The sequence below is a fragment of the Chryseobacterium sp. CCNWLW53 genome (assembly GCF_037083525.1).
Classification (GTDB): Bacteria; Bacteroidota; Bacteroidia; order Flavobacteriales; family Weeksellaceae; genus Chryseobacterium; species Chryseobacterium lathyri.
Genome location: NZ_JBAOJR010000002.1, coordinates 461,370 through 519,040, shown reverse-complemented (window position 1 = coordinate 519,040; position 57,671 = coordinate 461,370). Strand labels below are relative to the sequence as shown.

Below are 57,671 nucleotides of genomic sequence, written 5' to 3'. Positions count from 1 at the left end.
TGAATATATAGTTGATATTTGAGACTTAGTGATGTCCCTTTTTGTGTTCTTTTTTATATTCCTTTCTATACTCTTTGTATTGTTTGGACTTGTATTTCTTGTAATTATTTTTGTTACGGTTATAAACTGCTACAGGGTTCTGACCTTTATAGTATTTAGTTTTAAACTTAGTATACTTTTCACGTCCAAGTATTCTTTCTATTTCATAATATCTGTCTTCTCTCCATCGGTCGGGATTACTTACGTATACCCTGTTCCAGGAATCATAATCACGGTATCTGTCATTTAAAGCATTCAGCTGGTTGGTCTGTGCCACAGAAAGCAAAAGATCTGCAGCTACTGTTTGCCAGTTGACATCTGTTATACTTCTTCTGTAATCGTTATAATAATCTGATTGTGCATATGTGAGGCCAAATGTGCCTGCAAGCATTAATGCGATTAATATTTTTTTCATCTTTTAATTTGTTAAGTTAAACTGTTCTAGTATAGCCAATTAAAATGCCAAGCTTTCTACAGCTATTCACAATTTTTGTTAAATAAAACATAACTATTTGATAATCTGCACCAAAAAATCACATTCATCTACCTGTTTTTACAAAAAATATTTATTTTTGAAATGTTTTTGAATAATGGATTATTAATTATCTGTTATAAAATAATACGATTTAAATCTATTTCACCGCCATTTTCCACTTTTAAACTTCAAAATAGCTTAAAATTCGTTAAGTTTCGGAAAACTCATGTTTCGTATTATTTTAATTTGTAATTTTAAGAGTGGGAAGTATACATCCGGAAGGATTTTATGTCGCCAGATTGTTAAATGCTTTATGGATTGAATGAAGCAGGTCATTAATATAACTCATCAAATCTTAATTATTATGGAAAATATAAAGTTTGAAATCTCGCCATATCAGGACGAACTACAGCTATTAATTGACGGGGAAAAAGCAGGATATATGTCTATAAAAATTGACGGCAGGTTGCTGATTGTATATTACACTAAAATTATTGAGGAACGTGAAGGCCACGGATATGCAAAAATGCTTCTTGACGAACTAGTCCGCTATTCCGAAGAAAAAGACCTTCTGGTAGATCCCGAATGTGATTTCGTACGCCAGCAATTTGAAAACCATCCTGCAAGATATAAGGATATCTGGCACGCCTGATTATTCTTTCCACCATTCTCCGAACTGATGCTGAGAACGGTTCATATCTACTACTTCTCCAATCATCGGAGTGAGTATGCTGAGTCCTTTTTCTTTTCCCAAAGTTGTTATTTTCTGAAGCGGTTCATCCCAGGGATGGAGAGCCAGGGCAAATTTTGAGGAGTGAACAGGAGTAATATGTTCAGCTCTAAGATCAACAGCAGCCTGAATAACGTCTTCCGGCAGAGTGTGGATGTACCGCCAGGCTTCGCCATATTGCCCATTCTCAAGAACAGCATAATCAAAGGGGCCAAACTGTTCGCCAATTGTTTTAAAATGGGAATCGTAGCCGCTGTCACCACCCAGGAATATTTTTTTTGTGGGAGTTTCCAGAACATAGGAAGTCCACAGCGTATTATTCTGTTTTATTTTTCTTCCCGAAAAATGCCTTGCCGGGGTAAAGGTAATTTTCAGACTGTTTTTTAAAAGGACCTCTGTTCCCCATTCCTCTTCAATTAAATTTTCTTCACGATAGCCCCATCTTTCTAAATGTGCTCCCACTCCTAATGGAAGAATAGCCATTGCTGTCCGGTCTCTGATTGATTTCACTGTTGGATAATCCAGATGGTCAAAATGATCGTGTGTAATCACCAGGTAATCCAGATCGGGAATATCTTCCGGTTTGAATATATCCGAGCCTTTAAAAGCTTTGTTAAAATACTTAAACGGGGAGCCATATAAGCTCAGGACAGGATCTACGAGAAAAGAAACACCATCCGTCTGCAGATAATAGGATGAATGCCCCAGCCAGATGAAAATATCCTGATCTTTCCGAATCTTTTTTAAATCTGTATGAATGGACGGAATATTTTTCAAAGGTTTCAGCAATGGGTGTTTTTTACCTAAAATAAAATCGCAGGTAACTTTTATTGTACTGTAGCCTTCGGCAATAGGCGGGGTATGGCTGATGTTCTGGAATTTCCTGTTTTTATATAATTCAGACTTTCTGATACGTTCCAGTCTTCTGCCTTTTGGGTCTGCACCAAAAGCAGGCATATTCATTACCATCAGGTAAAGTGCCACCAAAAGTCCAGCCAATAAAATCAAATATATCATCTTCAGTAAAATAGGCAGCAAAGGTATTGACTTTTAATCTGGCATAGAAAATTCAGTATTTTTTTTAACTTAATTTATAAAGCTTTCTGAATATTTTATTATTTATTTAAATCAGAATAATTTGAAACTTTTTAACTTAGCCGATTGAAAAAAAATTCAAAGTACGTTGAAAAATTATTCGATCATACTGCTGGCTGCAGCACTCTCTTCATGTACATCTATCAGAAGGCATAATGAGCAGAGTACAGCATGCATAAGCCCTGAAGAGCTTAAGGAAGACATAGACTATGCCTACTTAAAGCTCCAAAAGATGCATCCCCAGCTTTACTGGTATATTTCCAAAAAGGATCTTGACCATAAATTTGACAGTCTTAAACAAACGATCAACCAGCCTCTAACTTCGCTTCAGTTTTATTTTAAACTCCAGCCTGTAATTACAGATATTCGTGAAGGCCATCTGGCATTGAGAATTCCCAGAAAAAAGTTTTCTAAAAAGGAAATTAAATCTCTTGAACATAAAAAGGGAATGTTCAGCCGTTTCGAATATTATATAAAAGACAATCGTCTGTTTATTGTTCAAAATAAAGATTCTATAGCCCATATAAAGCCGGGAACTGAAATTTTATCAATCAACCATATTCCTGTATCCGAATATATAAAGAAATACCGTTCCCTGATTAGCAGTGACGGATATAATGACACTTTTCAGCCTTATTTTTTAAAGGATGTTTTTTTCAATTTTTATACAGCAGAAAACGGTTTTGCAGACAAAGCCTATTTAGAAACCCTTTACAACAGCAAAAAACAAGTATATATCCTCTACCGGGAATCTAAATCCAAAATTGATCTGGAAAAAGATAAGGAACAGGAGAAGCGAAGTCCGGAAAAGAAAGTCAATGATTATGTAGCTTTCACTGATTCTTATAACCGGAATTTTAAATTTCTGGATAAAGACAGCACAACAGCTTACATAAAGATAAAAAGTTTTTCAAGTGATTATTCAGATAAGTTTTACAGGGAAACATTTGCAAAAATAAAAAATGCAGGATCTAAATATTTAATCATAGATGTCCGCAATAATTACGGTGGATCCCTTCACGAGATCAATAACCTGTATTCATACCTCGCACCGGCACCGTATGTCCTGATCAAGCCATCACAGCTTACCTCAAGGATTACCCCGCTTAAAACCAACTATTTCAGGAAAAGTTCTCCTTTCCAGTATGCTTTTAAGAGCCTAGCATATCCCACATATGTCTTTGCACAGACTTTCAGCACTTATAAAAAGGATGGAAAAGTGTATTACAAAATGAAAGCAGCTAAGCCTACAAAACCTAATAAGGATGCTTTTCAGGGAAAAGTATTTGTCCTGATTAACGGTGGAAGCTTTTCTGCGTCGTCGATTATTACAGCAAAGCTGAAATATGATAAACGGGCGGTCCTGGTTGGCGAAGAAACAGGTGGTGCCAATGACGGAACTGTAGCCGGATTTTATTCTTATCAGAAGCTTCCTAATTCGAAAATCAACCTTCCTATCGGGCTCCTGCTGGTACAGCCCAACATCGATTTTTTAAATACAAAAAGAGGAGTTGTTCCAGATGTTACTGTCACGGAAAGTATGCAGGATATTATGAACAAAAAAGATCCGCAGCTGGACTGGGTGAAAAATAAGATTGCAGAAGAAAGAAAAAGTAAATAATTTATAAGGTTTCGGCGGGCTTTCAGCCCGCCGAAACTATTTTTGATTTTTTTAATTCTTTTAAACCTTACATAATAACAGTAAAACCAGAATTTTCCACTGATAAAGAGCTCGAACAGAGTTAGTTTGAAATGCAAAAAAATGTTACAGATTTTTAATATAATTATATTTCTGACTCAAAGTTTTACTCAATCAACTTTACTACTCATATAAAATCCTCAAAAACAAAGAATTTCTTGAGGATTATTATTTTATTTAAATAGAATTAAAAACTGTCTAAAAAATGTAATCAGTGCTTAAAAAGTTAGAATCATGTTCTCTTACAATTGTATTTAATAATTTTTTATTGGAATCTGTCAGTTTTGCAGCTACCAGAGACCTGATTGAAAATGAGCGGAGCGCATCAAAAACAGAAAGCGTTCCCTCTGCACTGTCTTTTCTTCCTGTGAATGGGAAAACATCCGGCCCACGCTGTGCCTGGCAATTGATGTTGACACGGCTTACGAGATTCACAAAAGGATCAATTAATCTGGAAACTTCCTGCGGATCTTCACTGAAAATGCTCACCTGCATTCCATGAGAGGCATTTACCTGATAATCTATAGGCTCCTCAATATCTTCAAATGGCACCACAGGAATCACCGGCCCGAACTGTTCTTCATGATACAGCTTCATATCGTTATTGACAGGATAAACCACGGCGGGAAAAACAAAAGATTCCTCAGTAAAGCCTCCGTTTTCATTTAAAACTTTCGCACCTTTTGCCAACGCATCTTCTATACATTCTTTAAGGTAAGGCGGCTTATTAACTTCCGGCAGCGGAGTCACTTTTACGTCTTTTTCCCACGGAAGGCCTGGCTTCAGTGCAGAAACAGCGGCACTTAATTTCCGGGTAAATTCTTCGGCTATTTCTTTTTGCACAAATATAAGCTTCAGTGCCGTGCACCGTTGCCCGTTGAATGACAATGCTCCCAGGATACATTCGCTTACTGCGACATTCAGATCGGCATTTTTAGTAACAATAGCTGCATTTTTAGCATCAAGGCTGAGAATGGCGCGGAGGCGATTTACTTTAGGGTGCAGTTTCTTTAGTCCGTTAGCTACTTTACTGGACCCGATAAAGGCCAGAACGTTTACTTTTCCGCTTTCCATGATCGGGGTAATGATTTCCGAACCTTTTCCGTAAAGGGTATTGACCGTTCCTTTCGGAAAAGCTTCTTTAAAGGCATTCAATAATGGATAATGAGCAAGAACCCCATGCTTAGGAAGCTTAAAGAGAATGGTATTTCCCATAATGAGAGCCGGAATCAGCGTAGTGAAAATCTCATTTAAAGGATAATTGAAAGGTCCCATGCTCAGAACCACCCCTAGCGGAGCTCTTCTTATCTGTGCTATGGTTCCTTCCGCCTCCTGGAAACGGGAAGATTCTCTATCCAGGTCTTTCAGCGCATCAATGGTTTGATTGATGTAGTCTACAGTACGGTCAAATTCTTTGGTTGAATCCGCTAAGGTTTTCCCGATCTCCCACATGAGTAATTTAATCACCAGATCCCGCTGTTCGATCATCAGGTATACAAATTTCTGCATACATTTAATTCTTTCTTCCACAGACATGGTAGGCCATTCTCCCAGACCATTATCATAGGCTTTAACGGAAGCTTCAAGGACATCCATCGCTTCCTTTGGGCCAATATTAGGAACACTCCCCAGAAGCTTTCTTTCCAATCCATTTTCCGTAGAAATACAGACGGGCGAATAGATATTCTGAACTTCACCCTTCCACTCTACCAGTTCTCCGTTCAGAAGGTAAACCTTCTGGTGGATCTCGGGAACTTTATATTCTTCAGGAATTTCATTTTCACTTTTAAAGATATCCTGCAATGACAGCTTGTTTACTGAATCCATAAATTTTATTTTTTTGATAATTTGAATGTAAAATTGCCTTTTACAGAATAAAGGTAGATGTTACAATTGGTAAAAAAAATAGGCTGCCGATAGATTTGCTCTATTTGACGGGTATTTGAATTAAAATTAATGAACGAGTACTAAAAAAAGAATAATTTTGTTTAAAAATAAAATTCATGGTATCAAGATTAATTTTCAGCGCAGTATTCCTTTTCTCAGTATTCAGTTTCGCCCAGAATACTGTTCTGATGGGAGGAAAGCCTGTGCACACGTATTCCAAATTACCTGCAGTGAATAAAGCTGCACCCAAGTTTACGCTTACGGATATAACGATGAAAGATCAGACTCTGGATTCGTATAAAGGAAAATATGTTATTCTTAATATTTTCCCAAGTGTTGATACAGGGGTTTGCTCGGCTTCTGTACATCATTTCAATGAAGATGCAGGGAATATTCCGAATACGGTGGTTCTTTGTATTTCCAAAGATCTTCCTTTTGCCCAGAAAAGATTCTGCGGTGCGGAAGGGATCAAGAATGTGGTAATGCTTTCGGATTTCCGTTCTGATTTTGGAAAAACCTATGGAGTGGAAATCACAGATTCTGTAATGAAAGGCCTTTTAAGCAGAGCTGTAGTGGTTATTGATCCTTCGGGAAAAATCATTTATGAAGAGCAGGTGGATGATATTTCACATGAACCTAATTATGAAGCCGCTATTGCAGCGGTGAAAAAATAGGACTTTCTTTTTAGATTCATATAATAGCTCCGGCAATCTTCGATTGCCGGAGCTATTATTTATCACTCACCCTGTAAGAATTTTCTGGAAATATTTTAAAAATGAATACTTCTCAATTTTTACCTTCAATAACAATGACTCCATTTTTGCCTTCTTTTCCATAAAGCTTTACGGCACCTTCTCCTGAGAGAATATTAATCCTTTTAATTTTATCTGGGTTTAGCTTCTGCATTTCAGCCTGAGTAATCCTCTTCTTATTAAACAGGATAATAGGCTTTGCTGCCGGTTTTGAAAGCGGCGCTCCCAAACGGATGGTTTTATTCCTGTATATGGAATCATCTGTCTGCTGATTTATATTAAGCCCTCTCAGCTTATCAACGCTTTTCATGTTTTCATTTTTAACCTCCTGGGCATTTGCTGTTGCCAAAATTCCACTGACTCCCAATAGGCCTAATGCAATTTTACTGGTAATTGAAAAATTCAGGTTCCGCCCCAGCTGATCATCTCTGAATCTTCCACAAATGTTATCACCAGAAGTAAGGCCGCCGATAAGCTCTTCATCTGAGGAATTGGTAAAATCGTGGACTGTTTTGGAACAAACGGAGCAAAATCTTCCTTTTTCATCAGGAGTCATAGTGTCCCAGTTTTCATGACAGGGTTTGGGTATGGTAATTTTCATAGGGATCTTTTATAGTAAAGATGCTTTGTTTTGGAAAAAGGTTGGAAACTCTTTGATTATGGTCTCCACCGTTTATAATTATCTTCCTTTTTTATATATATTTGGTCAGTAATTTTATAAAACAAACCATGAAAATTTTCAGATTTCTTTTACTATTGGCAGCAACAATTGCTTTAACAGCTTGCGGAACATCCCACAATTACACGAATAACAGTTTGAACAAAAATTTCTATGCAGAAAAACCTATCTATTTCAAACTGAATCCTAAAAGCCAGACCCTGATCAACTTTACGGGAATGCATGGAACTGTACTGGGCGGTGTGGTTCAGCCCAATGTAAAAGAAACCTTCCAGTTATCTTTGAATGAGCTTGCCAATGAGACCAATGTAAAACTAAAATTCATTGAAAATTCCGAAGAAATCACAGATAAAGACGCTCTGGTATTCGATGCTGATATTTCGGAAATAAACTGGCATTTCGGTTTTTCTGTAGCGACCCTGAAAACAGTGGTGAACTACAAAAACATCAGCAACAACAAAGAAATACAAACCACGGGAATCCGTAAAAGCGGTGGCGGAGACGAAAAGAACAATCTAAAAAAATCTTTAAAAGATGCCACGTATAATTTTCTGAAAGAATACGAAAAATTATAGCAAATAAAAAGCTTTAAACTCTCTGTTTTTTTTGAGTAATATTTTGCATATTTGTAGAAAATACGGCTATGCAAAAAGAAAAACTACGTGACGTAAGAAAAAGAAAAGGTTTTACACAGCAGCAGATCGCAGATATCCTGGCAACAGACGTTTCCAACTACAGCAGAAAAGAAAGCGGAGATGTAGCTATAAGAAAAGAAGAATGGGAAAAAATTGCCCGTTTTCTTGAAGTTCCTGTGGAGGAAATCTATCAGGAAGAGGAAGTTAAACAAATCAATCATTTTGATAATATTACATCAAGTAGTAGTTTTGGAAATAATATAAGTGGTAATTATTACTGTAATGTCCCGGAATTCCTTCTGGAAAGCCAGAGAGAACTTATAGAGATTCTGAAAAAGGAGAACCAAAGGTTGGAGGAAGAACTGAAGAAGTATAAAAAATAAATAATCAAATTTTGATTATCAGATATAAAAAACTCAGCGATGTGCTGAGTTTTTTTGGTTAATAGCAAAAGTTGAGATCTAACGTAAACGTTGAGTTTATTTGATTTTTTGACGCAAAGGTTTAATTCCTATTATTTATACTTAGGAGGTAAAGAAGGAATCAATCTTTGATTGATTGGATGAAGGGTGTGGTTTATCTTAGCCTACTAAGAACCTCTTGCTAGTAAATAATACTATTTACAATAGTTTTTTATAGTTTGAAAGTTTTGGAAGCTTTTTATGATGGGACATCGTATGGGTAATAAATTTTATATTAATTATATTTGTTAAATACACAAACTTTTTAAATTCTAAAATCTATAATTTTAAAAAAACATAACAATGAACCATGATATAGAGTTTGATTATGAAAAATACATTCAATTATCACTCAACGAAATAGAAAGCTTTAAATCTGAGAAGCTATTTAAGATTATTAATAAAGATAAAAATATTGAAGTATTTTGTACAGTTGATAAAAGTGAAAAAGACGACTTTTTTAAATGCAAAATATTTTTAGATACTCCTGTGTTGGGATTAGATGAATTAAAAAACAATTTATTTGACCACAATAATTCCTTAATTTTATTTATGCTTGGGGAAATATTCACAATAGATTATGACTCAATAATTACTGCAAAATTTTCTTTCAATGTTCCACAAATTTTTACTTTACATTTGAACAAATTTCATTCTGATTCAATCCAAAATTTTGACAATAAGTTTCACCGATTAATAATACCAGTAGAAAAAGATCTTGATTTGGACATTCTTTCTACAAAATTTTCAAAAATTGAGTCAATATTTTCTTTAAGTTTATTTGAAACAAAATTGGATCAATATAATTATCATATTTTTAAATACTTCAATGATGATAAAAAAGAAACTTTTTTTATCATTGAGGGTCAAGAAAAACAATCTTTTTCTAATTTTAGAAAATCTTGCGAATCTATAATTCTAGCATTTGCATTTGTAGCTGGTCCCCTTATTCAACATCAAAACTTTTATCAAACTTCTAATGAAGTTGATTTCAAAAATATTGAGAATATTTTTTTTCAAAGAAAATATTCTAATCTTTTATTCAAAAGACCTCTTATAAATCCTTCAGATTTTAAAAAATATTTAAATCAGGCTGGAGAAGATCACAATAAATATCAAGAATTTTCTAAACCTTTTTCTTTTGATACATTTTCTAATTTATGTAATACAATTAAGAATAATAGTGTATATGCCAGAAGTTGCCAATTAGTAATCGAATCTAATAATACAAAGCAATATTTATTAAAAGCAGGAATTTTATCAATTGCACTAGAAACGATAACAACATTAGTATATGAAGAAAATAAAGAAAAAATAAAACCAATTCCTAATAAACAAATTGCTAAAAATATAAGGCTAGATTTATTAAAAGAAATTTCTAAATATAAAGAAGAAATTTCTGAAGAAGCAATGAAAATCATTACTTCAAAAATAAATGAAATAAATAAGCCAACAAATTCGAAAAAATTGGCCTTTCCATTTGAATATTATGGAATTACATTAAATGAAATTGAAAAAGAGATTTTAAATCATAGAAATAAGTTTCTTCATGGGACTTCTCCGTTTGAAGAAGTCCAATTAGAAGAAAAGCAAACTGAACTATTATTTATTATAAGCCATCTACTTTTTATGGTAAACAGTTTACTCTTAAAATATATCGGGTATTCTGGACATATAGCACATAACCCATCAATTTTAGAATATAGAAAAAAAATTCCTTTATCAGATAAACTATACAAAATTATATAATACAGTCTGCTTTAAAGCAGGGTTTTTATTTCTATAAATTTTTGCATATAATTTCCTCGCTATCGCGAGCTTTCAAACTCGCGCTCAATACAGTAAATTGCATATAAGATGCTTGTACAAACGCAAAGTATATAATTTAGTTAAAAATATTTATAAATGAAAAAATTAGACGTTGAACATTATCTAGGGATCTATACTATCAGAAAACATATGCAGGAAGATGGCACAACAAGCCCCAGTGAAGATGTTAAAAAGTTTACACGTGAATTTGTTGAAAAATTAGAAAGTATGCCATTAGATGAAGAAATTATTTTAAAGGATAGTTCTTTTTTTGATAGCTCAGGAAATGTAATAATTAAATTCCCTAATATTGATAATTCACATCAAGATTATAAGTAAAAACCTGCCGTGAGGCAGGTTTTTCATATCTAAAAAGTTTTTAAAACAAGCTCTCATCCACAAAATTCGGGAGTGTTACTTTCAGATTCGGTTCTGCTTCCATAGCTCTTTTAATAGCGAAAACTGCCCCTTCATTTCTAGCCCAGCTTCTTCTGGAAATTCCGTTGTTTACGTCCCAGAACAGCATAGATTTCAGTCTTCTGTCGGCATCTGCACTTCCGTCCAGCAGCATCCCGAAACCACCGTTAATGACTTCGCCCCAACCTACTCCGCCACCGTTATGGATAGACACCCAAGTCGCGCCACGGAAACTGTCACCAATCACGTTGTGAATGGCCATATCTGCGGTAAATCTTGAACCGTCATAGATATTGGAAGTCTCCCTGTAAGGCGAATCTGTACCGGAAACATCATGATGATCTCTTCCCAGAACCACAGGTCCGATTTCCCCGTTCTTAATCGCATTGTTGAAAGCTTCGGCGATCTTCATTCTTCCCTCTGCATCTGCATACAGGATTCTCGCCTGGGAACCAACTACCAGCTTGTTTTCCTGAGCACCTTTGATCCACTGGATATTGTCTTTCATCTGCTGCTGGATTTCTTCGGGAGAATTTTTTACTATTTCTTCCAAAACAGCACATGCAATATCATCTGTTTTCTGCAGGTCTTCCGGCTTTCCGCTGGTACATACCCAACGGAACGGCCCGAAACCGTAATCGAAACACATAGGCCCCATAATATCCTGAACGTAGCTCGGATATTTGAATTCTCTTCCAAGACTAGGATTTTCTGCCATTACATCCGCTCCTGCTCTTGAAGCTTCGAGTAAAAAGGCATTTCCATAATCAAAGAAATACGTTCCTTTCTGGGTATGCTTATTGATAGCTGTGGCATGTCTTCTTAAAGTTTCCTGAACTTTTTCTTTAAACAGTTCAGGTTCTTCAGCCATCATCCTGTTTGATTCCTCGAAACTTTGTCCAGCCGGATAATATCCGCCTGCCCAAGGATTATGAAGCGATGTCTGGTCTGATCCTATGTCGATTTTCAAATTTTTCTCATCAAATTTCTCCCAAACCTCAACTATGTTTCCAAGGTAGGCCAGTGAAACTGTTTCCTTATCTTCCTGAGCTTTCTGTACCCTTTCTACCAAAGCATCCAGATTTTCATGGATTTCGTTTACCCATTTCTGATCGTGGCGGATCCTGGTGATTTTCGGATTCACTTCGGCGCATACTGTGATACAACCGGCAATATTTCCTGCTTTAGGCTGTGCTCCACTCATTCCTCCCAATCCTGAGGTTACAAAAAGTCCTCCTTTCGGTTCTTTTTTAATCTTTCTGAAGGCATTCAGAACGGTGATGGTTGTTCCGTGAACAATTCCCTGCGGACCAATATACATATAGCTTCCTGCCGTCATCTGCCCATACTGTGTAACGCCCAGAGCATTGAATTTCTCCCAGTCATCCGGCTTGGAATAGTTTGGGATCATCATTCCGTTGGTGACTACCACTCTCGGCGCATCTTTATGCGAAGGGAAAAGTCCCATCGGATGCCCTGAGTACATGGTTAAAGTCTGCTCATCCGTCATTTCCGACAAATATTTCATCGTTAAAAGATACTGTGCCCAGTTGGAAAATACAGCTCCGTTTCCTCCGTAGGTAATGAGTTCGTGAGGATGCTGTGCCACCGCATAATCAAGGTTATTCTGGATCATCAGCATAATGGCTTTTGCCTGCTCAGATTTTCCGGGATATTCCTCAATTGCCCTTGCCTTCATTTCATAATCAGGACGGAAACGGTACATATAAATCCTGCCGTATTTTTCCAGTTCTTCTTTGAATTCAGGCAGTAATTCTGCATGAAACTTAGGCTCGAAATAACGCAGGGCATTTTTCAGCGCAAGCTTTTTTTCTTCTTCCCCTAAAATCTCTTTACGCTTCGGTGCATGGTTGATATTGGTCTCGTATGGTTTAGGCTGTGGCAGCTGATCAGGAATCCCCTGTTGTATCTGTTCTTGAAATGTCATATTGCTATTTAAAGTTCAATGTTTAGAATCAATGTTTGAAGTTTTAAAGATATTCAAATTAGAAAATATAGGCAAATAAAAGGCGAAAAGGGCGAAATGATAAAATGGCTAATAAGGCAAAATGCTTACAGATGATTTGTAAGACATAAAATATAAGCTGCGACCTTTGTTTATAATTTGGAGAAAGGTTTCCCCTCCAAAGGGAGGGGAATATATTCCCGGGAAAACAAGTGGTTCCCAAAAATAACAAAACCTCACTGGAAATCAGTAAGGTCAGTTTATTGTACAGGGCACAAATTAAGTTAACACATCATCATTTTCTTCCTCATGGTCATCTTCGTTATCGCTTCGGCTCCAGTAATTATTTTCTTCATCCTCAGATCCTATTTCTTCCATATCGTCATCATCTTCGATTCCCGGAATGTCAAGTCCTTTGTCTATTTTATCATCATCTTCTTCATTCAGGATTGGATTTCCGTCACCGTCGAGCGGGATATGCGGTTCCTGATTAAATATATCTTCATTCGGATTGTAATCCATTTCCTCTAACTTTCTGTTCTGTTCATTGGTATTGTTCTCTGGTATCATAATATTTTATATTTAGGATTTATGTATACAAATCAAAAATAAGTCCAAGCTGTCAGGAATTCTTAGAATATACTTCAGGATTGGCACAATAAGGAATTTTTTCACCCTTGGAGAAGGCGACCATATTTTCAGCGGCCATCTTTGCCATTCCGGTTCTTGCTTCTATGGTTGCTGAACCTATGTGTGGCAGTACACAGACATTGGAAAGTTCCAAAAGCGGACTTTCCTTGGACATGGGTTCAGGATTGGTTACATCCAGACCTGCTCCCCAGATTTGTTTTGAAATCAATGCTTCATATAGATCTTTTTCATTTTGGAAACCACCTCTGGCTGTATTGATGAAAATGGCATTGGATTTCATTTTTTCAAATACAGGGCTGTTAAAGAGATCCTTCTGCTCAGGGGTAAAATTGGCGTGGACACTCAGTACATCCGACTGTTCAAGAAGTTCTTCGAAAGAAACATAAGTGGCATTCAGTTTTTTTTCTGCTTCTTCATTCCGGTTCCGGTTGTGGTAAATGATCTTCATATCAAAAGCTTTATGCGACTTTTCGGCCATTTCAAAACCTATTCTTCCCAACCCCATAATTCCTAAAGTTTTCCCGTATAATTCCTGCCCCAAAGCATGCAACGGGTCAAAATCTCCCCAGTTGCCATCTTTCACTTTCTGAAAATTATAGCTCGCTCGTCTTGCCACAGACTGCATCAGCAGAAAAGCGATATCAGACGTGGCTTTACTGAGGACATCCGGTGTATTTCCTACAGGAATATTCCTGCGGTTTGCTTCTTTAATATCCACATGATCAAAACCTACGGAGTATAAAGCAATCGTTTTTATGTTGGGACACTGATCAAAAAAATCTTTGTCGTATTTAAATTCCCCACCCACACTTAAAATGGCATCGTGGTTCTGGCAGTAGATCAACCATTCTTCATGGGAAAGGTTTTCATGTTCCGGAATAAAAACGTCGAGTCCGGCTTCTTTCAAGATATTGATCCCCACTTCCGGAATTCTTTTGTTTACAAATACTTTCATTCTTTATTTTGTATTTATTGTGCTTAGAGCTTTCAAATAAAAAACCTCACTCCTGTTAAAAAGTGAGGTTCTTTAACTTTAATATTAAAAATTATTGGTTTTCATCTGATTGGTTCTGGCTTTTGTCCCAGGCCTGAGAAGCCATTTCCTGAATCTCTTCCCAAACATCCTTTGCCGATTTCTGTGCATGAGCTATAAATCCCTGCTTGGTTGCTTCCTGGTTCTTAATTTTCATATCATTCATATAATCCTTTACCTGCTGGGAATAGCTCTCTGCGTGATATCCGGGATTATTATGTAGGTTTTTCTGAATATTACTGAAATCGTGTGAAGATTTAAATCTATTCGTATCCATAATAATAAAAATTTAAGTGATTAAGTTACAAATTGAATCCAATTACTGTTCCGAAGCAGTCTTAAAGTTTATTAAAAAACCGAAGTTTCTTTTAACCACAAAAGTCTTTTAAACACTTTAGTTATTTTAAAGTTAAATACTTTGCGCATATGAAGCATACTTAAGTTTTATGAAGTGTTTAATTGAAATTAAAACTTTTTTGCCTTTTGTGGTTATAAAAAATCATGTCAATGATTCGTATCTCCAAGCATCGGAACAAATTTATAAGCTCCGAATTCTTCTTTTTCGAATTGTGTAGGAGCAGTTTTTGTAAATCTGTAAAGGATCTGTTCATCCGTAGGGCCTAACGGAATAACCATTTTTCCGCCTACATTCAGTTGTTTTAATAATTCTGTGGGCAAAACCGAAGCTCCACAGGTAACAATAATCTTATCAAAAGGTGCAAAAGTAGGAAGCCCGGCAAAACCATCCCCAAAACTCTGAAATTTTGGATTCAGATGGAGTTCACGGAATTTTTTCTTTGAGAAATCAAAAAGATCTTTCTGCCTTTCCACGGTATAGACCAAGGCTTTCATAGCGATCAGAACAGCAGTCTGATACCCACATCCGGTTCCGATTTCCAGAACTTTTTCGCCCGGTTTTACCTGCAGCAGTTCGGATTGTTCCGCTACCGTTGAGGGATGGGAAATGGTCTGATGTGACAAAATCGGAAAAGCGCGGTCTTCATAAGCAAAATCCTCAAAAATACTTTCGATAAAAAGATGTCTCGGAACGTTACTCATAGCCGAAAGTACATTTTCATCCGAGATTCCTATCTTATGTCTTAAATATTCGACCAGAATCTTTCTTTTTCCTTTATGTACAAACGAATCATGCATCATTAGTAAGATAATAGTTATTAGGTTACAGGTAGTAGTTCCTGCAAAAGTAAAAAAACTATCCATACTTATCAACCTAAAAGCGACAGGGTATTTCTTAATACCTAAAATTCTTATCTTTACAAAAATTAAAAAAATCTATGTTAAAAGCAGGTTTGGTAGGTGCCGGACATCTGGGGAAGATCCATTTACGACTTCTTAACCAGTCAGATAAGTACGAGCTGGTAGGTTTCCATGATAAAGATACTGAAAACGGAAAAAAAATAGAAGCTGAATTCGGGTATAAATATTTTGAAAATTTTGATGAACTTCTTGAACAGATCGATATGCTGGATATTGTGACTCCCACAGTCTATCATTATGATTATGCCTTAAAAGCAATTGAAAAAGGTCTTCATTTTTTCATTGAAAAACCGGTAACCCAAACGCTTGAGCAGGCGGAAGAAATTCTTCATAAGTGCCAGGAAAATGGTATTAAGGCACAGGTTGGACATGTTGAAAGATACAATCCTGCTTTTATTGCCACTAAAGAATACATTAAAAATCCAATGTTTATTGAGATCCACAGGCTGGCAGAATTCAATCCCAGAGGGACGGATGTTTCTGTAGTACTGGACCTTATGATCCATGATCTGGATATTTTACTGAGCATGGCCAAATCGAAGGTTAAAAATATTCATGCAAGCGGTGTTTGTGTTGTAAGCAAGACCCCGGATATTGCAAACGCCAGAATAGAATTTGAAAATGGCTGCGTAGCGAACCTTACGACTTCCAGAATCTCTATGAAAGCGATGAGAAAAAGCCGTTTTTTCCAGAAAGACGCATATATTTCTGTAGACTTCCTGGAAAAGAAAGCAGAGGTGATCCGAATGAAAGATGCTCCTGAAAACCCTACTCCTTTTGACATGATCATTGAAAATGCTGATGGAGAAAAGAATCAGATCTTATTTGAATATCCGGACATCCAGCCTAATAATGCAATTCTTGATGAATTAAATTCTTTTGCAGATGCCATCACTGACGGTAAAAATGTGGAAGTTTCCCTGGAAGACGGAACGGAAGCTTTAAAGGTTGCCCTTGAAATTGTAAAACTGATTTCAAAATAAGTTTTATCTCATAATATTTACAACAGGCTGTCATTAAAATGACAGCCTGTTGTATTTAAAAAGTCATCAACAAACCTTCCTATTTCCTTTTTTCTGAAATAATTTTTTCATGACACAATTTTAATTTTTATTCTGGATTTTTTAAATATATTTGTCTTTCTTAAAACTATTATTCTAAAATTCTCTCCTATAATTTAAAATAAATAAATCTAATATGAAAAGACTCATCCTATTATCCGCCTTATTATTGTCTCAATTTGGGACATCACAATTATTAAAAACTGACGGACAGAAAATAATTAATGACAAAGGAGAAAACATCCAGTTGCGAGGCTTGGGCCTTGGTGGGTGGATGCTTCAGGAAGGATATATGCTGAAAACAGCCGATTTTGCAGGGCCTCAGTACAAGATCAAAGAGAAGATTTCCGAATTAATTGGTGAAGACGGAATGAAAGATTTCTATAAAGCTTACCTTAAAAACGGCATCACCAGACAGGATATCGATTTTCTTGCTCAAGCGGGATTCAATTCCGTAAGGCTTCCGATGCATTATGATCTATACACTCTTCCCATTGAAAAAGAACCGGTAAAAGGACAGAATACATGGCTGGAAGAAGGCTTTAAAATAACAGATGATCTTCTGAAATGGTGTGCTGCCAATAAAATGTATCTGATCCTTGACCTTCATGCAGCACCTGGTGGGCAGGGAAATGACGTTAATATTTCAGATAATGATAAAACAAAACCCTCCCTCTGGGAAAGCATTGAAAACCAAAATAAAACGATTGCTTTATGGAAAAAGCTTGCTGAACGGTATAAGGATGAACCGTGGATCGGAGGTTATGATCTGATCAATGAACCAAATATTAATTTCACCGGAAAAAATCCGAACGGTACCGACGAAATGTCGAATGCTCCACTCTGGAAGCTGCAGAAAGACATTACCACTGCTATTCGTGAAACCGATAAAAAGCATATCATATTTATTGAAGGAAACGGGTGGGGAAATAATTACAACGGACTGATCCCGATTTGGGACAGCAATATGGTATTCAGCTTTCATAAGTATTGGAATTATAACAATGATGAAACTATACAGTCTATCCTAGATCTCAGGAAGAAACATAATATTCCGATCTGGCTTGGGGAAACCGGAGAAAATTCCAATGTATGGTTTACAGAGCTGATCCAGCTTCTGGACAGACACAACATCGGATATGCATTCTGGCCGATGAAAAAGATCGATAATATTGCAGGAATTACGAATGTCAAAATCACTCCTGAATATGAAAAACTCCTGAATTACTGGAAAAACGGTGGCGAAAAACCTTCTAAAGACTATGCAACAAAAGCATTGATGCAGATTGCCGAGAATTATAAATTCAATAATGTCGAAATCAAAAATGATGTTATAGATGCCATGTTCAGACAGGTTAATGACGATTCTGCAAAACCATTTAAAAACCATCAGGCTCCGGGAAGAATATTTGCTTCGGATTATGATTTGGGAAGAATGGGTTCAGCCTATCTGGATAAAGATTTTGTCAACCTTTGGGTAAGTGATCCTAAGAAAAGGTCAGAATGGAATTCCGGACAGCAGATGAGAAATGACGGCGTGGATATTTATCTGTGCCATGACAAAGTGACCAATACTTATTATGTGGGAAAAACGGAAGCGGGAGAATGGCTTCAGTATACTATTGATGCAAAATCTGAAAAAAACTACACCTTCAGCATAAGGTATGCAGGTAAGAATAATGCTGGTATCAGACTGGAAGATGCTTCTGGAAAACTGCTGGCCAAAGTTTCACTGCCTTCCACCGGAGGAGATGAAAACTGGAAAACAGTTTCAGTTAAGAACGTCTCTCTGAAGAAAGGAACAAATAAAATCAGGCTACATTTTGAAAGCGACGGTTCCAACCTGAATTATTTTGAAATAGAGTAATAATTTATCTTAAATTGCAAATCCCTTTTAGTATCTGAAAGGGATTTTCTTTTAATCATTATACTATGAAAAAAATAGGACTTTTCTTTCTTCTGATCTCGTCGCTGGCTGTAGCTCAAAAATCTGTTTTAGAGCAGAAGATAAACTCTATTATTAAAGATAAAAAAGCAACCGTTGGAGTTTCGGTTCTTGGCTTTGAAAATAATTTCAAATACAGCAAAAACGGGGATATGCCATTTCCAACTTTAAGTGTTTTCAAATTTCATATTGCCTGCGCAGTGTTAGATCTTGTGGATAAAGGAAAACTGTCTTTGGATCAGAAAATATTCATCAGTAAATCTGATCTGATGGAAAATACATGGTCTCCGTTTCGGGAAAAGCATCCCGATGGAAATATTGATGTTTCCTTAAATGAAATAATCGATTATACCGTTGCATTAAGTGACAATAATCTTTGTGATGTTCTGCTGAAACTCATTGGCGGAACAAAAACGGTTCAAGGATTTATGGATTCCAAAGGGGTAAAAGGCTTCCAGATTAAGTATAATGAAAATGAAATGCACAAAAACGACTGGAAAGCACTTTATGAGAATTACAGTACAACGAATTCTGCTGTACAGCTTCTTAAAAAGTTCTATGATGGAAAATTGCTTTCCAAAAAGTCCACAGATTATCTGATGCAGATTATGATCGGTACAAAAACAGGCACCAATAAAATTGTTGAACAGCTTCCTAAAAATACTCCTGTAGCCCATAAAACGGGAGCTTCCGGGAAAAATAACGAAGGACTTACCATTGCAGAAAACGATATGGGAATCATCACCCTTCCGAACGGAAAACATTATGCAATTGCCATATTTGTAAGCAATTCCATGGAAAGTAATGCTGTGAATTGCAGATTGGTTTCTGATATTTCTAAGGCAGTATGGGACGATTTTAATAAGTAAAATATTAAGCTTATTTTTAAAGCTGAAAAAACCGGTAATTTTTTGTTCTTTAATCCGGAAAAACTATGAATATGAAAAAAATAATATTAACAACATTTCTTTTCTGTTCTGCATTCTTTTTTTCGCAAAAGAGTATGAGCTATGTACGCATAAGCTATGGCAGCATCTGCTGTGGAACACCCTCCACAAAACCTGTGATGGATTATCTGAAAAAGTTTGAAAAAAACAATCAACTGAAAACTTTTGAAATCTTGAAACAAGGAGGCTTAGGAAGAGAAGGTGAGTTTACTTTATACATCGGAACAGACAAACTGGGTAAAAAACAGAAAACTGCTTTCAGAAAAGGCCTTCAATCTGTTATTACTTCACAAAACAGAACCAGAAAACAGAACAGTGACGGTACAGTGGATTTCGATCCGGCAGTGACTGTCTATAAATCTGATTTAGCAGATATTAAAAATTTAACTATCTATAAAAAATAAAAGAAAAAAATGATCAAAAACATTGTAGTTATTGGAGCTGGAACCATGGGAAATGGAATTGCGCATACTTTTGCACAAAGCGGATTCAAAGTAAATCTGGTGGATGTATCTCAGGATGCTCTGGACAGAGGACTGAAAACAATTACAACTAACCTTGACAGAATAATCGCAAAGGGAAACCTTACGGAAGAGCAGAAAGCTGAAACATTAGGAAACATCAGCACTTTTACTGAACTTAAAGAAGCGGCAGGCAGCGCAGACCTTATCGTAGAAGCAGCCACTGAAAATCAGGATCTGAAACTGAAAATTTTCGGACAGATGGATGAATTTGCACCTGCGAACTGCATCCTGGCTACCAATACTTCTTCTATTTCCATCACAAAAATCGCTGCGGCTACCAAAAGAGCGGATAAAGTAATCGGAATGCATTTCATGAACCCGGTTCCTATCATGAAGCTGGTAGAAATCATCAAAGGATATTCTACTTCCAAGGAAACTTTTGATGCTATTTATGAAATGAGCAAAACACTGGGTAAAGTCCCTGTGGAAGTGAATGACTACCCTGGTTTCGTAGCCAACAGAATTCTGATGCCCATGATCAATGAATCTATTGAAACGCTTTACAACGGTGTGGCAGGTGTAGAAGAAATTGATACGGTAATGAAGCTTGGAATGGCACATCCGATGGGGCCTCTTCAGCTGGCAGATTTTATCGGTCTTGATATCTGTCTTGCTATTCTTAATGTAATGTACGACGGTTTCAAAAACCCTAAATATGCACCGAATCCGCTTCTTGTAAACATGGTAATGGCCGGAAAACTGGGTGTAAAGTCAGGAGAAGGTTTCTATGATTATTCGGAAAGCAAAAAAGCTGAAAAAGTTTCAAAAATGTTTTTGAAATAACTGAATGAAATTAAAGGAAAGAAATATCCAAATAGCAATGGTCATCATCACTGTAATGATGACCATTCTTCGTTTTATATTAAATGAAAAAGGAAGAGTAAATCCCGATTCTATCCGCTTCATGAGATTTGCGCATGTTCTTCCTACTATTGACAATACTACAACTCCGGTAGGCTATCCTGCTGGCATCAGGTTGTTTACATTTCTAGGTTTCGATGAGTTCTGGGGAAGTAAGGCTCTTGGGATTGCTGCTTATCTTTTTATTATTTATTTCTGCTGGAAAAAAAAGTTCTATAAACGTGAAGCCATTGCAGTATGCGGATTGTTCAGCTTTGTTTCATTGTTTGCTTATACGATGAGCGAAGCCCTTATTATTCCTTTTGTATTTTTATTTTTATATACTGCCTCGCAGATCATAACAGGAAAACTTGAAAAAGGAAAAGCTATTTTTTATCTTTCCCTTTCATTAATTGCTCTTTATAATATCAGATACAGTGCTTTATTCTTCATTGGAGGAACCGGCCTTTACGGCTTAATATTTTTGAGAAAAAAGTATTCACTGGTATTTATTATTTCCAGTATTATTGGAATCCTGTTTGTGGGAGCTTATAAACTTTTATTTATTGATTATTTTAATGAAAATTATATCAAGCAGGTTCTGATCATGGGAATCCACCCCACTTCCAAGCTATTGAAAGAACTGATACAGGGATTGACAACTTCATTCAATCCTTTCATCCATATTGCAGATCCCCGGGGAAGCTTCATCAATTATGGTATTTATGGTATTGGGGCTTTGAATATCTTTTTGATGATTTATCTTCTTGTAAAAAATAAGCTGTCCGAAACGGAATATTTCTTTAGCATTATCAGTATTTCCGGCATTGTATGCTCTTATTTTGTTCAGTATTTTTATTCGGTCATCCCTCTCGATTACAGGATCATAGGACCTTTTATAATTCCTGTATGGCTTATTTACTTTAACAGACTTTTCCGGATCTTCAATACTAAAACCTATGTAATCACCGGACTAAGCTTACTGTCCGGACTGGCTTTCACATGGCTGTCTAAAGGAAATTATCTTGAAAACAGAAAAGCGGCCTCAGATTTTTTAAAGAGTGAGAAGCTGGATAAAGTTCCTATACAGTTTTTTATTTTAAATGAAGAAAGTCTGGAAAGAATACAGGTTGCTGAACTTTTAAGTACAGTAAATCCTGATATTACCCTTACTTTCAAACCTGAGGATACACTTCGGAGAACGACTCTTACAAGGTATAAAGTTTTGCAAAAAATTAAAATCAACAGGAACAAATATCAATAATTTTATTATCTTTGATTAAAGTTAAAATATAAAAAAATGAAATTACCAAAGTTTTTATTAGCAGACAATTCGGAATTTCCTGAAGATTTATTCGTAGTTCACACAGAATATCCAAGATTTATCTTAAACGTTGAGGAAGAGGAAGTTGAGTGGCTAGATGATTTGGAAGGTGACGATGAAGAAACTATGGCAGACGAAGCTACAAAAGTTGTAGAGGCTGCATTTAAATGGTGTGATGAAGAGTTGGCTAAGTACGACGAAGAAGAGGAAGAATAATAACTACCTAAACATAAAAAAAGGAACTCAAATTGAGTTCCTTTTTATTTTATTCCGCTTTATTGAATTTCAACAGCAGTAAATTGTCTTTGTAAAGCTCTAAGGTAGTCCCGGAAATCACATATTTATTAGCTTTCCCTACCATATCCATAAAATTCTGCTCAACGCTCATATTGTTGCACATCATTTTTGTAGATCCCATTTGTCCGGCAGAAAAATCACCTGTAGAAGGATCTATTTTAGCTGTCCCGAAATAGTTGTTGCACCCCCCATTTCCATTGATCTTTTCGCCTTCGATATTAAGGGTCGGAACCTTACCTTTTACGTTATCAGCCAATGTCCATTTCGTATTGGCCAGTGAAGGCTGTGCTTTTCCTACTTTAGATGCAGAAGCACTGGACATTGTACCGCACGATGCCAGAATAGCAGCCGCACCTATACTTAAAAAAAGATTTTTCATTTTTTTCTTTTTGATTTAGTCAAATTTAAGGAAATTATATTATTTAAACGGTTTGTGAAGGATTTTATTACTTTCGAATGTTCTATTTTAGAATTATTTTTTTTCTCACAGATCTGGTTGATTGAGCAGATTTCTATACTTTAAAAACATATACTATAAGATTATGTAGAATTTAATTTGCAATGATTACAAAACAAAAAAACGGGCTAAAGCCCGTTTTTTTGTTGATATATTTTTATCTGAATTAAGATCTTAATTCTGCGTTGTATTCTTTTTGGAATGCTTTGATCAGAGAATCCATTACTTCAGAAATTTCCTTCTCTTCCAATGTCTTTTCCTCATTAAGAAGTTCAAAACTCATAGCATAAGATTTTTTTCCTTCCGGAAGATTCTTTCCTTCATACACATCGAATAAATTAATCCCTTTAATGAAAGGAGATTTGTTCTTTTTCGCTGTCTGATAAAGATCCTCATAGCTTATATTCTTATCGATCAATAAGGCAAGGTCTCTTCTGATTTTATTGAACTTAGGAATATCCTTAAACTTAAGAACATTTTTAGAACGTAATTCCTGAGCCAACTCAAGTTCTATTTCTGCATAGAAACATTCCTGATCAATATCAAAATCTTTCAATAAAACGGGAGATACTTTTCCAATTCTTACTAAAGTTTTTCCTCCGGCTTCATAAGCTAATGAATCGGAAAATCTTTCGTCTGTTAAAGCAATTTCTTTATAATCAACACCCAGTTTTTCTAATAATACTTTTACGTAGGCTTTAAGATTGTAGAAACTTACTGCAGATTTAGGCTGAAGCCAGTTTTCAGCAACATCTCTTCCTGTAACAAGAAGGGCCAGCTGTTTTCTTTCTTCATATTTATCTTTTTTATGGTAAATTTTTCCGAATTCAAAGAATTTGATATCCTGATTCTTTCTGTTGATATTGTACACTGCGTTCTGAAGAAGCCCTTCCAATAAAGATTTTCTCATGAACGCAAGGTCTCCACTCAATGGGTTCAGCAATTTTACGGCATCGGTTTCATCTTTTACAGAAGTCAGTGAGTTATTCATAGCTTCGTTAAAACCAAGTCCCTGCAGTGTTCTTGCCCAGTTATTTTCCAGCTCGTCCTGATCGTTAGCACTCAGCTTTACTGGTGTAAACGAGATTTTTTGCGGAGCATCAATCTTATTGTATCCGTAAATTCTCAGAATCTCTTCAATCACATCAATTTCTCTCGTCACATCAGCTCTGTAAGCCGGTACAGAGATTTCAAGTCCGTTCTGGATCTCATTTAAAACCTGGATCTCGAGAGATTTTAAGATTTCCTTTACTTTCTCTCTGTGGATCTTTGTTCCTAAAATCTGTTCGATCTTTGAGAATCTGATGATCACATAATTATCTTCAATCTTCTTTGGATATTCCTCTAACAGATCCCCAACCAATTTTCCTCCGGCAATCTCCTGGATCATTTTGATCGCGTGAGTTATTGCTGTTCTGGTAATATTGGGATCTACTCCCCTTTCAAATCTGAAAGAAGCATCTGTATTTAAGCCATGAAATTTAGCCCCTTTTCTTACGGCTACCGGGTTGAAATAAGCACTTTCCAGGAAGATGGTTTTCGTTTCATCAGAAACTCCTGAATTCGCACCCCCGAAAACCCCTGCAATACACATTGGATTATCTTTCCCGTCTTTGATTATCACTTCAGAACCATTCAAAGTTCTTTCAACACCATCCAGAGTGGTGAATTTTGTTCCTTCTTTTACAGTTCCTACTTTCACTTTGCTGTCAGCAATCTTATCTGCATCAAATGCATGAAGAGGCTGTCCGTAACCGTGAAGGATATAGTTCGTAATATCTACAATATTGTTGATCGGGTTTAACCCGATTGCTTTCAGCCTGTTTTTTAGCCAGGCAGGAGATTCTGCTATTTTCACATCTTCAATAACAGCCCCTATATATCTTGGACACAGTTCGGCGTTTTCCACTTCCAAAGTGAAGTTATGTGAACCTTCGCCATTTAAAACCTCAGAATTCACTTTCTCAAATGTTGATTTCTGTTGGTTGGTTGAAAGAAAAGCATGAAGATCTCTTGCCACACCATAATGTGACATCGCATCTGTTCTGTTAGGCGTTAAACCAATTTCGATCACCTCATCAGTGGCCAATTCAAAATAGTCAGCAAAGTTCTTTCCTACTTCATATTGGGTTTCATCCAAAACCATAATTCCACCGTGATCATCGCTAAGGCCAAGTTCATCTTCTGCACAGATCATCCCCTGAGATACCTCACTTCTGATCTTAGCTTCCTTGATCTCAAAAAATTTTCCGGTTTTATCATAGATCTTAGTTCCGACAACAGCTACAGGAACCGTCTGCCCTGCTTCAACATTAGGAGCGCCACAAACGATATTTAATATTTTCCCATTCCCTACATCAACTGTTGTTTTCTTTAGTTTATCTGCATTCGGGTGCTTTTCGCAGGTCAATACTTTTCCTACTACAATACCTTCCAGACTGCCTCTTACACTCTCAAATTTTTCTATCCCCTCCACTTCAAGACCTATATCTGTAAGGAATTCTCCAATCCTTTCCGTTTTCAGTTCCGTTTTGATAAAGTCTTTCAGCCAGTTGTTTGATATTTTCATTTGCTATATTTTGAAAAAAAATTATTGAATTTTCGCACAATATGTACTGTACGATTTTCCCGTACAAATGTCGTGTTTTTTTAAGAAATAGAGAAATTTAGGAATCATTTTAAAACAAATAGTTTTTATTAATTTCTTCTTGTTGAATGAGCAAGTTTTCCTATAAAAAAAGATAAATTTGTTGATATTATCTTTAGAATTTGCAGTTATTCACTAAAATTAATCTTTTAAAAACCAGAACTCATTTAAAATAAAAAAAAGAGACTGAAAAAATTCAATCTCTTATATTTTTATTGGTTTCAAATATTACAACCCGATTACCGGCATTGATAACATCAGAATATTTTCACTTTCTTCAAGACCGTCAAGAGGTTCTATGATTCCTGGTCTGTTTGGCTGAGACATTTTCATAGTGATATCGTCAGAACCTAAAATGGTAAGCATTTCCGTTAAAAACTTGGAACTGAAACCAATATTGATGTCTTCCCCGTTATAATCGCAAGGAATCTGCATATCCGCTTTGTTTGCATATTCTGTATCTTCTGCATGAAGATGAAGAATATTGGCAGACAGCTTAAATCTTACCTGGTTGGTAGATTTATTGGACATGATTGATGCTCTTTTGATCGCTCCCAGAAGAAGATTTCTGTTGATCGTCAGTACATTTGGATTCTCTTTCGGAATTACCGCTGTATAATTAGGGTATTTACCATCTATCAATCTACAGATCCAGATATGTTTTCCAAAAGTAAATTTAGCCATATTCTCATTGAAGTCGATGGTAACGTCTTCGTTGGAGCTGGCCAGAATATTTTTGAAAATGTTCAAAGGTTTTTTAGGCATGATGAATTCCATTGGCTCGGCATTCATCAGATCTGTTCTTTTATAAACTACCAGTCTGTGGGAATCTGTAGAAACAAAATTGGTTTCATTTTCTCCAAACTGGAACAATACTCCGGTCATTACGGGACGAAGAGAGTCATTGCTTGTTGCAAAAAGAGTGTTTGTCAATGCTTCAGATAAAACTCCTGCCGGCATGGCTACACTTTGAGCCGCATCAAATTCGGGAAGTTCCGGATAATCGTCGGCGTTATCCAGTGCTACAGCGAAATTGTCTTTCTCATCTAAAATCTCAAGCTGGCTTCCGGTTCCTTCTGCATTATCCTTTACAACGAACGTTAAAGGCTGTTCTCCATACGTCTTGATAAAATCTTGAAAAATTTTAGCAGGAACGGCAAATTTACCCGAATCATCAGACTTTACGTCCAGAGAGGTAACAAGAGTAGTCTCGCCATCAGATGCTGTAATGGTAACGTTATTTCCGTCTAATTCAAAAAGATAGTTTTCTAAAATCGGTCTCGATTGAGAGCTTGATATTACGCCACTTACAGTTTGCAATGCTTTCTGCAGTTCACCACTTGAAATAATAAATTTCATAGATTTAAAAATAAGTTTCTACAAATATAATAAATAGAAACTATAATGAAAAAAATAATCTTAAGGAGTTTTGAACAAATATCATTAAGCGGTTTTAAGACATGATTTTAATGTCCGTATTTACTTCTAATTATTTATTCTGATCAAAATCTGATCTTTATTTTCTCATTGGTGAGTGAATATAAGTATGAAAATGGATCCTGAATATTTCACTTGTATCAAATTACAAATCCTATCTTTGTTAAAAATAAGCTATGCAAAAACCGCCTGTTCACAGAAGTTTTTTAAATGCTTTCCGGGGTATTTTCCTGATGATAAAAACGGAAAGAAATTTCCGGATTGAACTTGCTGCTTTCTTGATAAATCTGATTCTGATATGCTATTTTAAGCTTTCATCAATTGATATCATGCTTATTCTTGTAGTGTCAATAGGTGTTTTAAGTGCTGAAATATTCAATACAGCCATAGAAAAGATATGTGATATGGTTCAGCCTGATTTTGATAAAAGAATCGGTTTTATTAAGGATATTTCTGCCGGAGCCACTCTTCTGATGGCAATTGGGTCCGTTGTTGTGGGAGTTATTGTTTATTGGAAGTATATATTTCAATAAAAAGCATCCCAAAGAGGAATGCTTTGTAGTTTTTAAGAGCAGTGAAAGTCCCAGGATTCGGAGGTCATACAGCCGTTAAATTTTGGACAATACCAGCCATAAGGATAATTACAATATCCGTTTTCATCAACAGGGACAGTAATCAAAGGTGGGTTTACCCCTTTTCCATTTACATTTTTCAGTTCCTGTCTTTTAAGTTTTTTTAGATTTTTCATACTTTTTTATTTGTAATCCTAAAACTACAAATAAAATTAATATTTCACTACGTTAAGATAAATTAATCTTATAAATATTTTTCTATAATTGGTATGGCAGTTTCAGCCATTACGCCGTAGCCTTTTTCATTGGGATGAACACCGTCTCCGGAAAGTAAAATTTCCTTATCTCTTAAAAATACAGTATAAAAATCAATATAATGCAAGGTATTTTCAACCGCGATATCTTTAAGAATCTGATTATAAACCAGAATTTCCTCACCTGTTCTTAATTTTCCAGTTGCAGCCTGTACTCCATCTATTTTCCGGGAAACCGGAAGAATGCTTACCAGATAAATATCATTCGTATACTGTTTTGCATGATGAATAGCTTCAATCATATTATTTCTAAACTGGACAGTACTTACCATAGGTACTCCGTCCTTTATGGCCAGATCATTGGCTCCGTACCCAATAAAAACTATATTTCCTTCTGCTGAATTTCTGGCTGCCAGCTCATAAGGCATCCGTTTTAACAAGCCCTCTGTTGTTTCGCCTCCTATTCCCAGATTAAAAAGAATCAATTCGTTGCTTCCTTCATGAAACTGCTGCAGGGCATATCTTTTAAGAATATCAACCCAACCTCCGAATACTCCGTCATATTCTCCATACGTAATGCTGTCTCCGAAGAACAGCCCATAAATCATTTTCTTCATATTAAAGATGTTAGATATTAGAAATTAGATGTTAGTACTGTTGGAATATAAGCAATACTGTTGAACACAATTCATTATTTATCATTCGTCTAATATCACTCCAAAATTAGTGTAATATTTTTGTGTGATTCTATAATTTCGACTAAAATTTCAAATAGGGTCTGGCCTTTTCCTGACAGCAAATCCTCCAGTTTTTGCTGCATTAATTGTATGTTAAATGGTTTTCCCTGTCTGATCTTGTTCTGGTAAAAATTCCGGGTGGATTCGAGGCCTAGATCTTCTTTTGATTTTTGGGATTCTTTCCATATGATCTCAATTTCTTCTCCGCCTTCAAATACACCAAAACCACCATACAGAATGTCGTCAAAGCCGTCCAGTGTTCCTGCTTTCCAGTCCGTATCTTTCATCAACACTGAAGAAACCTCATCGTAGAACCCAGGAAGATCTGAAAAGTGTCTGCCATCGATTGTGATTATTTTATTTTTATCTGACTCCAACCCTGTTTAATTTTTATAATTAATCCTTGTAAATATAAAAAAATGACCGCCATTCAGTGGCGGTCATTTCTATTTTATTTGAAGTATTCTACTCCGTTTTTGAATATATTGTGGTAATTCGCGGTCGGTATGTTTTTCATGAGGCCTTCTGCAAAACGCTCAGGATGTCCCATTCTTCCGTAAATCTTTCCGCAAGGGCTGGTAACTCCTTCAATTCCGAATAACGAGTTATTTGGGTTGAAAGGCATTCCGTGGGCAATATTTCCATCAAGATCAATGTATTGGGTAGCGATTTGTCCGTTTTCGTAAAGCTTTTTGATTTCTTCTTCGGAAGCCATGAAACGTCCTTCACCGTGAGAGATCGGAATGGTGAATACCTGATCTTTCATTCCTTTTAACCAAGGGCTTTCGTCATTAATCACCTTTACATTCACCATCTGGGAAATATGTCTTCTAATGGCATTGTGGGCCAGCGTCGGAGAATTTTCGTCCAGGTCTTTGATTCTTCCATAAGGTAGCAGACCGGATTTAACCAATGCCTGGAAACCGTTACAGATACCGATGATCATTCCGTCTCTGTCCAATAGTTCGTGAACAGCGTTTTTCATCTTCTCGTTTTTCAGAACGTTTACAATGAACTTTGCAGAACCATCCGGCTCATCACCTGCTGAGAAGCCGCCTGAGAATGCAAGGATCTGAGATGTTCTGATCTCCTCCACCCATGCATCAATGCTTTCATCCAGCAATTGGTGGCTGATATTTTTCAAAGGCAGGCTGCTGATCACAGCACCTTCTTTCTGGAATGCATTCAGGGTATCGTACTCGCAGTTTGTTCCCGGAAACACAGGAGCAAATACTTTCGGCTTGGCAATTCCGTGTTTTTTAATGACAATATTTCTTGGATGGATTGAGTTTGAGTTCTCATCAATTTCAACCGTCAGTTTTTCTTTTTCCTTGGTTGGGAAAAGGTTTTCGAATGTTCCGGTATACGCTGCCAGAAGATCCAGAATCGGAGATTCCATACCATTTATCATTAAAATACCTGAGTCTTTTACTTCACCGATCTGCTGAAGAGAACCATTACTCAACTCTTCTTTTGATTCTATGATTAGGCTACCGATATTCTTAGCCAGTAGAGCATTTTCATCAATACTGATTTCTGCTCCAAGCCTGTTTCCAAAGCTCATTTTGGCTAAAGCTACCGCAGCACCTCCTTCTTTAACAGTTTTTACCGAAACAATTTTTCCGGCTTTGATGTTTTCAAAAATAAATTCGAAAATTCCTTTTAAGCTTTCATAATGAGGAAGTCCGTTTTCCTGGGGAATATGGTTGAAGAAATATATTTTGTTTCCAGCCTGTTTGAATTCCGGTGAAATTACATTTTTCTTTTCACCGTTTGCACAGGCAAATGAAATCAAAGTCGGCGGAACATTCAGATCCTGATACGTACCGCTCATAGAATCTTTTCCTCCGATTGCCGCAAGACCTAAATTGATCTGGGCATCATAAGCTCCTAAAAGAGAAGCTAAAGGTTTGCCCCATTTCTCTGGATTCTGGCCCAGTTTTTCGAAATATTCCTGGAAGCTTAACCTGATATTTTTGTAATCACCACCCATGGCAGCAATTTTAGCAACACTTTCTACTACGGCATAAGAGGCTCCCAGCAATGAATTTTGTTTTGAAATTCCGGTATCGAATCCCCAGCTTGCGAAGGAAACAGTTTCAATATCTTTTGCTCCTAAGATTGGTAGTGTCTGAGCACTCCCTTCCATCAGCGTCTGCTGGTATTTTCCACCTAAAGGCATCGCAACAGTAGTTGCACCGATGGATGAATCAAACATTTCCAGCAATCCTTTCTGGGAAGCTACATTTTTATCGCTTAATATTTTAAGGAAGTTCTCTTTTGTAAAAGATGCTTCTTCTTCTTTTACTTCTTCAAGATGAGTAATTTTTACATCCTGTGACTTTGAACATCCGTTGGTATCTAAGAATTCTCTTGAAAGATCAACAATTTTATCGCCTTTCCAGAACATCTGCATTCTACCTGAATCCGTCACTTTTGCTACTTCTACAGCTACAATGTTTTCATCTTCACAGAATTTGATAAATTGCTCTTTATCTTTCGGATCAACTACAACCGCCATTCTTTCCTGAGATTCGGAAATAGCAAGCTCAGTTCCGTTTAATCCTTCATATTTTAAAGGTAAAACATCAAGATTCACTTCTAAAGAATCTGCAATTTCACCGATGGCTACAGAAACACCTCCTGCTCCGAAATCATTAGATTTTTTGATGAGTTTTGTTACAGCAGGATCTCTGAACAGTCTCTGGATTTTACGTTCTTCAACGGCATTTCCTTTCTGAACTTCAGAGCTCATCGTATGAATAGAGGTTTCGTCCTGCTCTTTTGAGCTTCCGCTTGCCCCGCCAACACCGTCACGACCTGTTGCACCTCCTAAAATAATGATGGAATCACCATTTGCAGGCTTCTCACGTCTCACCCAATCAATAGGAACTGCTCCGGTAACGAAGCCTACTTCCATTCTTTTGGCTTTATAACCTTCATCATAGATTTCCGAAACCATTGTAGTGGCCAGACCAATCTGGTTTCCGTAAGAGGAATATCCATTGGCAGCCTGTTTTGTAATGGTTTTCTGAGGAAGTTTTCCCGGTAAGGTTTTATCAACCGGTTCTAAAACATCGGCAGCACCAGTCAATCTCATCGCCTGGAATACATATGATCTTCCGGACAAAGGATCTCTGATAGCACCTCCCAAACATGTTGAAGCACCTCCAAAAGGTTCAATTTCCGTAGGGTGATTGTGGGTTTCGTTTTTGAATAATAAATACCACGGCTCTTTTTTACCGTCGTACTCAGCTTCGATCTGGATGGTACATGCATTGATCTCGTCTGAAACAACAAGATTCTCCAGGTTACCTGTTTTATGGAAATATCTTCCGCATACTGTTGCCAGATCCATTAAAGAGATCGGCTTCAGCTCACGGCCTAAAAATTTTCTTTTTTCGATATAGTCATTGAAAATGGTTTCCAATGTATGTTTGAAATCTCCTTCAAACTGGATGTCTGACAATTCTGTTTCAAAGGTGGTATGACGGCAGTGGTCACTCCAATAAGTGTCTAAAACTTTCAGTTCCGTTTCGGTAGGATTTCTTTTTTCTGTTTTAAAGTATTCCTGAATAAATTTCAGGTCATCCAATCCTAATGCAAAACCGTGATTATTGTAAAAATTTTCAAGCTCAGCATCATCGAAACTGATGAAATTTTCGTGGATCAAAACTTTTGTCGGAATTTCATCTGCAGGAATATTTAAGGTAGAAAGATCTTTTTCCTGAGACTCCACTTTATTGATCAGAAGATCCTTGATTTTTACAAGCTCTGCTTCAGAAACTCCTTCAAACCGGATCAGTTTCCCGCTTCTTACTTTAGACTTTTCATTCTCCGTCAATAAAGCAATACACTGTTGTGCAGAATCTGCACGCTGGTCATATTGGCCCGGCAAAAACTCCATGGCAAAATAAATTCCTTCGGCAGGATTTTCTTCATGTAAAATATCAGTAACCGGATCTACGAAAGTGCTGTTGACCACCTTTTCGAATTCACCATCATTCAAATTGAAAATATCGTACACATTGTACACTTTCACACTTTTGATTGACGGCACAACCGCTTTTACTTCATCAAAAATTTTTGGACTTTCTACATCGAAAATACCTCTTTTTTCTACGAAAATTCTTTTGTTATTAGACATTAGATGTCAGATTTTAAATATTAGATTTATTACTTTCTTTTTAGTTTTTCAGAACCCATAACGGTCCTTTATATTTTAAAGCTTCAACGTCAGATTATTATCATCTGTCCCGTCTGTATTAGAAGCATTTTTTGATGCATTGATCCAGTCGTCTCCGTTCAGCACCAGTTTAAAGGTATAGGTCTTTCCTTTTTCAAAACAGGATTTCGGAACTTCCAACTCGAAGCGGTTGTCTTCTTTCTTCGTTAACTGATAGTTCTTATGGTCTGTCTTCCAATCGTTGAAAGATCCAGCTACAGAAGCACTATTGATCAGTTTTGAATTTAAATTCTTTGGATGCGTATAGATAAATACAACGTTATCTCCTTTCAGATAGTATCCTTCTGTTTCCTTTTCTCCCGGTACTATTGTCAAATCATTCATTAATCTGGCCACTGAATTATAAAGCACCGGGAATGTATCCGGGCCGCTGACGTTTACAATAACACAGATCCCAGTATTCATTTCTGGATAGATGGCAAACCACACCTGATCTCCGAATGCTCCACCGTGCTTGTATCCTCTTTTCCCATGTTCACTAAGACCGAAGCCGTCCCAAAAATATCCATACCAGTCACCTTTGCTGTTGCTGATGTTTCTTTGAGATTCCTGAACAATTGAGTTTTTCGAATCCAGTTCATACTTTAAGAACTTCACCAGATCTCCCATAGTGGATTTGGTTCTCACTCCACTGGCACCCCATAAATGGCTTATGAATTTTGGCATCAGGCGTCCGCTTGAATGATATCCATTGGCTAAGACTTCATTTTTACCCAATTCCAGTTTGGTGTGATCCATTCCTGCTTTTGAAAAGATGTTTTCTTTAAGCAGCGTTTCATAGCTTTTCCCGTAGATATTTTCCAGCATCAAACCTGTTAATTCAAGGCTTAAATTGCTGTAATTGTATTTGATTCCGGGTACTGTATCCAGTTTTACTTTTTGAAGATCCTGCTTAAAATTATCTTTTGTATAATTTTCTCCTAATGCATTGTATTGAAAAGGAGTTTCATCTGACATTTTTTTCCGGATTTCAGAGTCATCAGGCAAACTGCGAGGCAACGCTGTCCTGTAGGAAATCAGATCTTTAATTTTAATCGGAGTTCCGTTGTATTCTAAATTGGGATATGATCCTTTCAGGTATTTACGGATGTCGTCTTCAAGATTAATTTTATTTTCCAAAACGGCCTGAGCCAACAATTGTCCGGTAAAAAGCTTTGTTACAGATGCTATCTCAAAATAAGTATTGTCATCTGCTTTATTTCCCTTTCCTTTATCTATTTCCCCAAAATGTTTTGTGTACACTTTCCCGTCTTTCACGATTCCGATCGATACGGAATAAGCCCCTGATTTTTCTTTTAATTTTTGCGCATTGGTCTCCATGATGGAATACACCTGTTTCTGGCTTTGTGAGAAGCTCTTTGCAGACACAAGAATCAATAAAAAAATCGACAGGTTTTTCATGGGCAATTGTTATTTTACAAATTTATTAGGATTATCGGGATGTTCTTTCTGAAACTGTTCGGCCTTTTCTGTCTCATCTTTCAGCCATTTCTGAAAAGGAATTTTTTCATTTTCAAATTCAAGTGCAAAAATATTTTTACCGTCTTCTGAAACTATAAACTTAAAATCCGATATTCCTGCTTCCGTTTTTCTATAATCATACGTATTTACCTGATAGAATGGAAAATTTTCTTTTGGTCTCTCTACAATTTCAAAAAATAATTTCTTTTCATTATCAGAGAGTTTTGTATAATGATTGACATAATAGATTTCTGAAAGCTTTTTGTTTTGTACATTGAAAAACTGAAGAATGGTCTTCTCTTTTTCATTATAATTAAATGGGTTTGGAAAATATTTCCCTCCAACTTCTACTGCATTTTCTGATTTTGAAACGGGCTTTACAATTTTCCCTTTGAAATCCATTACTCCCCATGTTCCGCCAACGATTGCTTTGTGCTCATCTTCTGTTTCTTCCCAGTCACAGCCGTCGCAAAAAGCAGCGTAGCCATACTTGAAAGGCGATGCAAAATCATGACTTGGTTCTATAACAACTTTTCCATTTCTGTCTGCAAAACCTACTTTTCCATTTTTAACGAATCTTCTTAAACCTTCGGAAAAATAATCTGCTCCATTGTCGTAAAAGAAAGGCCTGTAAAGGAAATTCCCTTTTTTATCATAGACATATCCCCATGCATTTTTCTCTTTTGCTTCTCCTGTTTTAAACCCATCAAAATAAATGGTCTCCCCTTCAACTAATTCTCCATTTTCAATGTTTGAAAAAATTTTAAACTGGGCCGGAACAATAATTTCATCTTTCTGATTTTTAACTCCAACCAAAGAATCTTTTGAAATAAAATATTTTAAGACCTCTTTCTTCTGGGAAAAAGAAAGGATGGGTATCAGGGAAATGAGTAGAAGAGTTTTTTTCATGTTGAATATAAAATAAAAAATGCAGCCCAAAAGGACTGCATATGTTTATACTTTAAGATCAGCCTCCAATCCTATCAGGTCTTTATTTTTATCCAGAATCGGCTGAACTTCATTACTGATGAACTCCTCTGTCTGGATCGGTGCGAAACCTATAAAGTTTTTAGGATCTAAAACTTCTTTTAATTTTGATTTATCTAATTTTAAAGAATCATCATTTAAGATTCTTTCAATAAGGTCATTTTCTTTTCCTTCTTCTTTCACTTTTTTAGAAGCTTCCATAGAATGAACTCTGATCACTTCGTGAATTTCCTGACGGTCACCACCAGCCTTCACTTCTTCCATGATAATGTATTCCGTTGCCATGAAAGGAAGCTCTTCCATAATATGCTTGTTGATTCTGTTCGGATATACAACAATTCCGTTCATGATATTATTCCAGATCAATAGAATAGCATCAACAGCAAGAAATGCCTGAGGAATCGTCAGCCTCTTGTTGGCAGAATCATCCAGTGTTCTTTCAAACCATTGGGTAGAAGCTACCATCGCGGAACTTGTCGTCAAAGACATTACATATTTTGCCAATGCTCCGATTCTTTCACTTCTCATTGGATTACGTTTGTAAGCCATTGCTGATGAACCGATCTGGTTTTTCTCGAACGGCTCTTCAATTTCTTTAAGGTTTTGAAGAAGACGTAAATCGTTGGTGAATTTATGAGCAGACTGAGCAATATTCCCTAATAAAGCAACTACTTTAGCATCGATTTTTCTGTCGTAAGTCTGACCAGAAACACCGAATACTTTTTCAAAACCGAATCTTTTTGAAAGCTCTTTATCTAAATGTTTTACTTTGGAATAGTCACCATTGAAAAGTTCTAAAAAACTTGCAGCAGTTCCTGTAGTTCCTTTTACTCCTCTGAAACGAAGTGTTTCCAGGAAGAAATCCAGTTCTTCAATATCAAGAACCAAGCTCTGCAACCAAAGTGTAGCCCTTTTTCCAACAGTCGTCAGCTGAGCTGGTTGGAAATGAGTAAATCCTAAGGTAGGAAGATCTTTATACTGAATAGAGAAATCAGCTAAGTTTTTCATGACGTTAACCAGCTTTTTCTTTAAGATTAAAAGCCCGTCACGGATCTGAATAAGGTCTGTATTGTCACCTACAAAAGCTGAAGTAGCCCCCAAGTGGATAATTCCTTTTGCTGAAGGCGCCACATCACCATAGGTATGAACGTGAGCCATTACATCATGGCGGAATTTTTTTTCATACTCAGCTGCTTTATCATAATCGATATTTTCAGCATTAGCTTTCAGCTCAGCAATCTGCCCGTCTGTAATATCAAGACCTAAGTCTTTTTCAATTTCAGCCAAAGCGATCCAAAGCTTTCTCCAGGTACGGAATTTGTTATTATGTGAGAAATTAAACAACATTTCTTCACTGGAATAGCGCTCTTCCAATGGATTTTTGTAGGAATTCATTCTTTCTTTTACTTTTTAGATGTACAAAAATAAGGATTTTCAGTGAGAGATGAAAATTGTGGATGCTGTTTTAAATTTTAGTTAAAGTTGGTCATTTTATCCTGCATTTTTAAGCAAATTAAAGCCTATTTCTAAAGATCATTTTTTAAAGTAACATGCCTAAATTTAAATCACTTATAATAGCAAAAACCGTTCTTCCGAACGGCTTTTCTTTTGTTTACAGAAGCAAAGAGTGATTATTATAGAGCAAGTCCACACTCTGTCCCTACAGATATGCATTTTTTCACAAATGAACACCAGAAATAGCCTGGCAAGCACATAGGAATACCTCCCTGAACTGTTTTCAATTCTTGTTTTGTAAGTTTTTTTAGATTTTTCATATAGTATTTTTTACACTTTCCTACTCTATAAGCTTTTCGGATTCCGCTATGATTTGGTCACAGCAATATACATTTTTTAGCTGGAAGTGTAATTTAATATTTATTATTTATTTTTTTTCAAATTATCAAAGAGTATTTTTAATTGACAGACAAGTCAAAATCCACCCTGGTTTCATAAAAAAAGCCACTCTTTTCCGAGTGGCTTTTGTGTATTAAAATTGGATCACTGATAAATCACAACATTATCTTTTTTAAGCTGATATCCTTTTTTCTTAAAAGGAACCAAAACATAAGCTTCTTTAATATAGCTTCCACTTTTCCACATTTTGCTTTTTCCTTCTCTGGTAAGGATGATGCTTTTTGCATTTCCGTCCGGGATGAAAATTTCAGCCCTTTTCATATCTTTACTGAAAATAACAGCTGTCATAGAAGTGTAACTTTTATCTGAGCTCACTTCCTTTAATTTGATTTTCTGTTCAAAAACCCTCACACAATCATTTTTGATCTGTGAATACGTATAGCCTGCTGAACCTATACAGCCATGAACATCTCTATCACCTCCTAAAACTGGAGATTTTTGTTGGGTAAATGCTAAAGAACTGACGAATATTGCGCCCAATAAAATAGTTTTTCTCATAGTAAAATATTAATGGTTTTAGTTTTTACAATAACAATAGTAACAAGGTATTAGCTAACCTAAGATATAAAAAAAACACTTATTTTGAAGGGTTTACAAAATATATTATTTAGTTATGTATTTCCTAGATATTATATCACCAGAGCTGGTTCCGATCATATTATACAATTCTCCAGGCCCTAGTAGAAAATATATGTTCGTAGAATTACACTCTTTATTCAATTAAAAAAAGAGACTGCCTTAACGGACAGTCTCAATTGTATTTTATAAATCTGGATTTACTGATAAATCACAACATTGTCTTTTTTAAGCTGATACCCATTCTTTTTGAAAGGAACCAATGCATATCCATCTTTTTTCCAGATTTTACCTTTTCCTGCTCTTGTAAGAATCAGGCTCTCTCCATCCGTATCCGGAACAAAAACTTCGGCTTTCTTCAAATCTTTACTAAAAATCACGGCAGCCATTGAAGTAGAGCTTCCTTTAGGGGCAACTTCTGTTAATTTAATCTTCTGCTCAAATACTCTTACACAATCTTTTTTGATCTGGGAATAGGTATATCCTGCAGAACCGATGCACCCATGTGCATCTCGATCACCACCTTTGATCTGTGCGAATATAAAAGAACCCAAAAACATTGCGCCAAGTAAAATCGTTTTTTTCATAATTATTATCTTAAAGTTATAACTGTGCTATTAAAAATCATGCCAAAAAAAAGGGAAAAAGCCATTCAAAAGAATGGCTTTGGTTATATTATTTAGTCCAGTTGATCTTTGAATGTTTCACATCATCAGAATTGGTTCCGATCATGATATCAAATTCTCCCGGTTCCCAGTCAAATTTCAATTCTCCATTGTAGAATTTCAAGCTTTCTGGTATAATATCGAAAGTTACTTTTTTAGATTCTCCTTTTTTTAGGAAAATTTTCTGGAATCCTTTCAGTTCCTTTACCGGTCTGGTAATGCTGCCTACCAGGTCTCTGATATACAACTGCACCACTTCAGCCCCGTCATAATTTCCGGAATTAGTAACCGTTACTGAAGCCTGAATCGTTTGATTTCCTTTTGGATTCGGATTTGAAACTGACATATCGGAATAGCTGAATTTAGAATAACTCAGACCGTAACCGAATGGATATAGTGGTGTATTACACTCATCCATATAATTGGAACGGAATCTTTCATACACACATTTATCGACTTTATCCTGACTTAACGGGCGGCCAGTATTTTTTGCATTATAATAAATAGGAACCTGCCCTAAGCTTCTCGGGAAGGTCATCGGAAGTTTCCCTGAAGGATTTACTTTCCCGAATAAAACGTCTGAAATAGCATTTCCTGCTTCTGATCCGGCAAACCATGCGTTCAGGATAGCATCAGGTGTATCTTTTACATTGGTTAAAGCTAACGGTCGTCCTGTGTAAAGTACCATCGCGATCGGTTTTCCGGTCTTTTTCAGTTCATTTAATAAATCAACCTGTGACTGGGGAATGGTAATTTCTGTTCTTGATGAAGACTCCCCGCTCATTTCGGCAGATTCTCCAATTGCCAGAACGATAACGTCTGCTTTGTTGGCTACGTCAACTGCTTCTTTCAATAATTCTTCTTTAGAACGATTATCCCTGTCTGTTTTTTTACCGTGAGCTGCATAGATATCTTCTAATTTAGCATCGTAATCAATATTAGCACCTTTTGCGGAAAGAAATTTCACTTCTTTTCCATAATTAGCCTGAAGACCCTGCATTAATGAAACTGAGGCAGCATGTTTTGTGGCAACACTCCATGTTCCCGCCATATTCAGTGAGTTATTAACCAATGGTCCGATTACGGCTACTGTACCGGATTTTTTCAGTGGCAATACATTATTCTCATTTTTTAATAAAACCATAGACTGGGCTGCTGCACTTCTTGCTATGTTACGGTTTTCCATATTGTAAACCTCTTTTGCAGCCAGTTTTGCATCACCGTAACGGTAAGGATCATCGAATAATCCAAGATCGTATTTTGCTTCAAGAATTCTTCTTGCAGCCATATCGATCTCAGCTTGCGTAACTTTTCCTTCGTCAAGGGATTTTTTCAGGGTTGTTAAAAATCCTTCTCCTACCATATCCATATCTACTCCGGCCTTCAGGGCTAAAGCAGATACCTGCTGAAGGTCTCCCATTCCGTGTTCTGTCATTTCATTGATCCCGGTATAATCGGTCACTACGAAACCTTTGAAGTTCCACATTTTTCTCAGAACATCAGTCTGCAGCCATCTATTTCCGGTTGCCGGAACTCCGTCCACTTCATTGAAAGAGGCCATTACAGAAGCTACTCCTGCATCTACCGCTGCTTTATATGGAGGAAAATATTCGTTGAACATTCTCACATGACTCATGTCCACCGTATTGTAATCACGTCCAGCTTCTCCCGCTCCGTATAGTGCGAAATGCTTTACACAGGCTAAAATGGTATTACCGGCGGAAAGATCTTTTCCCTGATAGCCATAGACCATATTTTTAGAAACTTCGCTGCCTAAATAAGGATCTTCTCCGGAACCTTCGGAAACCCTTCCCCATCTCGGTTCACGGGAAATATCCACCATCGGCGAGAAAGTCCAGTTGATCCCGTCTGAAGACGCTTCTTTCGCAGCAACTCTTGCAGACTGCTGTACCAGGTTCATATCCCATGAAGCAGCAAGGCCCAGTGGAATCGGGAAAGTGGTTTCGTAACCATGGATGACATCCATTCCAAAGATCAAAGGAATTTTCAGACGGCTTTTTTCTATAGCGACCTTCTGAACAGCTTTGATTTTATCAGCTCCTTTTATATTAAATAATCCTCCTACTAATCCCTGCTCTACTTTTTTTCCGATATCTGAACTTTGAGCCTGTCCGGTTGTAAAATCTCCGGAGGTAGGCAGGTTGAGCTGGCCAATCTTTTCATCTAAAGTCATCTTAGACAAAAGATTCTCTACGAAAGCTTTTCTTTTCGCCTGATATTGGGCTGTCTGGTAAGACTGCACCGGCTTGGTTACCATTTCCTGTGCGGAAAACACAGGTGAAAGTGCTAAAGCTGCGAGTACAATTAACTTTTTCATAAATCTATCTTCTTAAATTATAGTTCTAATTTTATTTTATTGTTTAACCGTGGGGTCTTTTTTTGTTGGATAATGCAAAGGCGCTATTTTTTTAAGCTTTATGTTTTTTAGGTGCAAGGATTTTATCTGCGATAAAATTGATCATATTATTATCTCCCCCTTTTCTTTAAACATTTTTGATTTTTGGTTCTGCATTATTCACTAAAAGTTCTATTCTCCTTTTTTCTTAGACAACATCCATTCGTACAGTTTAGGGTCTGAATAGGTGGAATCCCATGAATTGTGATTGTCATTAGGGAAAATAATCAATTCTGCTGACGGGTTTACCGGATGTAATCTCTGGTAGAAGTTAAATGCATTTTCAGGCAGAACGATATCATCCATTCCTCCATGAAAAATCTTCATATTCAGATCTTTATATTGGTTGATATTTGCATACATGATCATATCTGTAGGTGCACAAACCGGCACTACTGCTGCAAACATTTCAGGATGTTCCATGGCGAGTTTCAAAGTTCCCCAGCCTCCCAGGGAAAGTCCTGTAAGGTAAATTCTTGAAGCATCAATTTTATATTTTTTCTGAATTTCTTGGATCAGGTTATAAATTGTCACTGTATCCCACCATGAATCTGCAGGACACTGCGGCGCTAAAATGGCTACAGGTTCTTTGATCAGGCTTTTATATGTAAACGGACTGTGTACCTTGACTGCTTCAAGATTGTTACCTCTTTCTCCTGATCCGTGAAGGAACACGATCAGCGGAACATTTCCTTTTACCTTTTGAGGGTAATCGAGAATATAAGATATCTTTTCTGTTCTTTTAATTTCTTTATTGAGTTCTGCTTTTATTTCCTGAGCATTCACGTGTAATGAAAGCGGAAGGAGTAAAAGTGGAAGGTGTTTTAGTTTTAATTTCATATTGCTAATCAGGGTTTGGTTAAAGCCGTTTGGTGTGTTACTTTGTATTTGAACGGACTAAAGTCTGTTTCTATTCATGAAAATCCTGCTGAAGGTAAGATTTATAATTATTTAATGCCATATTTTTCAGACTGAAAACTTAATTTCTTGAGTCCCTGCTGAATTTCAGGGGCATTCATAAATAATTTCCAAAGGAATCCGGTCCTGTAGTTTTCAATCATAGGTGCTATTGTGCCCTGATCTATGGCTAAATATCTTGGTGTAAACCAATTGTTGTAATTCACTGAAGTAGCATCATATGGTCCTGCCGAGCCAATAAACTCAGGTTTCTCAGTATATAGGAATCTCAAAAAGTTCATCGATTCTTTTGGAGTATACGGGAAGCTGCTCAGTGCTGCTGTAGGTGTGATCACTCCGTTGTCATTGCCAGGCATGTGGGCAGTGTATCCTGTACTTCCGTCTTCATTTCTTGTATATCCGGCTGTCAGACCCCAGTAATTTGGCCCGTAGCCTTTCCACTGTTTTGGATTTTCAACACAGTATTTATAGTCGATAAGGACTTGATTTTTGTTTAAGTCAAAATAGTTTTTCACCAGCTTGTCAGAAAGTCCGGTAGGATCCAGACCGATGTAGGAATATTGTGACCAGAAAAGCGGCCCGCCGTATTCTTCGGCATAATTGTGTTTTACATATAGAGGAAGTCCATATTTTGTTTTATCTGTAAGGTATTTTCCATTTCTCGTCCAGCCTTTGTAATAGGTTTCAGCATCGATTGGATGGGTAGGTGATGAAGCAGCTAAAATGTAGGTGATAAGACATTCGTTATACCCTTCCAGCGGAAAGTTCATTTCCCACTGATATTCTGGTGACCAATGCCAGTAAAGGACTTTTTCGCCTCCTTTTGTGTACCAGTTCCACTGAATTCCTTTCCAAAGCTCATCGCATTTTGCAGCAAGGGCTTTTTCTTCGGCATTTCCGTTTTTAAAATATTCACGGACCATCAGAATTCCGGAAGTAAGAAATGCGGTTTCAACCAGATCTCCACCGTTATCTTTTTTTCCGAAAGGAACAGTTTTTCCTGTTTCTCCATTGATCCAGTGGGACCAGGCACCTTTATGACGGTCTGCTTTAGCAAGAAAATCCATCATATGAGTCAGCCTTTTTACCGCGTCCTGTCTTGGAATGAATCCTCTTTCCACTCCTACCAGAAGCGTTGCCAATCCAAATCCTGAGCCGCCTGTTGTCACTACATGCTTATCATTATCCGGATAGATATTGTCTTCATGGTAACGCTCTCTTCCCAGCATGGATTTGGGTTCCGCATAGTCCCAAAAATATTTTAATGCATCTTTCTGAACTCTGTCCATAAGCTGTTCATCAGTAATGTTGCTTTTCACGGCTTCATTTTGAGTAATTTCCTGTTTCGGAGATTTGGAGTTTTTGCAAGAGTATGCAAAGAATAAAGAGGTCACAGCAATTGATAATACGGTCCTTTTCATGAAATCTTTTTTACCTGTTTTTACTAAAAGAAGAGGAGAACTTTCATTCTCCTCTAAGTTTTTATGACTGATTTTAATAGCCTGGGTTTTGGGTTAAAACTCCATTACTTTGTCCTATTTCTATAAAAGGAATCGGGAAAAGTTCATTCTTTCCAGCTTTGAATCCATAAGGAGCCAGCACTGTAGCAGCCTGTCCTGTTCTTACTAGATCCACAAAACGGTCACCCTCCATAGCAAGTTCAACTCTTCTTTCATGCCAGATCGCTGTTCTTAAAGCAGATTGAGAAGATGCTGTAGTATTTGGCAACTGGGCTCTTGTTCTTACTTTATTAAGATTTGTAATTGCTGTTGCAGTATTTCCCAGTTCATTTGCAGCTTCTGCATTGATTAACAAGACTTCAGCAAAGCGTAAAACCCTGATATTTTGAACAGACCCATCGTCACAAGCTGTATTTTGCTGACTTTTAGGAACATAAGCTTTTTGATTATACGTATTAACGGACGTTGGATTGGCATTAATAAGGTCACCTTCCGGTGTAATTTCTCCGTTTCTCAGAATTGTTAATTCTTTACGAATATCACCAGGCTCAAAAGCATTCTCCAGTGCTTGGGAAGGAGTAAAAAAGCCCCAGCCAAACTGATCTTTTGCCCCCTGTACCTGTGAATACTGGCTTCCTTTGTATTGCCCTGTACAAGCACAGTCAATTTCGAAAACCGATTCAGTACCAAACTCTCCTGCCACTCTAAATAAATGGTTGAAATTGGTATCTAATGAATAGCCCATTGCAATCACCTGGTTAGAAGTATCATAAGCCTTCTGCCAGTCTTTTTTATATAAAAATACTTTTGACAACATACCTAATGCAGCACCCTTAGTTGCTCTACCTAGATCTGAAGCACCATATGACTGGGGTAAAACCTGCGAAGCCGCTGTTAAATCAGAAATAATAAAGTTATAGACTTCATCTGTTGTATTTCTGGGAATATTATAATTTTCCTGAAGACCATCAAAAATCGGAACGCCTCCATATATTCTTACTAAGTTGAAGTAAAAATAGGCACGTAAAAATTTCGCTTCGGCTAAAAGCCTGTCTTTTAGAGCAGTATTCATTTCAATAGCAGGAACTTTTGAAATTACCTGGTTACAACGCGCAATTGCCTGCCATTGGCCAGCCCAGTATCCTCTAACGCCTTCATCACTGGAAGTAAAAGTAAACTGATCATATGCGTTAATGAAAGAAGCATCTCCAGGGTTTGAGCCTTTTAATACATCATCAGCCGGCACTCCAAAAAGATATTGGTATGGAAATGCTGAATTATCCCAGCTTCTTAAAAAATTATAAATTGCATTGGTAGCCTGTATAGCATCACTTTCTGTTTTAAAGAATTCTGAAGCATCAGTTCTTCCTTCAACAGGTATATCTAGATAATCACTCTTACAGCTTAAAACTGCAGAAAGCATGAATATGGAAAATATGATTTTTTTCATGATAAAATTAAATTAAAAAGTTACGTTAACCCCAACCGTATATATTGCAGATATAGGATAAATATTATTGTCTATACCCATTTGTACTCTATCCGTATTCAAAATTTCCGGTGAGAAACCATGATATTTAAAGCTTGTCCAAGGGTTTTGAGCACTTGCATAAAAACGTAACTTCTGGATTGCTGTCCCTAAAACATCTTTTGGAATATTATACCCTATCTGAATATTTCTGATTCTGAAAAAGCTTCCGTTTTCTACATAAAAACTACTTGGAACAATAACTCCCTGGTCATTGGTGGTCATAGCATATGTATTTGAAGTTCCTTCTCCATGCCATCTGTTATTGTAGAAATCTAGATCCCAGCTTTCATTACCAAATCTCTGTTCTCTGTTATAGTTATAAATTTTGTTTCCGGATACTCCCTGGAAATCCATTGCCAGATCAAAATCATAGATATTCACATTAAATCCAAATCCATAAGTAAATTTCGGAATCGGACTTCCTAAAAATGTTTTATCATTAGCATCTATCACACCGTTTCCATCTCTGTCTTCAAACATAAAACCTCCCACAGTTTTTTTCACAGACGAATAAGTAGGTGCTGCAGCTACCTGCGCATCGTTTTGGAATACTCCGATTACATTATATCCATAGTATGAGCCTACAGCCTGCCCTTTTTCAAGTCTTATGATAGGATTTCCAAATAAGCTTACTCCAGGCTGATTGTATGAATCTGCATATACACTTGTAATTTTGTTATCCAAAGTAGTAATATTTCCAAAAACGCTGAACTTAATATGATCATTTACTCTTGCATCATAACTAACAGATCCTTCAAATCCTTTATTGTTGAAAGAATAGGCATTTGTTACAAAATTATTAGCATTACTGGCCCCTGACGTCGTTGGCTGATTAATTCCGTAAACTACATCTTTAGAATCTTTGTCAAAATAAGTTGCTTCAATTTTTAGTTTATTATTAAGCAAAGCCATTTCAATCCCTAGATCACGACCAGTAGTAGTTTCCCATGTAATAGTTGGGTCTACAATTCTAGTAACAGTTTGTGCAGGATTGCCAATCCCACCAAAATAAGCCCCACCTGTAAGAATACTAGTAAGATTATCATAATCTCTCGAAACTTCCGGATTACCAAGTTTGCCCCAGCTTGCTCTTAACTTCAGTAAATTAAATACATTCTGATTACTCATAAATCCTTCTTTCGAGATTACCCAGCCTATACTTACTGCTGGAAATACTTTATATCTGTCATCAGAAGAGAACCCTGTTGCTCCATCCCTACGAACCGAAGCATTTAAAAGATATTTACCTGCGTAATCATAATTAAGTCTTCCAAATGTTGATTCTATTCTTTTTTTATAGGGAGTAACAGCACGAGGATCATCTGGTGGGCTTATAGTAGTTCCATAGATTTCATTTCCTGAGGAAATATCAAGACTACTATCTTTACCATTAAATACAATATCTCTGGCTTCCAGATAATTTTCACGATAATAATTTTGAGTACGTGAAAAACCGGCAAGTAATTCAATATTATGAAGACCTAGTTTTTTCTTCCAGGACAATGTGTTATCCCACACATAATCTCTGTTTCTGGAATCTCTTGTTACCAAAAGAGACCTGTTTGGTAGAGGAATATAGGTTGCAGTAGGAGTAAATTCATACTTACTGGTATTTGTATTATCAGAAGTATAGCTCACTCTCAATGTAAAGTCTTTAAGAAACTTATACTCAGCCCAAATATTATTCAGCATACGTTGCTGTCTGGTTTTTGAGCGGAATAAATCCAGCATGGCTCTTGGATTCGTTACACTCACTAAAGTAATATAATCATAATTATTGGTAGTAGGATCAATCGGATAGAATACTGGTGGAGCATTATAAGCTGTCAATAATGGATTGTTTGCATTATTATTATGAATATCAGCCCAGGTAAAATTATCCCCAATCGTTAAATTATCAGTAATCTTATAGGAAAGATTAATTCTAGTATTTAATCTTCCAAAATCATTTCCCGAGTTCATACCACGTCCGGCTTCTAAAGTTCCCTCATCTTTTAAGTAACCTAAACTTAAGAAATAATTCAATTTACCTAGATTACCTGAAGCAGAAATATCAGATGAGCTGATAATTCCTTGTGATAACACTTCATCAAACCAGTTTGTATCTGCCGGAAATTGAGATCTTGATATAATTTTTGTAGGATCGAATGCCTGTCCACCTACACGTATATCATTCATATACTTTTCATTATATAGCTCAACGTATTGGTCACCATTAACCATTTTCGGAACGTTAGTTACCTTTTTAACTCCAAGATATGAGTTGAAATTAAAGGTTGGTTTTTTACCCTTACCCGTTTTTGTTTTAATAATGACTGCTCCATTGGATGCTTTAGCTCCAAAAATGGCTAAACTGGATGGATCTTTCAATATGCTCATTGATTCAATATCCTGCGGATTCAAAAATGAGATATCATCTGTAATCATTCCGTCTACAATAAATACCGTTTTCCCAGTTATGGATCCAATACCTCGAATATCTACTCTTGGTGATGCCCCAGGTGCACCGGAGTTAAGAATCTGAACACCAGACACTTTACCTTGGATAGAACTGATGGGATTTGAGTTAGGTCTGTCTGATATGTCCTTAGCACTAATTGTAGCAATGCTTCCGGTCACATTCTCTTTTTTCTGAGAGCCATATCCTATCAAAACCACTTCCTCGATCTTCTGCTCTTTGAGAGTGTCCTTCGGTGTAGTCTGCGCATTGACGTTCATACCGAAGTACAAAACCGCAATGAGGCATGAATACTTTAAATCACGTTGTTTCATATAGTTCAATTTTATTCGTACAATCTAATTTTAAAAACATGTCCTTCTTAGTGGAGTTATTTAAATTCTCAAAAAAAGACATTACTCAAAAATAGAAAAAAAATCGAACAATGTTAACATATTGTAAAAATTTAAAAAACTCAGATGAATCTTATACAGAAAGCTAAATAATTCACATTAGAATAACTAAATTACATTATAAATATGAATTTACAACAAAATACCTAATCGAAAACCTTTTACTTTTAACAAAAAAATCCCCAAATACGTAATAAGAATTTAATATTTTGTTAATACGGTTATAGTGTTTACCTTTGGCGCAATATTTGGAAAAATAAGAAAAAGATCAATGAAAAAATACATTATAACAGCAGCATTATTAATTGGAACCGGTACATTAATTTTTACCAGTGTTCAATCCTGCACCACCATGGCGACATCCGACCTTGGATTATCTATTATTAAAAGAGTTTTACTGAACGGTATAGATAAAGGAATGGGGATTTACAGCAACAAGGAAGCTTTCCTTCAAAATAATATGGTGGATAAGGCTCTTCCAAAAGAGCTGAGAGACATTAATTCTACCCTTGAAAAAATTGCTCCTTCCCTGGTAGCTAAGGAAAGAGATTTTATTGCACAGGCAGCAGCATATACCGTTAACACATCAAAACCTATTCTACAAGGGGCTGTAAACAGTTTAAATGCACAGGATGTGACAAGAATTATTCAGGGTACAACAGCAACACAGATCTTAAAGGAGAAGACCTCTCAGCAGCTCGTTGCTGCCATCGCTCCCAAAGTGGATGAGAAACTGAATGAATATGGAATTGCAAAAACAATCAATACCGCTCTTTCAGGAAATAATCTTTTGGGCAGCCTTCTTGGTGGAAGCAACAGTAATGTAAACACCGGTGGCTTGAGCAGACTTGCCTCTGAACAGCTGGTGAACGGACTGTTCAATATCATTGAAGATTACGAGCATCAGAACTCTAAAGCACTGCTTGGACCACTTGGAAAATAGAAAAATTTTCGCTATATTTATATAACTTAACAACTGCAGATGGACATATTACAAGGAAACCAACACGCTAACCCTGAGGATTTTTATAATTCTCTGAAGGAGAAACTGGAAGGTCACCATGACTTTCCTGAAGATTATTTATTTAAATTTATCATTCCCACAGATCAGGCAAAACTTACTGAAATTTATAAAGTTTTTGATGGCATCAAGTTTACATTGGGAAACCGCGAAAGCAAAAACGGAAAATACACTGCATGTAATATCAATGCATTCGTTCTGGATGCAGATCAGGTGGTGAATATTTATAAAGATGTCGCTAAAATAGAAGGCGTCATTCTATTGTAGAGAAAAGAAAAAGTCAGCTAAAAGCTGACTTTTTTATTATTATTTTTCAATAAAGAATTTTACATTCTCAATAGGTCTCCCCAGCATGGCAACAGATCCTTTGATCAGGATAGGCCTCTGTATCAGGGAAGGATTCTCAGACAGGATTTTAATCCATTCTTCTTCAGAATAATTTTTATCAGCATAATTTTCCATATACAGCTTATCTGCTTTACGGATCATATGAAATACGCTCTGATTCAGCTTTTTCAATACTGTTTTGATTTCCAGGACGCTCAACGGATCTTCCATGATGTTGATGATCTCAAAAGGCACACCGTTTTCATCAAGATACTCAAGTACAGCATTTGATTTAGAGCAGTTCCCGTTATGTAAAACCTTAACCATCATAATGTTACTATTTAAAATTGAACTTTCTCCTTAAAGTTAGGAAGAATAAACGGAGAGCTTCTCTTAAATTCTGATAAAAATTTGTTAAAATAAGCCGTTCAGTTCTACTTCTATCTTTTCAAGAATAAACCCAAAGTCCTCGGGCTTTTCTACAAAATCCAGGTCATCCACTTCGATTACCAGAAGTTTTCCTTCAGTATAATCGGAGATCCATTTTTCGTATTTCTGATTGAGTTTTGACAGGTATTCAATACTGATCGATGCTTCATATTCCCTTCCTCTTTTGTAGATCTTTTTCACAAGATTCGGAACATCGGATTTAAGATAAATTAACAGATCCGGAGCAGAGACGAAAGACTTCATCAGACCGAAAACAGATACATAGTTATTGAAATCCCTGTCTGAAAGAAGTTTCATGTCATTTAGGTTTTCAGCAAAAATATGGGCATCTTCATAGATCGTACGGTCCTGTATAATATTCTTACCGCTTTCCCTGATCTCTTTAACCTGACGAAATCTGCTTCCCAAAAAGTAGATCTGAAGTGCAAAACTCCATTTGCTCATATCCGCATAAAAATCTTCGAGGTAAGGGTTGTGATCTACATCTTCAAACTGTGCATCCCATCCGTAATGCTTGGCAAGCATCGTAGTTAATGTTGTTTTACCGGCACCAATATTTCCTGTAACTGCAATATGCATTCTCCTTAATATTTTTTATTTAATCCTGACTAAACACCTGCAGCCTGAACCTCGGATGTGTCTTCCATCAGCTTTTGTAGAGTATTATCCGGAGCTTTTTTATCAGATTCCGTCTTTTCTACATCAGTTTTTTCCACTTCTGTTCCAACTGGCTGTTCAGATGGTGGTTCTGGAGCTGGCGGAGCAACCTGCTTGGTTTCGGGTTCTGTCTGCAGTTTAGTTTCCTTTATTTTTTCAAGGCTGTAAAGATAGAGTTTGTTCGCTTTGATTTCAAAATAAGAAAGGATGTTTTTATCCACAATTTGTGCGTCTTTATCTTCAAAAATTTTAATCATCCCTTTTTCCGGGTCATATTTCAGGATCGAATTGTCCGCGACCACCAAAATAACATCATTCTCCCGTCTGAATCTTTTCCCGTTTTCAAGTGGAGCTTCAAAGAGCTTTTCAAATTTCAGCGAGTATATCCGGATATGTTTCCGGGTTAAAATATAGACTTTATTTTCAAATACAAGCAGATCCATCATATCATCAAAACTGATATCAAAAGGATAAGAATTAATTGTTGTATCGTTTCTGAAGTTATACTGAATCAGTCGTTTCGTACTGTCATCCAGAAGCCACAGCTGCTGAAGATCTTCGGCATAGGCCATTTTGATAAACCCGAACTTCTGTCTGAAATCTATTTTCTGGATCTCGTTCATATTCTGATCGACAAATTTCATTTCCTGGGCATTTTCTGAGAATAATGCCAGGCTCAGCGGGTTCTGCACAGACTGTACTTTATATGGCACCGTAAGCATCATTTTTCCAAGCTGTTTTCCTAAAGAATCGTATTTGGTAAAACTGAAATCTTTGTTTTTATAGATATAGAGATTGCCGTAGTCGTCCGCCAGCATATCTTTAGCTTCCTTCAGCTTTAATGTATCTAAAGGAAGGGACTTCTGTGCGTTTACTGTACAGAAAAAGAAGATAAATATGATGTAAAATAATTTCAAAATCTATTTTGGTAAAGATAATTTTCCTATGCGGAACGTCGGCAATTTACACACTTTTATTTAAATTTTAAATAATGAATTTATTGAATGGCAACTTCATAAATTTTCGTCCAGTTTTTACCGGTTATCAACATGTTATCACCTTTAAAGGCAATTCCATTTAGAACATGTTCACTGTTACCCTGATCATTTTCATGGGTTAATTTCGTAAAATCAAATTTCCCTATGGCCTCCCCTGTAGCAGGATTGATTTTTAGTATAATAGGTTTATGCCAAACATTGGAATAAATGAAACCCTTATGAAATTCCAGCTCATTAATATTGTTGTAGGTTTCAGCGTGTCCGGCAACAGACACTGTTCTGACTACCTTAGAAGGAGAGTTTATATCCAGAAAATAAAGGTTTTTTGAACCATCGGTTGCAATAAGATTTTTCCCGTCATACGTTAGTCCCCACCCTTCGCCGATCATATTCGGTAAAGGAAATTGGGAAAGTTTTTTTAATGAGTTTTTATCGTACACAAAACCTATTTTATTTTTATAGGTCAGCTGGTAAATCTTATCACCAACAATAGCACAGCCTTCAGAAAAAACATCAATGGGCTGTTTTTCTATAACACTTGGAGTGGATGAACCTAAAGTATATTTTACAAGTTTAGAATCACCGTCTAATCCGGCGCTTTCGTAAATCATATTGCCTTCCATAAGAAATCCTTCGACAAAATTAGTCGGGTCATGAGGATATTCTGCTACGATGTTGTAGGAAATATTCTGTTCAGTTTTTTTTGCAAAAACATTAATTGTTGCATCCTGACTTAAGGTTTCACCGCTTTTGGTTTTAATGATAAAAGTAACGTTGTTATCTCCCAACGTGAAAAACTTAGGATCAATTGTCAAATTTGAAGTTTCATTTTCTCCAAAGCTTACCATAATTGTTTCTGCATTATCTGTCACTTCTTTTGGAAGAGTAAGCCGATCTCCAAAATGGTAGCCCTTTGCCTCTTTTGAATTATTGTAATCAGCCAGAGAATCAAGCATTTTCTCATTGTTATTACATGATGACAGCAGAAAAATTATTGCAAAACCTGCTATGGTATTTCTTTTCAGTGACTTATTAATCATTCGTCAAAAATAGTAAATTTTTAGTCCTTTCATGAAAAAGCGCTCCTAAGGAACGCTTTTTTTATAGATAAATCTTCATTCAGATTATTTGATCTGAACTTCATAGATTTTAGGCCAGTTTTTACCGGTTACGAGCATATTGTCGCCTTTGAAAGCAATACCGTTCAATACGTCATCACTTCCTTTGGTATTCTGTTTTGCAATATCTGTAAAGTCAAATGTACCTACTACTTCTCCCGTTGCAGGATTGATCTTTAATACGACAGGTTCCTGCCATACATTCGCATAGATAAATCCGTTGTGGTATTCCAGTTCATTCAGCTGGTCATAGATCTGGGAACTTCCTGCTACTGCAACATATTTGATCAGTTTTGAAGGATTGTTGGCATCCAGGAAGTATAAAAGCTTGCTTCCATCCGATGCAATCAGGTTTTTTCCGTCATACGTAAGTCCCCAACCTTCGCCCAAAACATTCGGGTAAGCAAATTCTGAAAGCAGCTTCAAAGAGCTTTTATCATAAATATAGCCTTTTTTGCTCTGCCACGTCAGCTGATATACTTTATCACCTACAATGGTGCTTCCTTCAGAGAAATCTTCCTGAGCCTGCTTTGTAGAAGCAAGCGGGGTTGTAGTTCCTAATGTATATTTAAGGATCTGTGAAGAGCCGTTCTGCCCGTCACTTTCATAGATTGTATTTCCTTCGATCTGGAAACCCTGAACAAAATTCTTTGGATCGTGCGGGTATTCAGCTATGATCTGATATGCCATGGTTTTTTCAGGATTTTTTGCAAATACATTGATGGTTGCATCCTGATTAAGGGTTTTTCCGCCTTTTGTTTTGATATTAAAAGTAACGGCATTATCACCTAATGTAAAGAATTTAGGGTCAACAGTTAAGCTTGAAGTTTCTTTATCTCCAAAGCTGATACTGATGCTTTCGGCATTTTCCGTCACTTCTTTCGGAAGTTCAAGTTTATCCCCAAAATGATATCCTTTTTCTACCATTGAATTATTATACTCATTCAAAGTGTTCAGGATTTTCTCATCTTTATTACAAGACGCCAACATCAAAACCACCGCTAAACCTACTATTATATTCTTTTTCATTGAATTTCTAAATATTTCTCCAAAAATAGCAAATTTTATTCCGTATTGCCAATATAATCCACAGGCTGTCCAAATTGTACTATATAACCGTTGTGGTCATACACCGTAAACTCCCTCCTATTCTATTCAAAAGTCCTGATCTTACAACAGATTTTACTTTTGTTTTAAATCTTTTAGGAACGCAGCGCAGTAAATGTTGTCATTATTCCAGGGATTCAAAAGTATCCGTATTAATTTTCATATTAATAGAAATCCATAGCTCGTTATCGATGCTGACTTCGCTCATGACACCCGGATCAATCTCAAATCCTACTTTTTTATAGCATTCAATAGCTCCGGTATTCCAGTCGTATACATTCAGCTCAGCTGTTTTTCTATCTAAATGACTGAAGCCATATTTCAGCAGCTCCTTTACAATTTTCTTTCCATAACCTTTTCCCCGATTGTTTTCATCCCAGATCAGGATTCTTCCAAGCAGGAAAGTATGGTTTTTCAAAAAAATCTGAGCATGACCGATCACATTGTGCTCTGATATATCAAAAACCCTGAACATAAATCGGTTTTCGTTTTTCAGATCATCTTCCAGCTGTTCTTTTGTAAGGGGAAAATGATAAGCAGGACCGGCAAACTGAAGAAGTGATCTTTTGTCTTTTATTTTAGAAATCAGTTCAGGAGCATCTTCTGCTTTAAAAATCTGCAGCTCAATCATATTCTTATTTTTCCAGGTATTCTTTCATACTTTTTCCGATAATTCCGTTCCAGCCTTCGGTAAAACTTTTCTTTGAAAAATTTTCGCCCAAACTATCGAAACCTTCAATATCATCATGAGTCAATGTTACCAACGTTCCGGTGTCTTCTTTCTGAAGATCCCATGTTACGGTAGTTACAGCATCAGAAAGTTCAGGATATGACCATGTATGTTTTAATTTTTGATTGGGAATAATTTCCAGAATACGGCACTGATGGTGATATTTCTTAGCTTCACCCGGCTCATAGAAATTAAATTCTTTTCCTGCTTCCAAAGTAAAATCATGGATATCAAAATACCAGGATTTCATTTCATTTTTATCAGTTAATGCTTTCCAGACTTTTTCTGCCGGAGCATTTATTTTGTACTGAACAGTGATTGATGTATTCATATTATCAGATTAAATTATGGTTTAACTGTGGGAGAATCCGGTAATTTTCGCTTCATCAAAATCCAGCTGCATCTCAATGGTTCTCATGACATGGTCATCAAAAATTTTCTCCTTCTTCATCCGGTGCAGTTCGTTTCTCTGCGCCTGGATGATCTGGCGGAGCACATCCTTATTTTCATTGATCGCATTAACGTAATCTCCTGTAGAAGCCATACACTGGGCTTTATCTGCCATCAGCATCATTTCGGTTTCCAGCTTATGTTTCTGGTGGCGAATCAAAGTATTTTTCTCTGCAAGCTCAGAAAAATCATTTTCCATTTTATGCAGTGCTGTTTCTTTAAGCTTACGCATAAGGATCACTTCCTGTTTTTCTTCAGGTAATTCGCTTCCGGCATCATCTATTTTCAGCCATTTCAGGATCGGAGTCAAAAGAAGCCCCTGTCCTACCAGCGTGATCAATATAATAACGAAAGTTACGAATAAAATAATGTTACGGTGCGGAAAAGCTTCTCCATTTGGCAAAAATGCCGGAATCGAGAGCGCTGCAGCCAGTGAAACAACTCCTCTCATAGCCGCAAAACTGATGATGAAAGGTTCCCGCCAGTCCGGTTTGGGAACTTTTAACCTTAATTCTTTTGAACAGAGTCTCGGGAAATACATGACAGCATAACTGTACAATATCCTTGTAAAAATAATAGCTCCTCCAATTACAACGCTGTAAAAGATTCCTTCTGAAATGGTGTAATCTTTCATAGCGGCAACGACCACCGGAAGCTCAAGACCAATAAGAATAAAAATAATAGTATTCATAAGGAATATAAGTACACTCCAAACATTTCCGGACTGTATTCTTGAGGTATGACTTAAGTAGCAGTGTGAATTATACGACATCAAAAGACCTCCAGCTACCACAGCCAATACTCCTGAAAAATGGAAGTGTTCTGCTCCTACATACATGATGTACGGAACAATCAGCGTAATCACCGTATCAATATTGGAGTTGGAAGGAATGATCCTCAACAAAGCTCCAAACAAGAGTCCTGTAGCTATACCTACTGCCACTCCACCTACTGCCATCAGAAAGAAGTCCTGAATAGCATCTCTCCATATAAACTGTCCTGAAATAACAGCTGCTAGGGCAAATTTAAAGACAATTAAACTGGAAGCATCGTTGATGAGACTTTCGCCTTCCAGAATACTCGTAATCTTTTTAGGGATTTTCATATGTTTCAATACGGAAGTGGCTGCTACTGCATCAGGTGGGGAATTCACCCCTCCAAGCAGGAATCCCATTGCAACAGTAAGTCCCGGGATAATGGAAGATGAAAGATAGGCCACTACAACTGAAGTTAAAAATACAAGCCCAAAAGCCATTGAGAAGATCTGCTTTCTCCACTTGTGAAAATCCTGCCATGAAGTAAACCATGCCGCTTCAAAAAGAATTGGAGGAAGGAAGATCAGGAATACAAGATCCGGCTCTATTTCAATATGTGGCATTCCGGGGATCAGACTGATCAGAAGACCGGCAATAACCAGGAAGATGGGATAAGCTACTTTCAGCTTTTGCCCTATCATCACCAATATCATTACAGACAAAAGGACCGCAATGGATATGATAACATAACTGTGAATCATTTTGATTTGTTTTTTTAGTTGTTTTTTGATTTTGAAGTTGACTAAATACAGAGACGCTAAGTTTTTAAAAACCTTGCTTTTAGGCGCAAAAGTATGACACTTAACTAAGGCTGGCTTTTAAAATCTATCTTTTTTAAAACCTTATAAGTTGTGGAAACCTATAAGGTTGGAAGTTCTGTTTTTATTTAAAATTCTATCGACTGATTAGCAGTATATATTCAATCTACCCTTTATTTTAAAGTACAATATTGTTCTTTGGAGTAATGGCTGGCGGAAGTTCAGTTTCATCCAGCATATCTCTCATATCAATCTCTATGGTACGGCTGATCTGGGTGATTGGCACATCATTCGGGCTTCCTTCAAAAGGGTTTACCGAAGCTTCACCTACACTGTCCAGTGTATGGAAACACCAGGTAACCATCAATGAAAATGGAATATTAAACCATATGGTCCAGCCTTCCAAAACGGTTCCTTCACCTAATTTATCCAGTTCTTTCAGTAATCCAAAAGGTACAAAAAGAATAAACAGCAGCAAAAGATACGTGGTAATGGATGAGAAGTTTCTCGGATAAGGAAAGTTCTTAATCCTTTCTGCTTTTCCCTGGTCATCTGTAAATTTTACCAGCTGCTGGTTGATCTGTGTCCATTGAAAATCATTGATATCTCCTTTTGCATAAGCTTCGGATAATTCTTTGCTCTGGCTGGCCATCAGCTGTGTTGCCCTGTTTTTTTTGCTTAAAATGTATTGAAGTTCGGTTTCGGAAATATACTTTTTCAGCTCATCGTCCAGCTGGGTCAGTCTTTCCGGTATATCATATTTTTTAGCATATTCATCATATTGAGCGGTTCCCATATTCTCCCAGGCTCTGGGCTCTCTCAGTTGGAAACGGAGTGCTGTAAGCCATGCATAATGACGGAAAAACATTTCTTTTACTTTTTTCGGATCTTTTGCAGAAAGGGAGTCTCTCAGAATGTATCCGAAGCTACGGCTGTCATTGATGATGGCACCATAGATCTGCCTGGCTTCCCAAAGCCTGCTGTAGCTGGCATTGTTTTTAAAACCAACAATAAAAGCCACTGCAGTTCCCAAAATAGCAATGGGCTGCCAGGGAACGGAAACAAATTTCCAGCCTAAAAAATACAATACAGTAGGTATTGCCGATAATATCGTTAAAACATAGATACTTCGTCTTGTCCAGGTAGCGAACTCAAGCGCACCAAATCTTTTTCCTGAATGCATATGTGTTATTTATTTTTGATCTGTTGATTCTATTTTCTAAACTAACAGTTTTTTTCTTCATCAAGGCATCCGGCAAGGGCTGTTAATATTAATTTTTGTTAAAAGGAATATTATTATAAAAACCGATCTGGATCTGCCCCCGATTTCTGTTTTCCTGGATTTGATTCATATAACCGGCTTCTATCCGCATATTTTTATTGATAACATATCCTAAAGCTCCATAAACTCTGTTTCTGTCGAAAACCGGACTGTCAAAATGCAGGAAGATCTCATTATACACTGAAGCATACAATGATTTCGGCAGCATTTCTTTTTGGGTGATCGGTATATTGAGTCCGATCATATACCGGAATCTCATCCTGAAATCATCCTGGAGGAAACGTTC

54 protein-coding genes (1 of these 54 only partly in view) are annotated in these 57,671 nt (G+C 36.7%); 17 read left to right on the top strand and 37 right to left on the bottom strand.

Features of this window, described 5'->3' with window-relative positions:
• Positions 1-25: 25 nt before the first annotated feature.
• Positions 26-454: a hypothetical protein gene (locus V6R96_RS07295; RefSeq protein WP_111954937.1), complete on the bottom strand. Its 429-nt coding sequence runs from the start codon at positions 452-454 to the stop codon at positions 26-28.
• A 424-nt stretch (positions 455-878) separates the two neighbouring features.
• On the opposite strand from V6R96_RS07295, the gene V6R96_RS07290 reads away from it, so the two are divergent.
• Positions 879-1,166: a GNAT family N-acetyltransferase gene (locus V6R96_RS07290; protein ID WP_111955085.1), complete on the top strand. Its 288-nt coding sequence runs from the start codon at positions 879-881 to the stop codon at positions 1,164-1,166.
• Here the strand turns inward: V6R96_RS07290 and V6R96_RS07285 are convergent, their stop codons facing one another.
• Positions 1,167-2,261, bottom strand: a complete 1,095-nt coding sequence (locus tag V6R96_RS07285; RefSeq protein WP_336378518.1) for an MBL fold metallo-hydrolase — start codon at positions 2,259-2,261, stop codon at positions 1,167-1,169.
• Positions 2,262-2,427: 166 nt separating this feature from the next.
• Here V6R96_RS07285 and V6R96_RS07280 point away from each other — a divergent pair, with 166 nt between their 5' ends.
• On the top strand, positions 2,428-3,960 hold the full coding sequence (locus V6R96_RS07280; protein ID WP_336378517.1) for a S41 family peptidase: 1,533 nt from the start codon (positions 2,428-2,430) through the stop codon (positions 3,958-3,960).
• Positions 3,961-4,236: 276 nt separating this feature from the next.
• On the opposite strand, the gene V6R96_RS07275 is transcribed toward V6R96_RS07280, so the two are convergent.
• Positions 4,237-5,865, bottom strand: a complete 1,629-nt coding sequence (locus V6R96_RS07275; RefSeq protein WP_336378516.1) for an NADP-dependent glyceraldehyde-3-phosphate dehydrogenase — start codon at positions 5,863-5,865, stop codon at positions 4,237-4,239.
• Positions 5,866-6,041: 176 nt separating this feature from the next.
• Between V6R96_RS07275 and tpx the strand changes: the two genes are divergently transcribed.
• Entirely contained in the window at positions 6,042-6,599 is a 558-nt protein-coding gene (gene tpx / locus V6R96_RS07270) for a thiol peroxidase (protein WP_336378515.1), read from the top strand.
• Between the two features lie 112 nt (positions 6,600-6,711).
• Here tpx and V6R96_RS07265 read toward each other — a convergent pair whose 3' ends face one another.
• Positions 6,712-7,278, bottom strand: a complete 567-nt coding sequence (locus tag V6R96_RS07265; protein WP_336378514.1) for a hypothetical protein — start codon at positions 7,276-7,278, stop codon at positions 6,712-6,714.
• A 128-nt stretch (positions 7,279-7,406) separates the two neighbouring features.
• Between V6R96_RS07265 and V6R96_RS07260 the strand changes: the two genes are divergently transcribed.
• The 4 genes from V6R96_RS07260 to V6R96_RS07245 all read left to right on the top strand — a co-directional run bounded on the left by V6R96_RS07260 (position 7,407) and on the right by V6R96_RS07245 (position 10,600).
• Positions 7,407-7,931, top strand: coding sequence for a hypothetical protein (locus V6R96_RS07260; RefSeq protein ID WP_111954923.1), 525 nt, complete (start codon positions 7,407-7,409; stop codon positions 7,929-7,931).
• 68 nt (positions 7,932-7,999) lie between these two features.
• Complete coding sequence (locus V6R96_RS07255; protein WP_336378513.1) at positions 8,000-8,374, top strand: helix-turn-helix transcriptional regulator; 375 nt, start codon at positions 8,000-8,002, stop codon at positions 8,372-8,374.
• A 381-nt stretch (positions 8,375-8,755) separates the two neighbouring features.
• Complete coding sequence (locus V6R96_RS07250; RefSeq protein WP_336378512.1) at positions 8,756-10,201, top strand: hypothetical protein; 1,446 nt, start codon at positions 8,756-8,758, stop codon at positions 10,199-10,201.
• 156 nt (positions 10,202-10,357) lie between these two features.
• Complete coding sequence (locus V6R96_RS07245; protein ID WP_336378511.1) at positions 10,358-10,600, top strand: hypothetical protein; 243 nt, start codon at positions 10,358-10,360, stop codon at positions 10,598-10,600.
• A gap of 40 nt (positions 10,601-10,640) precedes the next feature.
• Here V6R96_RS07245 and V6R96_RS07240 read toward each other — a convergent pair whose 3' ends face one another.
• The 5 genes from V6R96_RS07240 to V6R96_RS07220 form a co-directional block, all read right to left on the bottom strand.
• Entirely contained in the window at positions 10,641-12,626 is a 1,986-nt protein-coding gene (locus tag V6R96_RS07240) for a urocanate hydratase (protein WP_336378510.1), read from the bottom strand.
• Between the two features lie 297 nt (positions 12,627-12,923).
• A complete protein-coding gene (locus V6R96_RS07235; protein WP_111954827.1) occupies positions 12,924-13,214 on the bottom strand; it encodes a hypothetical protein in 291 nt (96 codons plus the stop codon).
• Between the two features lie 52 nt (positions 13,215-13,266).
• A complete protein-coding gene (locus V6R96_RS07230; RefSeq protein ID WP_336378509.1) occupies positions 13,267-14,250 on the bottom strand; it encodes a D-glycerate dehydrogenase in 984 nt (327 codons plus the stop codon).
• A 91-nt stretch (positions 14,251-14,341) separates the two neighbouring features.
• Complete coding sequence (locus V6R96_RS07225) at positions 14,342-14,605, bottom strand: prevent-host-death protein (RefSeq protein WP_336378508.1); 264 nt, start codon at positions 14,603-14,605, stop codon at positions 14,342-14,344.
• A gap of 227 nt (positions 14,606-14,832) precedes the next feature.
• Positions 14,833-15,483, bottom strand: a complete 651-nt coding sequence (locus V6R96_RS07220) for a protein-L-isoaspartate(D-aspartate) O-methyltransferase (RefSeq protein WP_111954821.1) — start codon at positions 15,481-15,483, stop codon at positions 14,833-14,835.
• 140 nt (positions 15,484-15,623) lie between these two features.
• On the opposite strand from V6R96_RS07220, the gene V6R96_RS07215 reads away from it, so the two are divergent.
• From V6R96_RS07215 to V6R96_RS07185, 7 genes are all read left to right on the top strand, one after another.
• Positions 15,624-16,589 carry a Gfo/Idh/MocA family oxidoreductase gene (locus V6R96_RS07215; RefSeq protein ID WP_336378507.1) on the top strand — a complete coding sequence of 322 codons (966 nt, stop codon included), beginning with the start codon at positions 15,624-15,626 and terminating at the stop codon, positions 16,587-16,589.
• Positions 16,590-16,803: 214 nt separating this feature from the next.
• Positions 16,804-18,534, top strand: a complete 1,731-nt coding sequence (locus tag V6R96_RS07210) for a cellulase family glycosylhydrolase (protein ID WP_336378506.1) — start codon at positions 16,804-16,806, stop codon at positions 18,532-18,534.
• A 65-nt stretch (positions 18,535-18,599) separates the two neighbouring features.
• The gene (gene bla-A / locus V6R96_RS07205; protein ID WP_336378505.1) at positions 18,600-19,481 is read left to right on the top strand and encodes a CGA/CIA family class A beta-lactamase; all 882 of its coding nucleotides are present in this window, start codon (positions 18,600-18,602) and stop codon (positions 19,479-19,481) included.
• A gap of 71 nt (positions 19,482-19,552) precedes the next feature.
• Positions 19,553-19,963: a hypothetical protein gene (locus V6R96_RS07200; protein ID WP_336378504.1), complete on the top strand. Its 411-nt coding sequence runs from the start codon at positions 19,553-19,555 to the stop codon at positions 19,961-19,963.
• A 12-nt stretch (positions 19,964-19,975) separates the two neighbouring features.
• Complete coding sequence (locus V6R96_RS07195) at positions 19,976-20,866, top strand: 3-hydroxybutyryl-CoA dehydrogenase (protein ID WP_174772308.1); 891 nt, start codon at positions 19,976-19,978, stop codon at positions 20,864-20,866.
• A 4-nt stretch (positions 20,867-20,870) separates the two neighbouring features.
• Positions 20,871-22,187, top strand: coding sequence for a hypothetical protein (locus V6R96_RS07190; RefSeq protein ID WP_336378503.1), 1,317 nt, complete (start codon positions 20,871-20,873; stop codon positions 22,185-22,187).
• Positions 22,188-22,223: 36 nt separating this feature from the next.
• Positions 22,224-22,463: a hypothetical protein gene (locus tag V6R96_RS07185; RefSeq protein ID WP_007845674.1), complete on the top strand. Its 240-nt coding sequence runs from the start codon at positions 22,224-22,226 to the stop codon at positions 22,461-22,463.
• 49 nt (positions 22,464-22,512) lie between these two features.
• Here the strand turns inward: V6R96_RS07185 and V6R96_RS07180 are convergent, their stop codons facing one another.
• The 3 genes from V6R96_RS07180 to dnaN form a co-directional block, all read right to left on the bottom strand.
• Positions 22,513-22,923, bottom strand: coding sequence for an META domain-containing protein (locus V6R96_RS07180; RefSeq protein WP_073335269.1), 411 nt, complete (start codon positions 22,921-22,923; stop codon positions 22,513-22,515).
• Positions 22,924-23,167: 244 nt separating this feature from the next.
• On the bottom strand, positions 23,168-25,570 hold the full coding sequence (pheT, locus tag V6R96_RS07175; RefSeq protein WP_223559180.1) for a phenylalanine--tRNA ligase subunit beta: 2,403 nt from the start codon (positions 25,568-25,570) through the stop codon (positions 23,168-23,170).
• Between the two features lie 306 nt (positions 25,571-25,876).
• Positions 25,877-27,007 (bottom strand): DNA polymerase III subunit beta, encoded by a 1,131-nt coding sequence (dnaN, locus tag V6R96_RS07170; RefSeq protein ID WP_111954807.1) that lies wholly within the window; start codon positions 27,005-27,007, stop codon positions 25,877-25,879.
• A gap of 254 nt (positions 27,008-27,261) precedes the next feature.
• On the opposite strand from dnaN, the gene V6R96_RS07165 reads away from it, so the two are divergent.
• Entirely contained in the window at positions 27,262-27,618 is a 357-nt protein-coding gene (locus tag V6R96_RS07165) for a diacylglycerol kinase family protein (RefSeq protein WP_336378502.1), read from the top strand.
• A gap of 32 nt (positions 27,619-27,650) precedes the next feature.
• On the opposite strand, the gene V6R96_RS07160 is transcribed toward V6R96_RS07165, so the two are convergent.
• The 15 genes from V6R96_RS07160 to V6R96_RS07095 all read right to left on the bottom strand — a co-directional run bounded on the left by V6R96_RS07160 (position 27,651) and on the right by V6R96_RS07095 (position 47,594).
• On the bottom strand, positions 27,651-27,833 hold the full coding sequence (locus V6R96_RS07160) for a bacteriocin-like protein (RefSeq protein ID WP_111954803.1): 183 nt from the start codon (positions 27,831-27,833) through the stop codon (positions 27,651-27,653).
• A 68-nt stretch (positions 27,834-27,901) separates the two neighbouring features.
• A complete protein-coding gene (locus V6R96_RS07155; protein ID WP_336378501.1) occupies positions 27,902-28,528 on the bottom strand; it encodes a GDSL-type esterase/lipase family protein in 627 nt (208 codons plus the stop codon).
• A gap of 95 nt (positions 28,529-28,623) precedes the next feature.
• Positions 28,624-29,025 (bottom strand): ribonuclease inhibitor, encoded by a 402-nt coding sequence (locus tag V6R96_RS07150; RefSeq protein WP_336378500.1) that lies wholly within the window; start codon positions 29,023-29,025, stop codon positions 28,624-28,626.
• A gap of 74 nt (positions 29,026-29,099) precedes the next feature.
• A complete protein-coding gene (locus V6R96_RS07145; protein WP_336378499.1) occupies positions 29,100-32,795 on the bottom strand; it encodes a phosphoribosylformylglycinamidine synthase in 3,696 nt (1,231 codons plus the stop codon).
• A 75-nt stretch (positions 32,796-32,870) separates the two neighbouring features.
• Complete coding sequence (locus V6R96_RS07140) at positions 32,871-34,295, bottom strand: serine hydrolase (protein WP_336378498.1); 1,425 nt, start codon at positions 34,293-34,295, stop codon at positions 32,871-32,873.
• A 9-nt stretch (positions 34,296-34,304) separates the two neighbouring features.
• Complete coding sequence (locus V6R96_RS07135) at positions 34,305-35,264, bottom strand: WG repeat-containing protein (protein WP_336378497.1); 960 nt, start codon at positions 35,262-35,264, stop codon at positions 34,305-34,307.
• Positions 35,265-35,309: 45 nt separating this feature from the next.
• Positions 35,310-36,737 (bottom strand): adenylosuccinate lyase, encoded by a 1,428-nt coding sequence (gene purB / locus V6R96_RS07130; RefSeq protein WP_111954791.1) that lies wholly within the window; start codon positions 36,735-36,737, stop codon positions 35,310-35,312.
• Positions 36,738-36,976: 239 nt separating this feature from the next.
• Positions 36,977-37,117, bottom strand: coding sequence for a bacteriocin-like protein (locus tag V6R96_RS20760; RefSeq protein ID WP_407934744.1), 141 nt, complete (start codon positions 37,115-37,117; stop codon positions 36,977-36,979).
• A gap of 223 nt (positions 37,118-37,340) precedes the next feature.
• Positions 37,341-37,754 carry a hypothetical protein gene (locus tag V6R96_RS07125; RefSeq protein ID WP_223559173.1) on the bottom strand — a complete coding sequence of 138 codons (414 nt, stop codon included), beginning with the start codon at positions 37,752-37,754 and terminating at the stop codon, positions 37,341-37,343.
• Positions 37,755-38,032: 278 nt separating this feature from the next.
• A complete protein-coding gene (locus tag V6R96_RS07120; RefSeq protein ID WP_223559172.1) occupies positions 38,033-38,419 on the bottom strand; it encodes a hypothetical protein in 387 nt (128 codons plus the stop codon).
• An 88-nt stretch (positions 38,420-38,507) separates the two neighbouring features.
• Complete coding sequence (gene bglX, locus V6R96_RS07115; RefSeq protein WP_336378496.1) at positions 38,508-40,835, bottom strand: beta-glucosidase BglX; 2,328 nt, start codon at positions 40,833-40,835, stop codon at positions 38,508-38,510.
• Positions 40,836-41,045: 210 nt separating this feature from the next.
• Positions 41,046-41,753 (bottom strand): prolyl oligopeptidase family serine peptidase, encoded by a 708-nt coding sequence (locus tag V6R96_RS07110; RefSeq protein ID WP_223559170.1) that lies wholly within the window; start codon positions 41,751-41,753, stop codon positions 41,046-41,048.
• Positions 41,754-41,860: 107 nt separating this feature from the next.
• Positions 41,861-43,252 (bottom strand): glucoamylase family protein, encoded by a 1,392-nt coding sequence (locus V6R96_RS07105; protein ID WP_336378495.1) that lies wholly within the window; start codon positions 43,250-43,252, stop codon positions 41,861-41,863.
• A 73-nt stretch (positions 43,253-43,325) separates the two neighbouring features.
• A complete protein-coding gene (locus V6R96_RS07100; RefSeq protein WP_336378494.1) occupies positions 43,326-44,741 on the bottom strand; it encodes a RagB/SusD family nutrient uptake outer membrane protein in 1,416 nt (471 codons plus the stop codon).
• 12 nt (positions 44,742-44,753) lie between these two features.
• A complete protein-coding gene (locus tag V6R96_RS07095) occupies positions 44,754-47,594 on the bottom strand; it encodes a SusC/RagA family TonB-linked outer membrane protein (RefSeq protein WP_336378493.1) in 2,841 nt (946 codons plus the stop codon).
• 349 nt (positions 47,595-47,943) lie between these two features.
• Between V6R96_RS07095 and V6R96_RS07090 the strand changes: the two genes are divergently transcribed.
• On the top strand, positions 47,944-48,615 hold the full coding sequence (locus V6R96_RS07090) for a DUF4197 family protein (protein WP_223559166.1): 672 nt from the start codon (positions 47,944-47,946) through the stop codon (positions 48,613-48,615).
• 39 nt (positions 48,616-48,654) lie between these two features.
• Positions 48,655-48,960, top strand: a complete 306-nt coding sequence (locus V6R96_RS07085; RefSeq protein WP_111954775.1) for a DUF493 family protein — start codon at positions 48,655-48,657, stop codon at positions 48,958-48,960.
• A 39-nt stretch (positions 48,961-48,999) separates the two neighbouring features.
• Here V6R96_RS07085 and V6R96_RS07080 read toward each other — a convergent pair whose 3' ends face one another.
• The 10 genes from V6R96_RS07080 to V6R96_RS07035 form a co-directional block, all read right to left on the bottom strand.
• On the bottom strand, positions 49,000-49,350 hold the full coding sequence (locus V6R96_RS07080; protein WP_111954773.1) for an arsenate reductase family protein: 351 nt from the start codon (positions 49,348-49,350) through the stop codon (positions 49,000-49,002).
• Between the two features lie 84 nt (positions 49,351-49,434).
• Positions 49,435-50,049, bottom strand: coding sequence for a deoxynucleoside kinase (locus V6R96_RS07075; RefSeq protein ID WP_336378492.1), 615 nt, complete (start codon positions 50,047-50,049; stop codon positions 49,435-49,437).
• Between the two features lie 29 nt (positions 50,050-50,078).
• On the bottom strand, positions 50,079-51,044 hold the full coding sequence (locus V6R96_RS07070) for a hypothetical protein (protein WP_111954771.1): 966 nt from the start codon (positions 51,042-51,044) through the stop codon (positions 50,079-50,081).
• Positions 51,045-51,124: 80 nt separating this feature from the next.
• Positions 51,125-52,150, bottom strand: coding sequence for a glutaminyl-peptide cyclotransferase (locus V6R96_RS07065; protein ID WP_407934753.1), 1,026 nt, complete (start codon positions 52,148-52,150; stop codon positions 51,125-51,127).
• A 99-nt stretch (positions 52,151-52,249) separates the two neighbouring features.
• Positions 52,250-53,272 carry a glutaminyl-peptide cyclotransferase gene (locus tag V6R96_RS07060; RefSeq protein WP_336378490.1) on the bottom strand — a complete coding sequence of 341 codons (1,023 nt, stop codon included), beginning with the start codon at positions 53,270-53,272 and terminating at the stop codon, positions 52,250-52,252.
• A gap of 202 nt (positions 53,273-53,474) precedes the next feature.
• Positions 53,475-53,981: a GNAT family protein gene (locus V6R96_RS07055; protein WP_336378489.1), complete on the bottom strand. Its 507-nt coding sequence runs from the start codon at positions 53,979-53,981 to the stop codon at positions 53,475-53,477.
• A gap of 4 nt (positions 53,982-53,985) precedes the next feature.
• Positions 53,986-54,411 carry an SRPBCC domain-containing protein gene (locus V6R96_RS07050; RefSeq protein WP_336378488.1) on the bottom strand — a complete coding sequence of 142 codons (426 nt, stop codon included), beginning with the start codon at positions 54,409-54,411 and terminating at the stop codon, positions 53,986-53,988.
• Positions 54,412-54,432: 21 nt separating this feature from the next.
• Positions 54,433-56,046 carry a Na+/H+ antiporter gene (locus V6R96_RS07045; protein ID WP_336378487.1) on the bottom strand — a complete coding sequence of 538 codons (1,614 nt, stop codon included), beginning with the start codon at positions 56,044-56,046 and terminating at the stop codon, positions 54,433-54,435.
• Between the two features lie 235 nt (positions 56,047-56,281).
• Positions 56,282-57,286, bottom strand: coding sequence for a bestrophin family ion channel (locus V6R96_RS07040; protein ID WP_336378486.1), 1,005 nt, complete (start codon positions 57,284-57,286; stop codon positions 56,282-56,284).
• Between the two features lie 88 nt (positions 57,287-57,374).
• Positions 57,375-57,671: the final stretch of a DUF2490 domain-containing protein gene (locus tag V6R96_RS07035; RefSeq protein ID WP_111954759.1), read on the bottom strand. Its footprint extends 381 nt past the window's final position; the window shows 297 of its 678 coding nt (coding positions 382-678); the start codon falls outside the window, past its right edge — the gene reads right to left on this strand; it ends in the stop codon at positions 57,375-57,377.

What these genes read in the sequence shown, in the direction of transcription:
- V6R96_RS07055 (WP_336378489.1), bottom strand. Translation starts at nt 53,981, where the DNA reads ATGATTGAGCTGCAGATTTTTAAAGCAGAAGATGCTCCTGAACTGATT.
- V6R96_RS07185 (WP_007845674.1), top strand. Translation starts at nt 22,224, where the DNA reads ATGAAATTACCAAAGTTTTTATTAGCAGACAATTCGGAATTTCCTGAA.
- V6R96_RS07045 (WP_336378487.1), bottom strand. Translation starts at nt 56,046, where the DNA reads ATGATTCACAGTTATGTTATCATATCCATTGCGGTCCTTTTGTCTGTA.
- V6R96_RS07085 (WP_111954775.1), top strand. Translation starts at nt 48,655, where the DNA reads ATGGACATATTACAAGGAAACCAACACGCTAACCCTGAGGATTTTTAT.
- V6R96_RS20760 (WP_407934744.1), bottom strand. Translation starts at nt 37,117, where the DNA reads ATGAAAAATCTAAAAAAACTTACAAAACAAGAATTGAAAACAGTTCAG.
- V6R96_RS07090 (WP_223559166.1), top strand. Translation starts at nt 47,944, where the DNA reads ATGAAAAAATACATTATAACAGCAGCATTATTAATTGGAACCGGTACA.
- V6R96_RS07165 (WP_336378502.1), top strand. Translation starts at nt 27,262, where the DNA reads ATGCAAAAACCGCCTGTTCACAGAAGTTTTTTAAATGCTTTCCGGGGT.
- V6R96_RS07050 (WP_336378488.1), bottom strand. Translation starts at nt 54,411, where the DNA reads ATGAATACATCAATCACTGTTCAGTACAAAATAAATGCTCCGGCAGAA.
- V6R96_RS07290 (WP_111955085.1), top strand. Translation starts at nt 879, where the DNA reads ATGGAAAATATAAAGTTTGAAATCTCGCCATATCAGGACGAACTACAG.
- V6R96_RS07255 (WP_336378513.1), top strand. Translation starts at nt 8,000, where the DNA reads ATGCAAAAAGAAAAACTACGTGACGTAAGAAAAAGAAAAGGTTTTACA.
- V6R96_RS07230 (WP_336378509.1), bottom strand. Translation starts at nt 14,250, where the DNA reads ATGAAAGTATTTGTAAACAAAAGAATTCCGGAAGTGGGGATCAATATC.
- V6R96_RS07080 (WP_111954773.1), bottom strand. Translation starts at nt 49,350, where the DNA reads ATGATGGTTAAGGTTTTACATAACGGGAACTGCTCTAAATCAAATGCT.
- V6R96_RS07240 (WP_336378510.1), bottom strand. Translation starts at nt 12,626, where the DNA reads ATGACATTTCAAGAACAGATACAACAGGGGATTCCTGATCAGCTGCCA.
- pheT (WP_223559180.1), bottom strand. Translation starts at nt 25,570, where the DNA reads ATGAAAATATCAAACAACTGGCTGAAAGACTTTATCAAAACGGAACTG.
- V6R96_RS07275 (WP_336378516.1), bottom strand. Translation starts at nt 5,865, where the DNA reads ATGGATTCAGTAAACAAGCTGTCATTGCAGGATATCTTTAAAAGTGAA.
- V6R96_RS07110 (WP_223559170.1), bottom strand. Translation starts at nt 41,753, where the DNA reads ATGAAATTAAAACTAAAACACCTTCCACTTTTACTCCTTCCGCTTTCA.
- purB (WP_111954791.1), bottom strand. Translation starts at nt 36,737, where the DNA reads ATGAATTCCTACAAAAATCCATTGGAAGAGCGCTATTCCAGTGAAGAA.
- V6R96_RS07190 (WP_336378503.1), top strand. Translation starts at nt 20,871, where the DNA reads ATGAAATTAAAGGAAAGAAATATCCAAATAGCAATGGTCATCATCACT.
- V6R96_RS07265 (WP_336378514.1), bottom strand. Translation starts at nt 7,278, where the DNA reads ATGAAAATTACCATACCCAAACCCTGTCATGAAAACTGGGACACTATG.
- V6R96_RS07295 (WP_111954937.1), bottom strand. Translation starts at nt 454, where the DNA reads ATGAAAAAAATATTAATCGCATTAATGCTTGCAGGCACATTTGGCCTC.
- V6R96_RS07160 (WP_111954803.1), bottom strand. Translation starts at nt 27,833, where the DNA reads ATGAAAAATCTAAAAAAACTTAAAAGACAGGAACTGAAAAATGTAAAT.
- V6R96_RS07285 (WP_336378518.1), bottom strand. Translation starts at nt 2,261, where the DNA reads ATGATATATTTGATTTTATTGGCTGGACTTTTGGTGGCACTTTACCTG.
- V6R96_RS07225 (WP_336378508.1), bottom strand. Translation starts at nt 14,605, where the DNA reads ATGGATACGAATAGATTTAAATCTTCACACGATTTCAGTAATATTCAG.
- V6R96_RS07180 (WP_073335269.1), bottom strand. Translation starts at nt 22,923, where the DNA reads ATGAAAAATCTTTTTTTAAGTATAGGTGCGGCTGCTATTCTGGCATCG.
- tpx (WP_336378515.1), top strand. Translation starts at nt 6,042, where the DNA reads ATGGTATCAAGATTAATTTTCAGCGCAGTATTCCTTTTCTCAGTATTC.
- bglX (WP_336378496.1), bottom strand. Translation starts at nt 40,835, where the DNA reads ATGAAAAAGTTAATTGTACTCGCAGCTTTAGCACTTTCACCTGTGTTT.
- V6R96_RS07200 (WP_336378504.1), top strand. Translation starts at nt 19,553, where the DNA reads ATGAAAAAAATAATATTAACAACATTTCTTTTCTGTTCTGCATTCTTT.
- bla-A (WP_336378505.1), top strand. Translation starts at nt 18,600, where the DNA reads ATGAAAAAAATAGGACTTTTCTTTCTTCTGATCTCGTCGCTGGCTGTA.
- V6R96_RS07075 (WP_336378492.1), bottom strand. Translation starts at nt 50,049, where the DNA reads ATGCATATTGCAGTTACAGGAAATATTGGTGCCGGTAAAACAACATTA.
- V6R96_RS07215 (WP_336378507.1), top strand. Translation starts at nt 15,624, where the DNA reads ATGTTAAAAGCAGGTTTGGTAGGTGCCGGACATCTGGGGAAGATCCAT.
- V6R96_RS07060 (WP_336378490.1), bottom strand. Translation starts at nt 53,272, where the DNA reads ATGAAAAAGAATATAATAGTAGGTTTAGCGGTGGTTTTGATGTTGGCG.
- V6R96_RS07245 (WP_336378511.1), top strand. Translation starts at nt 10,358, where the DNA reads ATGAAAAAATTAGACGTTGAACATTATCTAGGGATCTATACTATCAGA.
- V6R96_RS07210 (WP_336378506.1), top strand. Translation starts at nt 16,804, where the DNA reads ATGAAAAGACTCATCCTATTATCCGCCTTATTATTGTCTCAATTTGGG.
- V6R96_RS07100 (WP_336378494.1), bottom strand. Translation starts at nt 44,741, where the DNA reads ATGAAAAAAATCATATTTTCCATATTCATGCTTTCTGCAGTTTTAAGC.
- V6R96_RS07220 (WP_111954821.1), bottom strand. Translation starts at nt 15,483, where the DNA reads ATGCATGATTCGTTTGTACATAAAGGAAAAAGAAAGATTCTGGTCGAA.
- V6R96_RS07140 (WP_336378498.1), bottom strand. Translation starts at nt 34,295, where the DNA reads ATGAAAAACCTGTCGATTTTTTTATTGATTCTTGTGTCTGCAAAGAGC.
- V6R96_RS07105 (WP_336378495.1), bottom strand. Translation starts at nt 43,252, where the DNA reads ATGAAAAGGACCGTATTATCAATTGCTGTGACCTCTTTATTCTTTGCA.
- V6R96_RS07235 (WP_111954827.1), bottom strand. Translation starts at nt 13,214, where the DNA reads ATGATACCAGAGAACAATACCAATGAACAGAACAGAAAGTTAGAGGAA.
- V6R96_RS07135 (WP_336378497.1), bottom strand. Translation starts at nt 35,264, where the DNA reads ATGAAAAAAACTCTTCTACTCATTTCCCTGATACCCATCCTTTCTTTT.
- V6R96_RS07095 (WP_336378493.1), bottom strand. Translation starts at nt 47,594, where the DNA reads ATGAAACAACGTGATTTAAAGTATTCATGCCTCATTGCGGTTTTGTAC.
- dnaN (WP_111954807.1), bottom strand. Translation starts at nt 27,007, where the DNA reads ATGAAATTTATTATTTCAAGTGGTGAACTGCAGAAAGCATTGCAAACT.
- V6R96_RS07040 (WP_336378486.1), bottom strand. Translation starts at nt 57,286, where the DNA reads ATGCATTCAGGAAAAAGATTTGGTGCGCTTGAGTTCGCTACCTGGACA.
- V6R96_RS07260 (WP_111954923.1), top strand. Translation starts at nt 7,407, where the DNA reads ATGAAAATTTTCAGATTTCTTTTACTATTGGCAGCAACAATTGCTTTA.
- V6R96_RS07145 (WP_336378499.1), bottom strand. Translation starts at nt 32,795, where the DNA reads ATGTCTAATAACAAAAGAATTTTCGTAGAAAAAAGAGGTATTTTCGAT.
- V6R96_RS07155 (WP_336378501.1), bottom strand. Translation starts at nt 28,528, where the DNA reads ATGAAGAAAATGATTTATGGGCTGTTCTTCGGAGACAGCATTACGTAT.
- V6R96_RS07120 (WP_223559172.1), bottom strand. Translation starts at nt 38,419, where the DNA reads ATGAAAAAAACGATTTTACTTGGCGCAATGTTTTTGGGTTCTTTTATA.
- V6R96_RS07250 (WP_336378512.1), top strand. Translation starts at nt 8,756, where the DNA reads ATGAACCATGATATAGAGTTTGATTATGAAAAATACATTCAATTATCA.
- V6R96_RS07125 (WP_223559173.1), bottom strand. Translation starts at nt 37,754, where the DNA reads ATGAGAAAAACTATTTTATTGGGCGCAATATTCGTCAGTTCTTTAGCA.